The sequence below is a fragment of the Variovorax humicola genome, from assembly GCF_037889915.1.
Classification (GTDB): Bacteria; Pseudomonadota; Gammaproteobacteria; order Burkholderiales; family Burkholderiaceae_C; genus Variovorax; species Variovorax humicola.
The window spans coordinates 1-56,981 of record NZ_JBBKZV010000010.1; the positions used below are offsets into that span (position 1 = coordinate 1).

The following is a 56,981-nucleotide window of genomic DNA, read 5'->3' on the forward strand; positions in this document are numbered from 1 at the left end:
GCCGCGGGCTACGCCGGGCTGGACAACGAGCTGTTCTACATGGACAAGACCATGATGGTCTTCGGCGACGCCAAGAAGGTGGTCGAGGACATGGGCAAGGCGATCGAGTAATCGACTGCCGCATCGGGCGGCGAACGCCCGCCTTTCCAGCCGCAAGGCAGACGCGCCCCCGCACGGGACGCGCGAGACAACAGCACTGCATCAGGCCTTCCGGACCCTCACTGGTAGAAACCATGAGAGTCCAATGAAGTTACTAATATACAGTCATCCTATTGTTAGATAGATAGAGTGTTAGCTCTGATAATTCCGTCAGGCGCCACACCTCACCACCAGGAGCAAAAGATGAAATTCCCCCGCTTGAAGCCCGGTTTGATCGCAGCAGCCCTGTGCGCTGCCTGCACAGCGAATGCCCAGACGAACGTCATCAAGATCGGCGTGAACCAGCCGCTCACAGGTGTTGTGGCGGCATCGGGCAACTTCGTGACGAACGGCGCAAAGATCGCCGCCGACGCCATCAATGCCAAGGGTGGCGTCAACGGCATGAAGATCGAGCTGGTCATCGAGGACAGCAAGAGCAACCCCACCGAGGCCGCCAACGCGGCGGAAAAGTTGATCGTGCGCGACAAGGTGCCGGTCATCATGGGGGCGTGGAGTTCCACCTACACGCTGGCCGTCATGCCCAAGCTGATGGAATACAAGGTGCCGATGCTGGTCGAGACTTCGAGCGCGGACAAGATCACCCAGCTGGGCAATCCCTACGTGTTTCGCATCAGCCCGACCAGCGGCATGGAGGCCAAGAGCTTCACCCGGCATGTCGGCCAGCTTCATATCCGCAAGGCCGACTTCCTGGTCGTGAACAACGACTGGGGTCGCGGTGCGTCCGACGCGTTCGGCGAAATGCTGAAGAAGGAAGGTGCGACCATCGGTCGCGTCGAGCTGATGGACGCCGCGGCGCAGGACATGTCGGCCCAGTTGTCGCGCATCAAGGGCTCCGATGCCGACACGCTCTTCGTCACGACGGCCGTCGAACAACTGACGCTCGTGCTGAAGCAGGTGCAATCGCTGGGCCTGAAGCGCCAGATCATCACGACGGGTGGATCGCAGAACCCCGACCAACTGATCGAGCAGGCCGGTTCCGCGGCAAACGGTTCGATTCACAGCGTGATCTTCTCGCCGTGGTTTCCGGAAGTGGCTGCCGATCCCGAATTGACCAAGGTCTTCATTGCCGAATGGAAGAAGCGTGGCCTGGATCCGGCCGGCATGACCGAAGGCTCGCGCGGGTATGACGGCATTGCTGCCATCGCCGCGGCCATCGGAAAGAGCGGCGCCACGGATGCCGAGAAGATCCGCGACGCCCTCTGGAAGGTCGACCTGACGGGCCTGACCGGAAAGATCGCCTTCGCCAAGGTCGGACCGGAAGGCAAGGAGAGCGCGCAAAGCATGCCGCAGATGAGTCTCGTGAAGATCGACAGCGGAAAGATCGTGTCGGTCAAGTAAGCAGGCCTGCCCGGACTCGCGCCCGACTGGCCTGAGGGCTTCGGGCGGCTGCGCATCCGCCCGGCTGGCGGGCGCGGCAACGCCCAAGTGTTCAACACCCCTCGCGCACGTGAGCAAACAAAGTGGACCAACTCCTACAGCACATCGCAAATGCACTGATCCTGGGGGGCACCTACGCCCTGCTCGGGATCGGTTTGACGCTGATCCTCGGGATCATGAAGGTCGTCAACTTCACGCATGGAGAGCTCTATGCGTTCGGCGCCTTCATGGCCTATTACTTCGTCTCGGGCCTGGGATGGAATTTCTTCGTCGCGATCGCGATGGCCATCGTCCTCGGCGTTCTGGTCGGCGCGCTGATCGAGCGTCTGATCCTGCGGCGAATGCGGGGTGCCGACATCGACTCCACCATGGTCGTGATGATCGGCTGCTGGATCACGATGCAGAACGTCGCCCTCATCGTCTGGGGTGGCGTCGCCAAGTCGGTGGTCACGCCTTTCCCGACCGAGCCGCTGGTGATCGGACCGGTGTCGATCTCCTGGCTGCGCATCTTCGTGCTGGTAGCGGCCTTGCTGCTGATCGGCGTGACCTATCTGCTGATCCAGAAGAGCTCGCTGGGCAAGGCGATGCGCGCGACTTTCCAGGACCGTGATACGGCCTCGCTGATGGGCATCAACGTCAACGCGATCTACACCGCAACGTTTGCGCTGGGCTCCGGCCTGGCGGCGGCCGCGGGCTCGCTGCTCGGCCCGGTCTTCGTCGTCACGACGACCATGGGCAACATGGCGGCGCTCAAGGCGTTCGCCATCGTCATCATGGGTGGACTGGGCAGCATCGAGGGCGCGGCCATCGGCGGGTTCATCCTGGCCTTCGCGGAGGAACTCGGTTCCGGCTACATCTCGTCCGGATACCGCGACGCGATGGGGTTCATCCTCATCATTCTTGTACTCATGTTCAAACCGACCGGGCTGTTCTATGCCCGCGGGGAGCGGATCGGATGAAAAACCTCGGAACCATCTTGCTGGTCGGCGTACTGCTGACGGTGCCCCTGTGGGTCACGGACCAGTACTACCTGCATGTGATCATCACGACCGGCATCTTCATTGTCGGCGCCATGAGCCTGAACCTGCTGCTCGGCTTCACCGGCCAGCTCAGCCTCGGCCACATTGCCTTCTTCGGCATCGGTGCGTACACGAGCGCGCTCACCGCCCTGGGCTTCGACATTCCCGTGTTCTGGGGCGATGCCCGAATCGTCCACGAGCCGTGGCACCCGGTGATCGGCGTCGTGCTGGGCACGATCGTCGCCGGGGCTTGTGGCTTCGTGATCGGCAAGCTCTCGTTCAAGATTCGGGGCTCTTACTTCGTGATCGTCACCATCAGCTTTGCCGAGGTGGTGCGGCTGGTGGCACTGAACTGGGTCGACCTCACGCAAGGGCCGCTGGCGCTGAGCAACATCCCGCCGCTTGGCTACAACCTTCCAGGACTGGGCGAAGCGGTGTTCCTGGCCAAGACGCCGAACTACTACCTGGTGGCGGGGCTGGGCCTGATCTCGTGGTTGCTGATCCGGCGCATCGTGAACTCGCGTACGGGACGGGCCATGATCGCGCTGCGCGAGAACGAATCGCTGGCGACCTCGGTGGGCATCGACGTCACCCGCTACCTCGTGTTCGCCGCGGTGGTCTCCGCCGCGCTGGGCGGCGCCGCGGGCGCGCTCTATGCGCACTACATCCGCATCATCGATCCGGACATCTTCCTTTTCATCTACACGGTGACGATGGTGATCATGGTGGTCACGGGAGGCAAGGGCACGCTGGCGGGCCCGATCGTCGGCGGGGTGATCTTCGGCGTACTGCCGGTCGGACTGCGCGCCGTCGCGGCGCCCGAGCTGCAATGGATCGTGTATGGCGTGGCCATGATCCTGGTCGTATTTTTCTTGCCGCGAGGCATCGTACCGGCGGTCTCGGACTGGTGGAACAGGAAGACAGGCTCGTCGCCGCGGCACGTGCGCGCCAAGCCACTCTCCACGGTGAAGTCTTCGGTCGGACAGCCCGCGAGCTGGAACTCCTCCGCACGCAAGGCCACCCTGTCGGTCAAGGCCATCACCCGGGAATAAGACATGACACAGGCAACGAAGGTCTCGAAACCCATCCTGTCCATCGAGCACGTCGCAGTGCGCTTCGGTGGGCTGGTGGCGATCTCCGACATGAGCTTCGGCGTGAAGGAAGGTGAACTGGTCAGCCTGATCGGTCCGAACGGTGCCGGCAAGACGACCGCGTTCAACGTGGTCACCGGCTTCCTGCGTCCGACCAAGGGCGAGGTGCACTTCCGCGGCGCGCCGCTGCACACCCTCAAGCCGCATCAGGTGGCAAGCACGGGGCTGGTGCGCACGTTCCAGAAGACCAGTCTCTTCTCGTCCAACACGGTGTTCGAGAACGTCCTCACGGGCATGCATCGGCACGGCAGCATCTCGGCCTGGGCCACGCTGCTTGCGCTGCCGAGCCTGCGCCGCGAGGAGGCCCGGCTGCGTGAGTCCGCATGGGAGATCCTCGACTTCGTCGGCATCGCCCACCGTGCGGACGAACTGGGGGGCTCGCTGCCGTATGGCGAGCAGCGCCTGCTGGGCGTGGCCGTGGCATTGGCCGCGGGTCCGAACATGCTGCTGCTCGACGAGCCTGCGGCCGGGATGAATCCTTCGGAAACGGCGGAGTTCATGTCGCTGTTGACCAGGATCCGGCAGCGCGGCATCTCGATCCTGCTGGTCGAGCACGACATGCCGCTGGTCATGGGCGTGTCGGACCGCATCGTGGTGCTCAACTACGGAAAGATCATCGCCAACGGCTCGCCCGCCGAAATCCAGGCCAACCCCGAAGTCATTCGCGCCTATCTCGGGCAGGGAGTCAAGCATGCTTGAAATCGACAACATCGTCTGCCGCTACGGCAAGGTCGACGCGGTCAAGGGCGTCTCCCTGAAAGTCCGCAAGGGCGAGTTGGTGACCATCATCGGCGCCAATGGGGCCGGCAAGTCGTCCACGCTGAAAGCCATCTCGGGCCTGCTGCCCCCGTCGAGCGGCACCATCCGCTTCGAGGGCGAAGACATCACGCGCGCATCGGCGCAGCGCATCCTGTCGATGGGCATCGCGCATTGCCCCGAAGGCAGGCGCGTGTTTCCGCAGATGACGATCCAGGAAAACCTGGAGATCGGTGCCTATCGTCGCAAGGACAAGGCCGGCATCAAGTCCGACATGGAACGCATGTTCGGCACCTTCACCCGGCTGGCGGAGCGCCGCAACCAGATGGCGGGCACGCTGTCGGGCGGCGAGCAGCAGATGCTGGCCATCTGCCGTGCGCTGATGTCGCGTCCCAAGCTGGCATTGTTCGACGAGCCTTCCCTGGGCCTGGCCCCGAATTTCGTCGAGAAGACGCTGGAGATCATCCGCCAGGTCAGGGCGGATGGCGCGACCGTACTGATGGTGGAGCAGAACGCCTACGCGGCGCTGGACATGTGCGACCGTGCCTATCTGTACGAGTCTGGTTCCCTCGCGCTCGAGGGGACGGGCAAGGACATGATCGACGATCCGCATGTCCGCAAGGCTTACCTCGGCGCCTGAGGCTGCGAGCATGTGCAGCGTCGAGCCGTCCGTTGCCATACGCACGCAGATTTCGCTGCCGATGGATGGCTGCGATGGACCGGCGACGCTGATCACCTTCACCGGGTTCGCCAGGCAGCAGGAACATTTCGTCCTGCGCTTTGGTGATATCCATGCGGATCCGGCGCCTCTGGTTCGCATTCACTCCGAATGCATCACGGGCGACCTGTTCCGCTCGCAGCGCTGCGATTGCGGCGCGCAACTCGAGCAGGCGAAAGCCATGGTCGCCGCGGAGGGAGGGTTGATCGTGTACCTGCGGCAAGAGGGTCGCGGCATCGGTTTGTATTCCAAGATCGATGCCTATCGCCTGCAGGACCAGGGGCTGGACACCTTTGCGGCGAACGAATACCTGTCGCTGCCGCGAGACGGGCGCGACTTCACGTGTGCCGCGCAGATGCTACAGGCGCTCGGGGTGCGGCGCTTGCGGCTGATCACCAACAATCCCGAGAAGCAACGGCAGCTCGCCGACGCCGGGCTGGACGTGGTGGGGATCGTGCCCACCGGCACGTTCCAGACCGCCTACAACCAGCGCTATCTCGATGCCAAGGCGAAGCTCGCGCGGCATTGGCTCGATCTGGAGCCGGCTTGCCGCAACGAGGAAGTTGTTGCGGTGCATTGAAGCGTGGCGCGCGTCCAGATGGCCTTCGGGCGCTGACGCGGCGAGAGATCATCGTTTGAGGCGCGCGGTCCAGCCGAGGCATTCAATGCCTCACGCGACTTCGTGTTCGAAAGCACGAGGGTTCGCAAGCTGGTTCTCATGGTCTTGAACACCAAGCCCCATGAGTTCAAGGCAGCCGCGCGCAGCGATGCGACGCAGCCCGCGATTCACGCCCGTTCGAGCCACTTCTCCTGCGCGGCCATCACGTCCTCGGCCGACTTGCCGACCAGCTCCCGGTAGACCGCCGGTGCGGTGGCGCCTTCGGTGTTGATCAGCAGGATCGTCGAGTCCGCGCCGAGCCCTGTCTTGCGGCGCAGGTCGGGGTCTCGCAGCAGGTGGGCCAGGCCCGCGAGGCCGGCCGCGCCCGATTCACCGCTGACGACGGGAATGTCGCTGGCTTCGGCGCGGGCGAGGAGGCGCATGGCATCGACCGCCTCGTCGTCCTGGATGGTCATGAAGAAATCGATCGAGGGCTGCAGGAAGCGCCACGCCAGCGGCGATGTCTCGCCGCAGGCCAGGCCGGCCATCACCGAGTCGACGGAGCCGGTGGCGTTGGCGGCGCGCCCTGCAATCGCGCTCTGGTAGAGGCAGTCGGCCTGCTCGGGCTCGACGATGACCATGGTCGGACGGTCCTTGCCATGCTGCTCGCACAGGTAGCTGGCGATCCCGGCGGCCAGCCCGCCCACGCCGCCCTGGAGGAACACGTGGGTGTAGGCGCTGGCGTCGCCCTGCCGGACGTTGCGCTGTTCGAGGATCTCCGCGGCAATCGTGCCGTAACCCTGCATCACGTCGCGGGGGATGTCCTCGTAGCCGTCGTACGAAGTGTCGGAGACCACGTACCACCGGTTGTCGCTGGCCAGGCGCGCGGCTTCCTCGACCGACGCGTCGTAGTTGCCGGCGATGCGGACGATCCTGGCGCCGTGCGCCGCGATCGCGCTTTCTCGCTCCATGCTGACGTTCTTGTGCAGCACGATCACGCAGCGGCAGCCGATGGCGTGCGCTGCGGCGGCGAGTGCGCGGCCATGGTTGCCGTCCGTGGCGCTGATGACGGTGAAGTCGCGCAGATGCGCTGCGTGCTTGCCGAGGAAAAGTTCCCGGGCCTCGAACTTCTGCTCCGGCCACATGCGCTGGATCAGGCGGATCAGCGCAATCGGCGCACCGAGCGCCTTGAAGCTGCACAGCGATGCGCGCTTCGATTCGTCCTTGATGTCGATCCTCGCGACGCCGAGCGTGCGCGCCAGTCCAGGGAGCGCGATCAGCGGCGTCGCCTCGCGCGTGAGTTCTGGCCAATGCGACAGCCATTGCCGGCTTTCCTGCGCCTTGGCAATGCTCATGATGGCGCGAAGGCTGCTGCTGTAGGGGACGCGGTTTGCGGATCTGTTCTCGACGAGCATGGGAGGCCTTGAAAGTGAAGTTGGGGGATCGGGGTTTGGTTCGGAGGGTGGACGGGGAGGGGCGGATGCCGGCTTAGGCGGCTTAGGCGGCTTGGGCGGCTTGGGCGGCTTGGGCGGCTTGGGCGTGCGCGACGCAACCGTTCGCCATGTCGTCCAGGTGCATTGCCACCGCGGACAACGGCCTGCGGACGAAGGGCTTGCCCGCATCGAGCGGGTAGCCGAGGGTGATCATCCCCTGCGGCTCCCAATGCGCGGGCATGCCCAGCGCCCCCCGTACGGTGTCGGCGCAGAACATCGGCGCGCACAGCCAGCAGGCACCCAGGCCCGCGGCATGCGCGGCCAGCAGCAGGTTCTGCCCGGCCATCGCCGTGCTCTGGATCGCCATCTGGTGTTCGTAGCGGTTGCGCAGCGCGTCGGGATAGACATCCATGTGCTCCATGCTGAGGCTCACGATGATCACAGCGGCGGCGCCGGTGATGCGCGCGAAGGACCTCGCCACATCGGCCTCGATGTCGGCGATGGCGTCCTTGTCCCGCTGACGATCCTTGCGCAAGCGGTCGCCCATGGCGCGCGCCAGCTTCGCGCGCTGCGGCAGCGAATGCGCGACGGCGAAGCGCCATGGCTGCCGGTTGTGCGCCGAAGGTGCGGTGATGGCGGCTTCCAGCAGGCGGTCGACGAGCGCCTTCGGAATCGGGTCGGGCAGGTAGCGGCGTACGGAACGCCGCATGCTGCCCTGCAGCCCGGCGCGCGGTGGCACTGTCACTTCGGCCATTGCCTCGCAGGTCTCATACGCCATGGAGTTCGCTCCGCGTGCGTTCGGGCGGCCGCGTCCGGATCGCCTGTGGCCCTTGCTGTGACACCTCCAGATCGCGGATGCGGCCGTCGGTCAACCCGTAGATCCAGCCATGAACGGTGAGGTCCTGTCCGCGCCGCCATGCGGTCTGCACGACCGTGCTCTCGCAGGTGTTGGCCACCTGGTCGATGACGTTCAGTTCGCACAGCATGTCGTGCCGCGCCTGTTCGTCGGTGCATTCATCGAGCTTGGCGATGTGCTTGTCGCGGGTCACACGCATCTGGGCCAGCCAGTTGTCCACCAGGCCGAGCCGTACGTTCGACAGTACCGCCTTGACCCCGCTGCAGCCATAGTGCCCGCAGACGATGATGTGGCGGACCTTCAGCATGTCGACCGCGAACTGCATCGCCGACAGGCAGTTCATGTCCGAATGCTTGACCATGTTGGCCACGTTGCGGTGCACGAAGATTTCGCCCGGAGGCAGGTCGACGATCGTGTTCGCGGGAACCCGGCTGTCCGAGCAGCCGACCCAGAAGTAGGCCGGCAACTGCTGCGCGGCCAGCCGGTCGAAGAAGGCCGGGTCGCGCGCCCGCACGGCCGCGGCCCAGTCCTGGTTGCTCTGCAGCAGATGATCGAGTTGTCCCATGCTTGAATCGCTCCGGATACCAGTGCTTCAGGCCACGCAGCTGCCCGCGGGCGCGCGCTTGCGGAAATCGATGCGCACGGGTTCGACCGGTGTGGTGACTGCGCGCGCCTTCGCCATGATGTGGGCCGGCGGCGTGCCGTAGGCCGTGGTGCGCTGGCGCGGGACGCGGCCCATCGCGCGCAGCATGGCCTCCATGTCCATGGCCGTCATCTCCTGGCCGTGCGCCGCGCCCGCTGCGCGCGAGATGGTTTCGTTCATGAGCGTGCCGCCCATGTCGTTCACGCCGGCGTCGAGGCAGGCCTTCACGCCCTGCGCACCGAGCTTGACCCACGATGCCTGGATGTTCGGTATGACCGGATGCAGCGCCAGGCGACCCACGGCGTGCATCAGCACGGTCTCGCGGAACGACGGACCGCGCCGCGCGTTGCCCTTGCGATAGATCGGCGATTCCATGTGCACGAAAGGCAGCGGCACGAACTCGGTGATGCCGCCCGTCTCGATCTGCAACGCACGCAGGTGCAGCAGGTGGCGCGCCCAGTGCTCGAACCTTTCCATGTGGCCGAACATGATCGTCGAGGTGCTGCGAAGGCCCAGCCCGTGCGCGGTGCGCATCACTTCGAGCCACTGTTGCGTGTTGACCTTGTCGTGGCAGAGCACCTTGCGCACTTCGTCGTCGAGAATTTCCGCAGCCGTGCCGGGCAGCGTGCCCAGCCCCGCGTCCTTGAGCTGCGCCAGGTAGTCGCGCAGCGGCAGGCCCAGCGTCTTCGCGCCCTGCCAGACTTCGAGCGGAGAGAACGCGTGCACGTGCATGTCGGGTGCGGTCGCCTTCACGGCGCGGCAGATCTCGAGATAGGTGGCGCCGGTGTACGAAGGGTGGATGCCGCCCTGCATGCACACCTCGGTGGCGCCGCGGTCCCATGCCTCGCGCACGCGGCGCTGGATTTCCTCCAGCGGCAGGTCGTAGGGCTTGCCGCGCAGATCTTCCGAGGTCTTGCCTTTTGCGAACGCGCAGAACTGGCAGCGGTAGCTGCAGATGTTGGTGTAGTTGATGTTGCGGTTGACCGCGAAGCTGACGACGTCGCCGTTCATTTCGCGGCGCAGTGCGTCGGCGGCTGCGCAGACGGCGGTGAACTCTTCGCCCCGCACGCGGAACAGCCGCACGATCTCGGCCTCGCTCAAGGTGCGGCCTGCCCGGGCACGTTCGAGGATGCGTTCGACCTCGCTGCCCGCCTTCGGCGCTGGCTTTCCGCCAATGCGTTGCAGATCGGCCTGCGGTGGTGGTTCCTGCGCGCCGGGCGACCAGCTGTCGGTGCGCGGGAACCCGTCGCTGTCCAGGCGGTGCAGCAGCGGCGTACGGAACGTCGGGTCGACCCAGCGGTCGAGGTCACGCGCATAGGCGGGATAGATCGCGAGGCGTTCCGTCAGCTCCATGCCGCCGGCGCGGGTCGCCTTGGCCAATGCGTCGAGATGCGGCCAGGGCGCTTCCGGGTTCACGTGGTCCGGCGTGACGGGCGAGACCCCGCCCCAGTCGTTGATGCCCGCATCGAGCAGCGGACGCAGCGCGCCGGGACGCAGGTTCGGCGGCGCCTGGATGTTCATCGACGGATCGAAGATCAGCCGCGCGGCAGCAATGGTCCACAGATGCTCTTCGAGCGAGGGGACGGGTGCGTCGACCATCAGCGTCCCGACCTTGGGCCGGAAGTTCTGGATGATGATTTCCTGGAGATGGCCGTAGCGGTCTTGCAGGTCGCGCAGCGCGAGCAGCGCGTCGATGCGCTCGTCGCGGGTCTCGCCGATGCCGATCAGGATGCCGGTGGTGAAGGGCACGCCAGCCTGTCCTGCCAGCTCGATGGTCTTCAGGCGTGCCGCCGGGTCCTTGTCCGGAGAGCCGAAGTGCGGTCCACCGCGTTCGCACAGGCGTTGCGAGCTGCTCTCGAGCATGATCCCCTGCGAGATGGAGACCGCGCGCAGCGCACGCAGGTCGTCGAGATCGAGCAGGCCGGGATTCACATGGGGCAGCAATCCGGTTTCGGCGTACACCGCGCGTGCGGCCTCGGCGAGGTAGGAGAGCGTGGTCGCGTGCCCCATTTCGGCGAGCGCATCGCGCGCCGCGTGATAGCGCAGCTCGGGCTTGTCGCCCAGGGTGAACAGCGCTTCCTTGCAGCCGGCCGCCGCGCCGGCGCGGGCGATCTCGAGCACCTTCTCGAGCGACAGGTAGGGCGCCTCGCCCTTGCGCGGCGCGTGGGCGAAGGTGCAGTAGTGGCACACGTCGCGGCACAGCTGGGTGAGCGGGATGAAGACCTTGCGCGAGTAGCTCACGACCGGGCCGTGGGCGGCGTCCCGCCGCGCGGCGGCGGTGGGCATCAGGGCCTCGGAGGTGAAGCCGGGCAGCATGCGGGCCTCTTCGTGCGAGAGCCGGCTTTGCGGCGTGGGCATTGGCAGGGCGATGGGCATGTCTCTTACTCCGGTGAGAGTGCGGCGGTTGCGCCGAAGGTGAATGCGCTGAAGCAGTTGGGGGCCCGCTCCGGCGCGCGCTGGGGCAGGCGCGGTTCGGGCAGTTTGCGCAGCCCGGGTAACTCGCGCAGTTCGAGCAGACGCCGGGCAATCCCGCTGTCGGTGAGATAGGCAAACGCGCGCGTGGTCGACGGTTGCTCGAGGAAGGCGTACAGGTCTCCCGGGCGGTCGATGTCGCGCCCGAAGCGCGGCAGCACCGGGATCTTCGGCACCACGCCAAGCGCCATCGAGGCCGCGTGATGGCGTCGAAAGCTGTCGTCGCCGAAGCAGATCGGCAGCAGGTCCGGCGGCGAGCATGCCAAGGCGTTCGTACCGCCGTCCTTGGCCGCTCCGACGAGCGTGACCGTTGGCGCGCTGCCATGCCCGAGCGCGATCCGCTCGATGTCCGAACGCTGGATCGAAGGCAGGTCGGCCGGCACCACGAGCATGCCGGCGGCCCGTTCGGCGGCGAGCACGCGCGCCGCCTGTCGTACCGCCTGCACCAGGCCGGCGGGCCGCGGTGCAGCGGCCGGCGTTTCAGGCAGCACGGCCGCGCCAGCGCGGCGCGCGATGGCCGCGGCATCGTCGTCGCTCGTGATGACCAGCGTCCCGCCGAGGCAAGGGCTGTTCAACACGACCTCGAGCACGTCCGTGAACATCGCGCGCGCCAGCGCGGCCCGCTCGCCCGCACCCAGGAGCGGCGCCAGGCGCTGCTTCGCGCAGGCGAACGGCTTGACGGGGACCACGGCCCACAGGCGGGAATCGGTCATCGGACCTCCTTGCACAGGCTTGCCCCTGGTGCTTCGGTCCTGGAAGGCAGGCGCATCGATGCGGCAAAGGCCAGCACCTCGCGCGCCAGGCTGCATTTGTCTTCGGTGCTGCGCATGAGGGTCCGGGTGACATGCACCGGGATGCCGAGCCCCGCTGCGTCGGCCGCGTCGCTGGTGTCGATGACCATGCCGTCGATCAGGCCGGCGTAGTGTTCGGCAATGCCCTGCGAGTTCACGTCGAGTCCCAGCTCGCCCATGATCTTGGCGGTCGGCCCCTTCACCGCCTGGCCGCCGACCAGGGGCGAGACGACCACGATCGGCGCCATGCTGTCCTGCAGTGCCGCGCGAAGACCGCGCACCGAGAGGATCGGGTCGATGCTCAGGAACGGGTTGGAGGGGCACACGACGATGGCCGTCAGCCCGGGATCGGCCAGCGCCTGCCTCAGCGCAGGGTTGGCCACCGCCTGGCTGGCCCCCGCGAAGGAGATGCCGGTCACGACAGGTTCGCAGCGGTGCTTGACGAAGTAGTGCTGGAACGGCAGTTCGCCCGCGGGCGTGTGCACGACGGTTCGCAATGGCGAATCGGTCATCGGCAGCAGCCTGGCGTTCACGCCGGTGCGGCGTGCCAGATCGCCCATGACATCGGTCAGCGTCTCGCCGGCACGCAGGCGGCGCGTGCGCTCCAGGTGAACGGCGAGATCGCGATCGCCCAGCGAGAACCAGTCTTCGGCGCCGAGTTCCCTGAGCGTCGCCATGAAGTTCCAGGTCTCGTCCGCCCGGCCCCAGCCGCGCGCCGTGTCGTTGAGTCCCGCGAGCGTGTAGAGCACCGTGTCCAGGTCCGGCGAAATGTGCAGGCCGAGGAATTCGAAGTCGTCGCCGGTGTTCACGGCCAGCGTCAACTGGCCCGGAGCGACGACCGATTGCAGGCCCAGCGCGAGCTTGGCGCCGCCGACGCCGCCGCAGAGCGCCAGCACGCGGCCGGCCGGCGCGGTGTCGGCTGGAGTGGATGGATGGGGAGAGATGGTTGTCATGGCGCGGTGCCTCGGTTCATCGGAACATGTCTTGCTGACGCGGGCGCCGCAGGTCGGCGGCCGGACGCGCCGGCGCATCCCAGCGCATGCCGCGCACGTGGATCACCGGGCGGCCAGCGTCGGTCTGCCCCATGACCAGCGAGGCTGCGGCGGCAAGTTCGTCGGCCACCGCCACTTCGGTGATGCGCATCGTGCGGCCGAACAGGTCGGGTGCGCCGATCAGGTTCAGCAGCGCGGGCAGGCCGGCGGCGCCCAGCGCCACGCCCGTCACGCCCTGGCGCCACGGGCGTCCGAAGCTGTCGTTGATGACCACGCCGAAGTCGACGCCGAACGCCGCGTCGAGGTGCGCCTTGATCGCGGCGCACGCTGCGTCGGGATCCTCCGGCAGCAGCAGTGCGCGCTCGTTGCCGTCGGGATGGTCGATGTTGGACTGGTCGATCCCGGCATTGGCCATCACGAAGCCGAGCCGATGTTCGGCAACCAGCACGCCGGGGCCGTACTTCACGACCTCGCTGCTTTCGGCCAGGATCAGCTCCACCATGCGCGGGTCCTTGCCGGTCGCACGGGCCAACTCGACGGCGCGTGCGGACGGTGCGACGCCTTTCAGCTCGACATAACGACCTTCGGCCTTCGAGACGATCTTCTGCGCGAGCACCAGCACGTCACCGTCGCGCGGCTGGATGCCCGTGCGCCGCAGGCCGTCGATGATCATCCCGGCCAGGTCGTCGCCGGGCTCGACCATCGGAAAGTCCCGAAGTGCCGTCAGCGTGACCGGTTCGCTTGCCATGGCGAGTCGACCGGCCGCTAGGCGGGAATGCCGGTGATCTGGATGCCGGCGCAGTCGACCTTGTAGCGCTTGTTGATGCCGATCAGGATCGACGTCATCGCTTCGGCCGCGGCTGCGTTGGCGATCGGCCCCGCGTCGATACCGCGCACGCCGAGGGCGTCGGCCATCGTGATCACGGCCTCGCGGGCTTCCTTGTCATTGCCGCACACCAGCACGTCGCATGCGATGGCGCCGCCAGCCTGCAGCTTGGCCGCGCCGACGTTCTGGAACGCCGACACCACGCGCGCCGAATGGCCGATGCGTTCCTGCGCGATCTGGCCGGCAGATCCCTGTTGCGGCAACTGGACCTGTGCCACGCGGGGCGGCACCAGCGGCACCACGGCGTCCACCACGATCTTGCCGACGACCGCGTCCTTCAGTTCCTCGAGGATCGCGTCATGGTTGGAGAACGGCACGGCGAGCACGACGATGTCGGCCGCCGCCGCGGCACCGACGTTGGTGTCGCCGCGCGCCGCGGGTGCGCCGTTGCCGGCCTGGATCTGCTGGGCGGATTCCTGCGCCTTCTCGCCGGAACGCGAGCCGACGATCACCGGATAGCCGGCTGCGGACCAGCGCATGGCCATGCCGGATCCGAGGGCGCCGGTGCCGCCGATGATGGCCAGGGTAGGACGATGTTGCATTGCTTGACTCCTTTGGGTTTCTGACGTGCGCGGGCTCGGCTGGGATCAGCGAAGCTGCATTTCAGTGAGCGGGACGACCTTCACGCCAGCGTCCTCGAGCCCTTTGCGCACGGCGGCGGACAAGGCCAGCGCGGTCGGCTCGTCGCCATGGACGCAGAGGGAATCGACGCGGCGCTTGATGCGCTTGCCGGTGCGCGAGACGATCTCGCCCTCGACCACCATCTGCACCACGTGCTGCGTGGCGACGGCCGGATCCTTGATGACCGAGCCGGGCACCTTGCGGGAGGTCAGGTTGCCGTCGTCCTCGTACTGGCGGTCGCAGAAGCCCTCGCGCGCCAGCGGCAGCTCGAGCTTCAGCGCAGCCTTCTCCATCTCGGATCCGGACAGCGCGACGTAGATCAGGTCCCGGTCCACCGCCTTGATGGCCCGGCCGATGGCCATGGCGTAGTCGGCGTTCTCGGCAGCCATGTTGTTGAGCGCGCCGTGCGGCTTCACGTGGGTCACCTTTTCGCCGCAGAACGAGGCCATCGCCTGCAGGGCGCCGATCTGGTAGGCGATCAGGTTTTCCAGGTCGTCCGGGCGCATGTCGATGCGGCGACGGCCGAAGCCCCAGAGGTCGTTGAAGCCCGGGTGGGCGCCGATGCTGACGCCCTCCGCCTTGGCCCGCTCGATGACGTGGCGCATGGTGAGCGGGTCGCCGGCGTGAAAGCCGCACGCGATATTGGCCGACCGGATGATCTTGAGGATGGCGTCGTCGTTGCCGATGTCGTAGGCGCCGAACCCTTCTCCCATGTCTGCATTGAGATTGACCGATGTCATTGCCTTGTCCTTTGTTCTCGCTTGCGAATGTTCTGTCGATGGGTGCCCCGCCTGTTCGACGGGGCGCGTGGCGCGTACCTGCGTACGCGGTCCCGGCGCGGATTCCGATTGAGTTCCGTTGCCGGCCAAGTTAGTATATGGTACCAACAATAGTAAGACAATACGATAAGCAAGTTTTGATTTCTCGATTTGACTGAACGAACGGACAAGGAGAAGGACATGGATGTGCGGTTTCTTCCCGCGGGTGACACCGCGATGGTTGTGGAGTTCGGCGATCGCATCGACCGCGCCCTCAGCACAAGAGTGCTCGCGCTGGGCGCGAAGCTGCGGGCCGCGAGCCTGCCCGGCGTGATCGAGTCGGTGCCCACCTATCGCTCGCTGATGGTGAGGTACGACCCGTTGCAGGTGGACGGCGCCAGCCTCGAGCGGCAACTCGAGGGCCTGCTGCATGGCGATGCGGCCGCCGGCACCGAGGCGCGGCTGTGGCACGTGCCTGCGTGCTACGAGGCTTCGCATGCACCAGACCTCGCGGACGTGGCGCAACGCACCGGCCTCACCACGCAAGAGGTGGTCGCAATGCACACCGGCACGCAGTTCCACATCTACATGATCGGCTTCGTGCCGGGCTATCCGTACATGGGTGACCTGCCCGCGGCCCTGGTGCTGCCGCGCCGTGCCGATCCGCGCGTTCGCGTGCCCGCCGGCTCGATCGCCATCGCGTCGAACATGACGGCCATCTATCCGATCGAGAGTCCCGGCGGCTGGCATCTGATCGGTACCACCCCCGTTCGCCTGTTCGACGCGCAACGCGAGCGCCCCGCGCTGTTCGGCCCTGGCGACAAGGTGCGCTTCGAACCTGTCAGCGCGTCGGAGTTCGAGGACATACGCCGCGCGAGTGCAGACGGTTCATACGTGTTGTCTTCCTGGAGCATTGCGCAATGACCTCGACTTCCACGCTCAAGGTGACCAGCCCGGGCATCCATACGACCGTGCAGGACCTCGGCCGCTCGGGCTTCCAGGACGTCGGCGTGCCGCTTTCCGGCCCGCTCGACCGCATCGGCCTGCAGTTGGCCAATGCATTGGTCGGCAATGCCGGCGCGACGCCCGTCCTCGAAATGCTGTTGCAAGGACCGGCGTTCCAGGTCGAGGCCGATTCCGTGCGTGTCGCGCTGGCGGGCTGCAATGGCGCCATCGAGGTCGGCGGCGACAACGCCCGCCGTGTCCCGGCGGGCACGAGTGCGCGCCTGAGACGCGGCGATGTCATCCGCATCGCGTCGATGGGCGATTCGGCTTGTGCGTATCTGGCGATCGAGGGCGGGATCGACCTGGCGCCGCAATTGGGCAGTGCATCGACCTACGTCCGCGGCCGCATGGGCGGCATCAACGGCCTGACGCTGAAGGCCGGCGACAGCGTGCCGCTCAGGCAGCCCGCGGCCAAGGAGCGCCCCGAACGGATGCTGGCGCAGCCATTCGACCTGGCGCTCGAGCAACCGGTGCGCGTGATGCTCGGACCGCAGGCGGATTTCTTTTCGGAGGCGGCGATCGAGCAGTTTCTGTCTGCCGAATACGTTGTGTCGGCGCAGTCTGATCGCATGGGATTCCGCCTGGAAGGCGTGCCGCTGGCACACGAGAAGGGCTACAACATCGTGTCGGACGGCATCGTCACGGGCTCGATCCAGGTGCCGGGCTCAGGCCAGCCGATCGTGCTGCTGGCGGATGCCCAGACGACTGGCGGCTATCCCAAGATCGCGACGGTGATTTCGACCGACATTCCGGTGCTGGGTCGGCGCCGGCCAGGCCGAAAGGTGCGCTTCGCGGCCGTGGGCCTGGCCGAAGCCCAAGCGTTGCGAAGGGACCAGGAAGCCTTCCTGCGCCGTTGCACCGGGTCATTGCGGGTGGCGGACAGCGCTGCGGTAATCGACGTCGCGGCCCTCTACACGGAAAGCCTGATCAGCGGCGTGGTGGCGATAGACTGAGCCCCGCCGCGCGAAACGTCAGCGACAGCTGACGCCATGAAGCGTATGCTATTCTGAAATTCCATTGTTGGAATGATGAGATCAATGGGATGCAAATGACAGCAACACCGCGCCCACGCGGGCAGATTCCCGCCTACATCCAGGTCGCCGCCGCGCTGCGCCGCCGCATCGAGATCGGCGACTGGAAACCGGGCGAGAAAATCTCGACGCTCGAAGAACTCGAAGAAGAGTTCCAGGTCGCCCGCGTGACCGTCCGCCAAGCTGTCGAATTGCTCGAGCGCGACGGCCTGGTCACCCGCCAACAGGGCCGAGGCACTTTCGTCAACGACCAACTCGACGACAAGCGCTGGTTCACGCTCCAGACCTCGTGGGATGCGGTGCTGGACTCGATCAGGGACAACGTTCCGAAGTTCATCAAGGTGGACGATCCGCCGGCCGCCCCGCGCCTGCGCGAGGGCGAGGGCGTCCTGGCCAGCGAGTATGTCTTCCTGCGCAGCGTGCAGTTGAAGGATGGCGTGCCTTATGGCGTCGTCAACCTGCATCTCTCCAAGGAGATCTTCGAGCGCGAACGGGCGCGCTTCCTGAAGCGCACGGCCCTGCCGATCCTGGCGACCATGAAGATCGGCATCCGCCATGCGCACCAGACCTTCGTGATCGGCACCGCCGACCCGGAGACGGCGGAACTGCTGAGCGTGCCGATGAGCGCGCCCACGGCCGAGGTGCGATGGGTCGTGCGTGACGAAGCCGACGTTGCGATCTACGTCTCCGACATCACCTATCGAAGCGATGTCGTGAAGATGTCCATCGACTTCTTCGAAGGCAGCAGCCAGGCCGCGCGCCGTCGCAAGTTCGCTTGATGCCTGGCGCGCGCGCCTAAGGGTTTTTGCCCTCTATTCTCTCTAACATACTAAAGATGGTATGTTAGACTGAGTGCTCGACGGCAATCTTGCCCGTCCTCCGGCGTCGTCCGCGCTCCGCGATGGAGCGCCGCGGCGCACGGACGCAGTCAATGACGAGAGGAGCGAATCGATGTCGACTCAAGGTGTCGGGGCACGGGTACTTCGCAAGGAAGACGACCGCCTGCTACGGGGGCGTGGCCAGTTCGTGGCGGACATACGCATGGCAGGCATGCTGGACGTTGCCTTTGTCCGCAGCCCACTCGCTCACGCGCGGATCGTCGGCATCGACATACCGCCTGCGTGCCGGGACGGCGTCTACACCGTGCAGGATCTAGGTTCGGTCAGGCCGATCCGGTCGGTGTCAGGCTTGCCTGGCTTCAAGATTTCCGAGCAGCCGATCCTCGCGCAGGGCAAGGTGCGCCACGTCGGCGAGACGGTTGCCATGTGCGTGGCGCCGACGCGTGCCGAAGCCGAGGACATCGCGGCCGCCGTCCGGCTCGACCTGGAGGAACTGCCGGCGGTGCACGACATGCTCGAGGCCCGCCGCGACGTTTCCACGCGCCTGCACGAAGAGTGGCCCGACAACGTCTTCCTGGAGACCCGCGTCAACGTCGACATCGACCGGGTGAGCGATGCGCCGATCAAGGTCAAGCGCGTGATCCGCACGTCGCGGCAGTCCATGGCGCCGATGGAAGGGCGCGGCGTCGTGGCCCACTGGGATACGCGCCTGGAGCAACTCGTCGTCTACACCGCGACGCAGATGCCGCACATCGTGCGCACAGGGCTCTCCGAATGCCTGGGCCTCGACGAAGGCCAGGTGCGGGTCATCGCACCGGACGTCGGCGGCGGCTTCGGCTACAAGGGCATCCTGCTCACCGAGGAAGTCGCGGTCAGCTGGCTGGCGATGCGGCTCGGGCGCCCGGTGCGCTGGATCGAGGACCGTCGCGAACACCTGACCGGCGGCGCCAACTGCCGCGAGCACCACTACGTGATCACCGGCTACGCCGACAGTACGGGCCGCTTGCTGGGTATCGACTGCGAGGCGACCGTCGACTCGGGCGCGTATTCGTCGTATCCGTTCTCGGCCTGCCTGGAGGCTGCGCAGGTCGCGAGCATCCTGCCGGGGCCGTACGACTTTCCGGGCTATCGCTGCGTGACGCATTCCGTCGCCACCAACAAATGCCCGATCCTGCCCTACCGAGGCGTCGCGCGCACCGGCGTGTGCTTCGCGCTGGAGTTGCTGCTCGATGATCTGGCGCATGCGGCCGGCATCGAGCCGCACGAGCTGCGCATGAAAAGCCTGGTGCGTCCGGAGCAGATGCCGTTCGACAACATCACGAAGAAGCACTTCGACAGCGGCGACTATCCCGAGGCGCTGCGCCAGGCGGTGGAGGCGATCGACCTTCCCGCCATCCGTGCGCGCCAGAAGCGCGGCGAGGCCGATGGCCGCCTGATCGGCGTCGGGGTGTCGATCTATTGCGAGCAGGCGGCGCACGGCACGTCGGTGTACGCGGGCTGGGGCATTCCGATGGTGCCTGGCTACGAGCAGGCGACGGCGCGCCTGACGCCCGACGGCGGGCTCGAGCTGCGCATCGGCGCGCACTCGCACGGCCAAAGCCTCGAAACCACGTTGGCGCAGGTGGCCAACGAGATCCTCGGCATCGACGTGTCCAAGGTCAAGCTGATCCATGGCGACACCGCGTTCACCCCGTATTCGACCGGCACCTGGGGCTCGCGCTGCATGGTGATGTCGGGCGGCGCGGTCTCGCGTGCCTGCCAGCAGTTGTCGGCCCGCCTGTCGGTCATCGGCGCATGGATGCTCGAGACGCAGGCGGACCAGGTCGTGTTGCGCGATGGCAGGTTGACCGGTCCCTCCGGCAGCCTTTCGATCGGCGAGATCGCCCGGACCTGGTACCGGCGGCCGCAGGACCTGCCCGCGGGGGTCAATCCCGGCGGGCTGGAGGTGACCGAGGGCTACAAGCCGCAGCGGGACTCCGGTACCTTCGGCTATGGCGCGCACGCGGTGGTCGTGGCGATCGACCGCGAGACGGGCGACGTCGAGATCCTCGACTACGTGATCGTCGAGGACGGCGGCAAGCTGGTCAATCCGATGGTCGTGGACGGCCAGATCTACGGCGGGACCGCGCAAGGCATCGGCACCGCGCTCTACGAGGAGATGGCCTTCGACGCATCCGGCCAGCCGCAGGCATCGACCTTTGCCGACTACCTGCTGCCCGGCCCGACCGAGGTGCCCGAGCCGAGGTTGATCCACATGGAAACCGTTTCGCCCTACACCGAGTTCGGCGTCAAGGGTGTCGGGGAGAGCGGCGCGATCCCGCCGCCCGCCGCGATCTGCAATGCCGTCAACGACGCACTGCGTCCGCTCGGTGCGTCGCTGTACGTCTCGCCCGTCACGCCGCGCCGCGTGCTGGAAGCCATCGCCGAGGCACAGGACGCCGCCGCGGCAGCGATTGCGGCATCGACGGCATCGACGGCAATGCGCGACAGCGCGAAGGTGGCGCCATGAAACCAGCACGCTTCGACTACGAGCGGCCCGCGGACCTTGCCGCCGTGATCCGACACCTGCAACGCGACGACATCGTCGTCAAGATCGTGGCCGGCAGCCAGTCGCTCGGACCGATGCTCAACCTGCGCCTGGTGCAGCCCGACCTGCTGGTCGACATCACGGGCATCCCGGAACTGAAGCGCGTGGAAGTCGGCAAGGACGCCATCGTCATCGGCGCGTGCGTGACGCATGCGGACATCGAGGATGGCCGGGTGCCCGATGTCACGCGCGGCGCGCTCTCGAAGGTGGCGCGCGGGATTGCCTACCGCGCGGTGCGCAACCGCGGCACCATTGGCGGAAGCCTGGTGCATGCCGACCCGTCGGCCGACTGGATCTCCAGCCTTGCCGCGCTCGGTGCCGAAGTGATCATCGCCGGCCCCGCCGGCAAGCGCCGGCTGGCGATCGAGGACTTCATGACCGGCGTGTTCGAAACCGCCCTCGAGCCCGGCGAAATGCTGGAAGCGGTGAGGATTCCCCGCCTGTCCGACGGCGCACGCTGGGGTTATCACAAGCTGTGCCGCAAGACCGGCGAGTTCGCGCATGCCATCGGCGTGGTGCTGCACGACCCCGATCGCAAGGTTTGCCGCGTCGTGATCGGTGCCACCGAGGCCAAGCCGATCATCGTGACCGATGCGCGGTCGCTCTTCGGCGAGGGCCGCAAGCTCGACGTGGATGCAGCGCACAAGCTCCTTGCCGATGCGGGACTGGACGACGCATTGGACAACCAGATTCACATTGCCGCCCTGAAGCGCGCCGTCGATCGGGCCGAACAGTCATGAAAACCATCAACCTGACCGTGAATGGCAAGGTCGTCTCGGGCGCGGCCGTCGAACCCCGCACGCAGCTCGCCGACTTCCTGCGCGATTCGCTCGACCTGACCGGCACCCACCTGGGATGCGAGCACGGCGTTTGCGGGGCCTGCACGCTGATGATCGACGGCGTGCCGGCGCGCTCGTGCATCACGCTGGCGGTGGCTTGCGACGGCGCCGACGTCACCACCATCGAAGGGATGGACGACGACGACGTCATGCGCGCGCTGCGCGCCGCGTTCTCGCGCGAGCACGCGCTGCAATGCGGCTACTGCACACCCGGCATGCTGGCCTCGGCTCGCGACGTGGTGCTGCGCATGCCCGATGCCAGCGAGCAGGACATCCGCTATGCGATGAGCGGCAATCTGTGCCGTTGCACCGGCTATGTTGGCATCGTGCGTGCCGTGCAGGCGGTCATCGAGGAGCGCAGGGCAGCGGGCTTTACCGTGTGCGTGAATGCGCGGACCGCGTTGGGTCCGGTGGGGTCTGGGCATGCTGCGCCGATGGCCGGGGGCGGCAGTCCCGCAGCAGTGAATGGCGCAACCACCCGGGTCAGCGTGGCAGCGCCGAAGGCGTCGGCACCGCCGAAGGCGTCGGCACCGGCGCCGGCCACGGCCACGCCCACTGCGGCCCCGGCCACCCGCACAGCGTCGGACAGCAGCAAGCCGATGACCACCCTGAACCAGACTTTCACCGTCGACTTCCCGCGCGACGAGGTCTGGGCCTTCTTTGGCCGCCTTGGCGACGTGACCACCTGCCTGCCCGGCGCATCGTTGCTGGCGCCGCCGACCGAAACCCATGTCGAACCCAAGTTGCGCATCAAGGTGGGACCGATCGTGGCGGACTTCGAGGGCGCCGCGGACGTCGAGCGGGACCCGGCCCAGTACGTCGGCATGATCTTCGGCAGCGCACGCGACACCAAGTCGAGTTCCGCGACGCGCGGCGAGATCCGCTACAGCCTGGTCGAGGAAAAGGACGGGAAAGCGACGCGCGTGGACGTGCAGGTCGGATTCGCGCTGACAGGCTCGCTCGCCCAGTTCAGCCGCTCCAGCATCGTCAAGGACATCGCCAAGCGCATGACCGACGCTTTCGCAGAGAACCTGCGCGCGCGCCTGAGCCATGGCGGCAGCAATTCCGACGGGAGCGCGCCTGCGCCGCAGGCCGCCGAACTGAACGCCGGCGCGCTGGTGTTCTCGGTGCTGTGGGAACGGATCTCCGGCTTCTTCGGCAAGTTGTTCCGCCGCTCCTGAAGGGGATTTCGAAGTGACAACGGCCAGCCGAACCATCGCGTTGTTCGTGAAGGAACCCTATCCGGGGCGTTTTGTCTGGGTCCTCATGGAGAGCGAATGGCAATCCTGGAAACAGATCGACAGCGCAAGCGAAGCCTGCGAAACGTGGACCGCCGCGTGGGAAGCCGGATGTGTCGAAATGGGCAAGCTCGCGAGCGACAAACTTCAGGGGCCGCGCCAGCCTGCGCAAGCCGACGAGCCGGCCCCCGTCGGCTGGATGTGAAGGCCTCCGTCGACTGGATGCGAATCCAGGCGTGCTCGGCCGACTGCAAACTTCGAGCACGTGCCTTGGGTTGACGGGAGGCTTGGCGCCTACCAGTCGCTGCCGCTGTTGTCAGTGCCGCTGTCCCAGGACCCGGCGTCCTGGATGCCGAAATCATTGCCTCCCATGTCGGCGCTGGTGTCCGGCCCGAGGTTGTCGCCGAACGTCGACGGGCCGCTCGGATGACGCTCGAGGTCGCTCGAGCGCCCGTCCCGGTGCGAGAAGTGCCGTACCGCTTCCTCGACAGCCACAGCGCCCAGGCCCATGGCCGCGCCGGTCATCAAGGCGCCTCCCAAACCGCCCGGCAATCCACCCGGCGCGGGCGCGGGCGCGTAGCTGGCGGGGTTCACCGGCGCATTCTGGGCGTAGCCTGTCGGCCCGTTCGCATAAGACGGCGCGCCAGGGCCTGCTGCGTAGTTCGTGTTCGGTCCGGCCGCCGCCGCACGGGCGCGGCCGAGTCGCCGGAACACGAAGACACCCGCGGCGATCAGCAGGGCCAGGATGCCCAGTTTCGCCGGTGCGCCCATGCCCGGCGCAGACTCAGGCGCAGCCAGCGACGGGGACTGCAGTCCAGTCGACGTTCCGGCGGCCGCCCTGGGGGGCTTCGACGCATCGAGCCGCTCCGCCAGGCCCGCAACAGCCTCCGGCCTTGCAAAGGGAAGGCCGGGCGCCAGTTCGTTGGCCTTGGCGAACTCGGATCTGGCCGCGGCAAGATTGCCCTCCTTGGCCAGCAATTCGGCGTGGACGAAGTGGGCCTTGCCGCTGCCGGGGTGCGCGGCCAGCACCTTGCCGATCATTTCGTCGGCTTCGCGAAGCCTGCCGCTCGAGGCAGCCTTGTAGATGTCGTCGATCGTCGGCTCGTTGGTACGAAGCGGGTGCGTGTCGGCCTGCGCGAGCGCAGCGACCGGCACGGCCAGGGCAAGGACGAGGCCCAGTTGGATGACAAGACGTTTGTACATGTTGTGAGCGCTTTCGAAGGTCGGTCACCGGATGGTGGTTCAGAGACTGGAACACGCGCCCATTAAGTGGCCCTTAATCAGGCGTGTTTCAGTGTCTGGCGGCGGCAGCGCGGTGCGTGTGCGTCGCGGCCTGCAAGATGCGTCGGCGGACGCCACAATGCGTCCACGAAGGCCCGGCGAAGCCGGTTCCGCGGTATCCCTGGAATTGACCGCGCCGGTTTTCATGCGTCGCCGGTCGTGCGACAGCGCGGTGGAAAACCGATCATGAGAGTCCGGCGTTGATTGGCGCGCCGCGATGGTGCTGCCGTGGTGCCTTCAGGGCGCTGCCATGGCGTCGTCGTGCGGATCGATTGCATCGGCACCTTCCGGCAATTGCACCTTCTCGATCCCGCCCAGGAACAAGTCCGCGACGATCGGCGCCATGGCGGCGTAGTCCAGTTCGCCGTCGGGCTTCATCCAGGTGAACATCCAGTTGATCATGCCGAACAGCAGCATGGTCAGGGGCTTCGACAGGTGGGCGCTCGGCTTGCCCGAGCGCATTTCCGACACGGCGCGCGCGAAGCCGGCGACGACGCGACGCTCCTTGTCGAGCACGCGCTCGCGGTCCTCCGGCGTAAGGAACTTGACGTCTTCGGTCAACACCCGATGCGCGTCCTGTGCATTGGCGTACTCGGCCACGATGCGATGGATCATGTGGCGCAGCCTGGCCTCGCCGCGCAACCTGGCGGCGGATTCGTCGTCGATCAAGGCCTGCAGGCGCGAGACGTGTCCCTCGGCGATGCTGACGAGCAGGCTGTATTTGTCCTTGTAGTAGTGGTAGAGCGAAGCCTTCGATAGCCCGCACGCTTCTGCCACCTGGTTCATCGATGCCGAGGCGTAGCCCCGCTTCGCGAACAGCGCGGCGGCGCGGGTCAGGATCAACTCTCGCTGGTCTTCGTAGGTGGAGGCTCGTCCGCGCGGCATGTCGTTGAATCCCCTGGTTGGTTGATGCGAATCCTGCTTGAGCGGCCGCCCCGGTTACTCGTCGCGCTTGGTGGCGATCAGCGTGCGCACCGTCGAATGCTGTACGCGCGGCCGGTTGTCTTCGACGGCCGCGAGCGGCTCGACCTCGACCAGGCTGGCCTGGCAGCGCCGCGTCAGCTCCTGGTAGGTCAGGGTGCCATCGAGCTTCCATGCGATCTCGGAGTCGCTGAGTTCGCGCTTGACCTTGGCCGGCATGCCAGCGGCCAGGCTGCGCGGCGGCACCTTCATGCCCGCCGGCACGAAGGCGCAGGCCGCGACGAAGGATTGGGCGCCGATCTCGGCCTCGTCCATCACCACGGCATTCATGCCGACGAGGGCATCGCGCCGCACGATGCAGCCGTGCAGCACCGCGCCATGGCCGACGTGGCCGTTCTCTTCGATGAGCGTGTCCTGCAGCGGGAAGCCGTGCATTACGCAGGTGTCTTGCACATTGGCGCCGGCGTGGAGCACGATGCGGCCGAAGTCGCCGCGCAAGCTGGCATTGGGCCCGACGTAGCAGTTCGGCCCGACGATCACGTCGCCGATCAGCACGGCGGTCGGGTGCACGTGGGCGCTTGGGTCGACGACCGGCCTGACGCCTTCGATCGAGTAGCAGGGCATGTCTCTTTCCTCTTTGCTTTGTTGGCTAGGGTTTCCACCAAGTTCAAACAACTTGCGTACCGAAGCGAGGAAATAATAAACTCTACCGAACGGTCGGTCAATAATGTTTCGGGAATCCACCACGATGACAGAGCCCACGATTTCGGCGAGCCAGGCTGGCGCCGTAACCACGCTGACGCTGAGCCGTCCAGCCGCGATGAACAGTTTCACGAGTGCGATGCACGCCGAACTGCTGGCGGCGCTGAACGCCGCCGCGGCCGATCCGTCGGTGCGCTGCGTGATCATCACGGGCGCTGGCCGCGGGTTCTGCGCGGGCCAGGACTTGAGCGATCCGGCCGCCGCGCCAGGACAGGACCTCGGCAAGTTGATCGAGGCGAACTATGCGCCCCTGGTCGAGCGCGTCCGCTCGATGCCGGTGCCGGTGATTGCCGCGGTGAACGGTGTCGCCGCGGGTGCCGGTGCCAATCTCGCCTTGTGCTGCGATCTCGTGATTGCCGCGCGCTCCGCGTCTTTCATCCAGGCGTTCTCCAAGATCGGGTTGGTGGTGGACACCGGCGGAACCTGGCTGCTGCCGAGGCTGGTGGGCTCGGCGCGCGCGCTCGGCCTGGCCATGCTGGGCGACAAGGTGCCGGCGGCCGATGCCGCGCAGATGGGAATGATCTGGCAATGCGTCGACGACGCCGCGCTGCTCGACACCGCGAACGCCCTTGCGACGCGGCTCGCCGGCATGCCGACGCGTGCGCTGGTCGCTACGCGGCAGGCGTTGGTGGCCGCACAGGGCATGGACATGCGCGAGGCACTGCAACAGGAAGCCGCGCTGCAATCGGACCTCGGCGGTTCGCACGACTATCTCGAAGGCGTGGACGCGTTCCGCAACAAGCGCGCACCGAGCTTCACCGATCGCTGAGCACCCGAGGCAGCCAACGCCGATCCACATGACAGCCCACATGACCGAACTCCCATCCCCACAACAAACTGCCGAGCATGTCCGCGAAGGCATGTTGCGCAACGACCGCGCGACACGTTCGCTCGGCATGCGCGTGGTCGACATCGCGCCGGGCACCGCAACGATCCGCATGCAGGTGCGCGAAGACATGCTCAACGGGCATGACATGTGCCACGGCGGTTTCATCGCCACGCTGGCCGATTCGGCCTTTGCCTTTGCGTGCAACTCGTACAACGAGATGACCGTCGCCTCCGGATTCGGCATCGATTTCATCGCGCCCGCGAAGCTCGGCGATGTGCTGAACGCGCGTTGCGAAGAGGTGTCGAAGGCCGGTCGCACCGGCGTCTATGACACCGAAGTCACCAACCAGCGGGGCGAGCGACTGGCTGTGTTCCGCGGCCGCTCGTACACCATGAAGGGCAAGCCGGCCGTCGTGCCTGCGTGAACCCTGCCAGCCTCACCGAGGAGACAACATGCCAGTGAAGCAACCGGGGCCCGACGACCTGTCGGCCATCGAGAAGGCCAGCCGCGACGAGATTGCCGCGCTGCAATTGGCGCGCATGAAGTCGACGTTGCAGCGGGCGTACGACAACGTGCCGCACTACCGCAAGACCTTCGATGCCAAGGGTGTGAAGCCGGGCGACCTGAAGCAGCTCGGCGACCTCTCGAAGTTTCCGTTCCTGGTCAAGTCCGACCTGCGCGACAACTACCCGTTCGGCCTCTTCGCCGTGCCGCGCGAACAGCTCGCGCGCGTGCATGCATCGTCCGGCACGACCGGCAAGCCGACTGTGGTCGGCTACACGAAAAACGACATCGACACATGGGCCGAGCTCGTCGCGCGATCGATTCGCGCCGCAGGCGGCCGACCGGGCGACATGATCCACATCGCCTATGGCTATGGCCTGTTCACCGGCGGACTGGGCGCCCACTACGGTGCCGAACGCGCGGGCTGCACTGTCATCCCGATGTCGGGCGGGCAGACCGAGAAGCAGGTGCAGTTGATCCAGGACTTCAAGCCGTCCATCATCATGGTCACGCCCAGCTACATGCAGGTGATCATCGAGGAGTTCACGCGCCAGGGCCTCGATGCGCGCGCGAGCTCGCTGAAGGTGGGCATCTTCGGCGCGGAGCCGTGGACCGAAGCGATGCGCCACGACATCGAGCACAAGGCCGGCATCGATGCGGTCGACATCTACGGCCTCTCGGAAGTGATGGGCCCCGGCGTGGCCAGCGAATGCATCGAGAGCAAGGACGGCCCGGTGATCTGGGAAGACCATTTCTATCCCGAGATCATCGACCCCGACACCGGTGAACTGGTGCCCGACGGCGAGGAGGGCGAACTCGTCTTCACCTCGCTGACCAAGGAAGCATTCCCCGTCATCCGCTATCGCACGCGCGATCTCACGCGGCTGCTGCCGCCGACCTCGCGCTCGTTCCGCCGCATGGGCAAGATCGTCGGTCGCAGCGACGACATGATGATCATCCGTGGCGTCAACGTCTTTCCGACACAGGTCGAGGAGATCGTGCTCGCGCATGAGAAGCTCACCGGCGTCTACCAGATGCACATCAGCCGCGAGGGGCTGCTCGACCAGGTCGAGGTGCATTGCGAACTGCAGCCCGGCAGCCACGTCAGTGAAAGCGACCGCAACGCGGTGGCGACGTGGGTGCAGCATCGCATCAAGACGCTGGTCGGCATCTCGACCGAAGTCCGGGTGTTCGACCCGAACACCATCGAACGCACGCAGACCGGCAAGGCCCGCCGCGTGGTCGACAAACGCCCGCGCTGAGCGCTGCGCATTCATCCTCCGAGCGACGAACAAACCATTCCATGCTGAAGAAACTTTCTCTCCTTTGCACAGCCCTTGCGCTGGCCGGCTGCGCCGCTACGACGGCTACCTCGACCGGAACGGCCACGATCAAGCGAGACACCTACGGCGTTCCGCATGTCTACGCGAACGATGTGCGTGGCCTGTTCCACGGCTACGGCTATGTCGTGGCCGAAGACCGCCTCTTCCAGATGGAAATGGCGCGCCGCGCCGTGCTCGGGACCGTCTCGGAAGTCATGGGTCCGAACTATGTGGCGCTCGACAAGGGGAGCCGGTCGGCCTTCACGCCCGATTCCATCAAGGCGCAGATGGCCAGGTTGCCGCCCGATGAAAAGGCCATCTTCGACGGTTATGCAGCAGGCTTCAATGCACGCGTGAAAGAGGTGCTGGCTGCCAAGGGCACCCTGATGCCGAAGCAGTTCATCGACGCCGCCTTCGAGCCGAAGGCCGACTGGACCGGCTACGACGTTGCGATGATCTGGGTCGGCACCATGGCCAACCGCTACTCGAATGCGAGCAGCGAAATCGCCAACCTCCGTCTGCTGAATCAACTCCAGAAGGCGAAGGGCGATGCGCTCGGCCGCGAACTCTTCGACCAGATCCGCTGGATCGAGGATCCGCTTGCGCCGACCACGGTCCCGCGCAGCGGCGGGCAGAGGCAGGCCGCCGCGCTGCCGGCGAATGGTTCAGCGAAGGGTGACGATCCGTTGGCCCGCCTGGTGCCGGTCTCGCCAGAACTGCTGGCCTCCCGCAGCGACGTCGATGCGGCGTCGCGCGGTGTCGCGGAGCCGTGGCAGCGACCCATCGCAAGCAACCTCTGGATCACCGGGCCGAAAAAGACCAGCGACGGCAGCACGGTGCTCATCAACGGGCCGCAATTCAACTGGTTCAATCCGTCGTATGTGTTCGCCGTCGGGCTGCACGGCGCTGGCTACGACGTGACGGGCAACACGCCCTTCGCGCATCCGGTAATCCTGTTCGGCACCAACGGAAAGATCGCCTGGGGTGCGACTGCGGGCCCGCTGGATGTCAACGACATGTACCAGGAGAAGCTCAACGCGTCGAACCGCTACGAGTACCTCTTCAACGGTGCCATGCGGCCGATGGGCAAGCGCACGGAGATCATCAAGGTCAAGGGCCAGGCCGATCAGAGCCTGGATGTCTACTCGACAGTGCATGGCATCGTCACGGACTTCGATCTTCCGAACAACACCGCCTTCTCGATGAAGCGGAGCTGGGACGGCCATGAGCTCGAATCGCTGCTCGGCTGGATCCATTCCATGCAGGCAAAGAACTGGGACCAGTGGCTGGCGCAGGCTTCGCGAGTCGCGATCACCATCAACTGGTACTACGCGGACGCCGACGGAAACATCGGTTACGTCTCGCCCGGTCGACTGCCGATCCGCCCCGCCTCGCAGGACGTTCGCCTGCCGGCGATCGGCGACGGCTCGATGGAGTGGCAGGGCATTCGTCCCTTCAAGGAAGACCCGCAGGTGTTCAATCCCGCGCAGGGCTACATCGCCAACTGGAACAACCAGTCCGCGCCAGGCGCGGTCAGCGATGGCGGCAACTACGCGGCGGCAGACCGGGTCAATGAATTCATCACGCGCCTCGAAGCCAAGCCGCGCCTGACGCGCGATGAGCTTTGGGCCATCAACCGCAGCACGGCCTACGCGGACACCAACGCGCGCTATTTCGTCCCGTTCATCGTGGAGGCCACGCGCGGTTTGCCAGCCACGGATCCGGCGCATCGCGCTGCGCAGATCCTTGCCGCGTGGAACATGGAGAACGACGACCCGACCGAGCAAGGTGCCTACCAGAGCCCGGCCACGACGATCATGATGGCGTGGCTGCCGATCATCTACAAGCAATTGCTGGCCGACGATCTGCCGCCCGAAGTGTTCGCGGCCTATTCGAACGGAGGCTACGCGGGCGCGACGCAAGTCGCCAGCATCCGGCCGGGTAATGGCTCCAAGCTGCTCTACAACGCATTGCTCGGCCCCAAGGCCGGGGTGCCGCAGCGCTACGACTTCTTCAATGGCGCCGACAAGAACGCGATGATCCGCAGCACTCTCGCACAGGCCGTGTCCGAGTTGACGGCGCAGTACGGCAGCGATACGGCCCGGTGGCGCACGCCGGTCACCAGGCACGTGTTCCTCACCAGCAACTTCATCGGAGCGCCGCAGGCCAACGCCGACGAATTGCTGACGCTGCCGAGCTACATGAACCGCGGTTCGCAGAACGACAAGGTGGTGTTCTCGGCCGGCAGCGTTTCCATGTGCACGGCGGCACCGCCCGGACAGAGCGGCTTCGTTGCGCCAGACGGCCGCAAGGCGGCGCACTATAGCGACCAGATGGCGCTCTTCAAGGACTTCGGCTGCAAGAGCGAGTCGCTGACGCCGGCCGAGGTGGACCGGAATCTCGAATCGACCAAGCAGTTGGCGTATTGACCCTTCAACAGGAGATCACGATGTACACGCAAGCCATGGACACGATGGGCAAGGAGCCCGGCGACGGCAAGAAGGCGGTTCGCTCCGCCGAGGAAATGCAGTTCGAGGAACGCTTCGACGCGCACATCGACGCCGGCGATTTCATCGAGGCGAAGGACTGGATGCCCGACCACTACCGCAAGACGCTGGTGCGGCAGATCAGCCAGCATGCGCATTCGGAAATCGTCGGCATGCTGCCGGAGGGCAACTGGATCAGCCGCGCGCCCACGTTGAAGCGCAAGGCCATCCTGCTGGCCAAGGTGCAGGACGAGGGCGGCCACGGCCTCTATCTCTACGCGGCGGCCGAAACGCTCGGCACCTCGCGCGACCAGATGTTCGATGCGCTGCACAGCGGCAAGGCCAAGTACAGCTCGATCTTCAACTACCCGACGCTGACCTGGGCCGACATCGGCACCATCGGCTGGCTGGTCGACGGCGCGGCAATCATGAACCAGGTGCCGATCTGCCGCTGCTCTTATGCGCCGTATGCGCGCGCCATGATCCGCATCTGCCGCGAAGAGAGTTTCCATCAGCGCCAGGGCTACGAAGCCCTGCTCACGATGATGACCAAGGGCACAGCCGCGCAGAAGGCGATGGTGCAGGACGCGGTCAATCGCTGGTGGTGGCCGTCGATCATGATGTTCGGCCCGCCGGACGACCAGTCGCCCAACAGCGCGCAGTCAATGCGTTGGGGCATCAAGCGTTTCAGCAACGACGAACTGCGCCAGAAGTTCATCGACGCGGCGGTGGAGCAGGCGCGCATTCTCGGCGTGACCCTGCCCGACCCGGATCTGAAGTGGAACGAGGAGCGCCAGGCGCACGACCACGGCGCGATCGACTGGAGTGAATTCTGGCGTGTGATCGGCGGCGATGGGCCGTGCAACCGCGAACGGCTGGCGGCGCGCGTCAAGGCCTGGGAAGACGGCGCATGGGTGCGCGAAGCCGCACTCGCACACGCCCGCAAGCAATCAACCTTGAAGGAAGCAGCATGATCGACGCACGGCCGCCCGAAGGCGATCGCACCGCAACGCGTAGCGCGGAGGTTACCCAATGACTACCGAAAACGAATGGCCCCTGTGGGAAGTTTTCGTCCGCAGCAAGGCGGGCCTGGACCACAAGCATTGCGGCAGCCTGCATGCCGCCGACTCGAAGATGGCCATCCAGATGGCGCGCGACGTCTACACGCGCCGGCAGGAAGGCTGCAGCGTCTGGGTGGTGCGCTCCGAGCAGATCGTGGCAAGCGACCCCGGCGACAAGGACATGTACTTCGACCCGGCCGAAGACAAGGTCTACCGCCACCCGACCTTCTACGTGCTGCCCAAGGCCGTGGACCACATGTGAGCGCGTCGCCATGCAATCGTCCATCGAACTCCAACTGACGCCTTCCGCGCAGTACCTGCTGCGCATCGGCGACACCTGCCTGATCCTCGCCCAGCGGCTCGGCGAATGGTGCGGCCATGCGCCCATCCTCGAGGAAGACATCGCCATGTCGAACATCGCGCTCGACCTCATCGGCCAGGCGCGGGCCTTGCTGACGCGGGCCGGTGAAATCGAAGGCCGGCAACACGACGAAGACCAGCTGGCCTTCCTTCGCAACGAGCGCGATTACTTCAACCTGACGATGGTCGAACTGCCGCGCGGCGACTTCGCTTTCAGCGTGCTGCGCAACACCATGGTCTCGACCTGGCTCAAGCTGCTGTGGGAACGGCTCGCGAATTCGACCGATCCCGAGGTCAACGCGATTGCCGGCAAGGCGCTGAAGGAAGCGCGCTATCACCAGCAGCATTCGGGCGATTGGGTGGTGCGCCTGGGCGACGGGACCGACGAGTCGCGCAATCGCATGAAGGCCGCGCTCGAACAACTGGGGCGCTATGTGGCCGAGATGTTCGACACCGATGCCGTCGACGAACAGGCCCATGAAGCCGGCATGGGGCCGCTCTGGTCCGAGCTGAAGGCGCCGTGGCAGGCGGAGATGCAACAGATCCTGGACGAAGCCGGCCTCGCGATGCCCGCCGAATCCGCCTTCCGCAGCGAAGGCAAGCGCGGCATGCACAGCGAGCACATGGGCTTCATCCTGACCGACATGCAGTACCTGCAGCGCAGCTTTCCCGGAGGCGTGTGGTGACGCTGGAACTGGTTGCCGCGGACGTACAGGGCGAGCGCCTGCGCGCGGCCTGGGACGTGCTCGCATCGGTGCTCGACCCCGAGGTGCCCGCCGTTTCGGTGCGTGACCTCGGCATCGTGCGCGACGTGATCGAGCACGACGACGGGCTCGAGATCGTGCTGACGCCGACCTACTCCGGCTGCCCCGCGACCGAGGTGATCGAGCACGACGTGTTGGCCGCCGTCGATGCCGCGGGCCTCGGCCCGGCCCGCGTCAGCCTGCGCCGCGCACCGGCCTGGACCACCGACTGGATCAGCGCCGAAGGCCGCCGCAAGCTCGCCGAATACGGCATTGCGCCACCCGGCCCGGCGACTTCGCAGGAAGCGGCACCCGTCCGGTTCTTCGGCCGTCGCAGCGAGGCGGAAAAACTCGCCTGCCCACGCTGCGGCAGTTTCCACACCGAGCGGCTCGCGGCCTTCGGTTCCACCGCATGCAAGGCGATCTACCGTTGCCTGACCTGCAAAGAGCCCTTCGAGCACTTCAAGCCGATCTGATCGAGAACACCATGAGCGTCATGTTCCATCCACTGCGTGTTCGCGCCATCGAGCCCGATACGCAAGAGGCTGTCATCGTCTCCTTCGACGTGCCGCCCGACCTGCGGGAAGTGTTCGGCTTTACGCAGGGCCAGTACCTCACCTTGCGCACCGACATCGACGGGCAGGACCTACGCCGTTCGTATTCGATCTGCGCCGGTGTCGACGACGGCGAACTGCGCGTCGGCGTGCGCAAGGTGCGCGGCGGCGTGTTCTCCAACTGGATCAACGAACACCTGCAGCCCGGCCACACCGTGCAGGTCATGGCGCCGCAGGGCCGCTTCTTCGTGCCGCTCGATCCGAAGTCGCAACGCCATCACGTCGGCATTGCCGGCGGCAGCGGCATCACGCCCATCCTTTCCATCATGAAGACGGTGCTGGCGCGCGAGCCGAAAAGCCGCTTCACGTTGATCTACGGCAACCGCCTGCTTCAATCGACGATGTTCAAGGAAGAGATCGAAGACCTCAAGAACCGCTACATGACGCGGCTGGTGCTGCAGCACGTGTTCTCCGACGAGCACACCGACGCGCCGATCAACCATGGCGTGATGGACCGCGCGAAGATCGGCGAATTCCTGAAGAGCATCGTGCCGGCGGCCGGCATCGACCACGTGTTCGTGTGCGGACCGTTCCAAATGAACGACGAGGCCGAGGCCGCGCTGCTCGACGCCGGCGTGCCCGAGGAGCGCATCCACATCGAGCGCTTCGGTGTCGCGTTGCCATCCACCGGCCCCGTCGGCGCCGTGGTGCACGAGGCCAAGCCCGGCGATGCCGAGACGGCGCGCATCGTCATCGTGCGCGACGGGTTGCACCGGGAGATCTCGTTCACCAAGAACCAGCCGAGCATTCTCGATGCCGCATCGGCCGCGGGGCTGGAGGTTCCGTATTCCTGCACTTCCGGCGTGTGCGGCACCTGCCGCGCCAAGCTGATCGAGGGCGAGGTGCGCATGGAGCGCAACTTTGCGCTGGACAAGAAGGAAGTGGCCAGCGGCTTCATCCTGACCTGCCAGGCGCACCCGCTGACAGAGCGTGTCGTTCTCTCATTCGACGAACGCTGATGCACCCGAATGCACCGCGCCCGGTGCGCCATGCGGCGTTGCTCCTCCTTGTGGGCATGAGCCCGCGGCGTCGTCGCGCCTTGCCTGGCGCGGCGATCGCGACGCACTCGGGCGCATCGGCCTCCATCTCGAGGCACAAGGCGCACGGGTACATCCCGATGACGACGATGCAATGAAAACCGTCAACTACCGCTGGCACTTCGCCTTCCATTTTTCAAGAAACACCACCTCGGAGAAGACATGAAATCTTTCAAGCCACTGCTGCTGATTGCCCTGCTCGGGGCTGCCGTTGCCGCACAGGCCGACGTCAACGTCGGCGTCACGCTGTCGGCCACCGGGCCGGCGGCATCGCTCGGCATCCCGGAGAAGAACACGATCGCGCTGATGCCCAAGACCATCGGCGGGCAGAAGGTCAACTACATCCTGCTCGACGATGCGTCCGACACGACCGCGGCGGTGGCCAACACGCGCAAGCTCATCGCGGAAAGCAAGGTCGACGTGGTGCTCGGCTCGACCGTCACGCCGGCTTCGCTGGCGATGATCGACGTGATCTCCGAGGCGAAGACGCCGATGATCTCGATGGCCGCCTCGGCGCGCATCGTCGAGCCGATGGACGACAAGCGCAAGTGGGTCTTCAAAACGCCGCAGAACGACATCATGATGTCACTTGCCATTGCCGAGCACATGCAGAAGTCGGGCGTGAAGACGGTCGGCTTCATCGGCTTCTCCGACGCGTACGGCGAAGGCTGGTACCAGGAGTTCGGCAAGGCCGCCGGGCTCAAGGGCCTGACCATCGTCGCCAACGAGCGCTTCAGCCGCAGCGACACGTCCGTCACCGGCCAGGCGCTGAAGATCCTGTCGGCCAAGCCTGATGCGGTGCTGGTCGCCGGCTCTGGCACCCCGGCCGCGCTGCCCCAGAAGACGCTGAAGGAGCGCGGCTATGCCGGCAAGATGTACCAGACGCACGGCGTGGCGAACGGCGACTTCCTGCGCGTGGGCGGCAAGGATGTCGAGGGCACCTTCCTGCCCGCAGGGCCGGTGCTCGTAGCCGACCAGCTGCCCGCCGGGAACCCGGTGAAGAAGAGCGCGCTGGCGTACATCGCGGCCTATGAGGGCGCGAATGGCAAGGGCAGTGTCTCTACCTTCGGCGGCCACGCATGGGACGCCGGCCTGCTGATGGCGGCCGCGGTTCCGGTCGCACTGAAGAAGGCGCAACCCGGTACGCCGGAGTTCCGCGTCGCGTTGCGCGACGCACTGGAGCAGGTCAATGAATTGCCCGGCGCGCACGGCATCTTCACCATGTCGCCGACCGATCACCTCGGGCTCGACCAGCGCGCACGCGTGATGGTCAAGATCGAGAACGGCGCCTGGAAATTCCAGCCCTGAGCTTCGGCTTGCCCCATAGAAAGTAATTCATGGACGCACAGATCGCCCTGCTGCTTGCGCAGGACGGCCTCGTGAATGGTGCGGTGTACGGATTGATGGCGCTGGCCCTGGTGCTGGTCTTTTCCGTCACCCGCGTCATCTTCATTCCGCAAGGCGAATTCGTGGCCTTCGGCGCGCTGTCGATGGCCATGATGCAGGCCGGCCGCGTGCCGGCGACGCTGTGGCTGCTGCTGGTGCTCGCCGCGCTGGCGCTGATCGTCGAGGCATGGCGCTGGAAGCGCGGCCTCACGGTCGAGTGGACGTCTGCGCTGCTGTGGTGCGTGGCATTCCCGCTGGCCGCCTGCGCGCTCGCATTGGCATGGAAGCCCACTGGCGTCGCGGCGCAAGCCGTCACGACGCTGGTGCTGATCATGCCGCTCGGGCCGCTGCTCTATCGCCTCGCATTCCGGCCGATGGTCAATGCCACGGTGCTGACGCTGCTGATCGTCTCTGTCGCGCTGCATGGCGTGCTGGTGGGGCTCGGCTTGCTGTTCTTCGGTGCCGAAGGTTCGCGCACGCCGGCCTTCTCGGACGCACGCTTCGACCTGGCCGGCCTGCAGGTGACAGGGCAATCGATCGTCGTCATCGGCGTGACCTTCGTGCTGGTGGTGCTGATGTTCCAGTTCTTCGGCCGCTCGATGGTCGGCAAGGCCTTGCGTGCGACGGCGATGAACCGTGTCGGCGCCCGGCTGATGGGCATTCCGACGGAGTTGGCGGGCGATGTGAGCTTTGCGCTGGCGGCGCTCATCGGCGCGGTGTCGGGCCTGTTGATCGCGCCACTGACCACGGTCTACTACGACACGGGCTTTCTCATCGGCCTGAAGGGGTTCGTGGCCGCGATCGTTGGTGGGCTGGGCAGCTATCCGGCGGCCTTGCTCGGCGCGCTGCTGGTCGGGCAACTCGAATCGTTTTCTTCCTTCTGGGCCAGCGCCTTCAAGGAGGTCCTGGTGTTCACGCTGATCATTCCGGTGCTGTGGTGGCGCTCGCTGCGCAGCCATCATGTGGAGGATGAGGAATGAACGCCGCACGGCCGCTTGAAGGCGTTCGCACCGTAGCGCGCAGCGCGGAGGTTTTCCAATGAACGCCGCACGGCCGCCCGAAGGCGTTCGCACCGTAGCGCGTAGCGCGGAGGTTTTCCAATGAACACGTCAGTCAAGAATCCGGCGTTGTCCGCAGCGACATCGGGCGGGCTGCTCACGCGCCGCCATCTCACGCTGGCCGCCATCGCGTTGCTCGCGGGGGTCTGGGGCTGGCTGCCCGAATTCACCGTCGTGGTGATGAGCTACATCGGCCTCTATGCGCTCGTCGCCGTGGGCCTTGCGATGCTCACCGGCGTCGGCGGCATGACCTCATTCGGGCAGGCCGCGTTCGTCGGCATGGGCGCCTATGCGACGGCATGGTCCTGCACTTCGCCGTGGGCCGCATCGACCATCGGCGCGGTGGTGGGCACGGGATTGCTGCCCTGGGTCGGCCTGCTGCTCGGCTTGGCGCTGACCTTCGCACTGGCCTGGATGCTCGGTGCCGTCACGGTCAAGCTGCAAGGCCACTACCTGCCGCTGTGCACCATTGCCTGGGGCCTGAGCCTCTACTACCTGTTCGGCAACATGGAGTTCCTCGGCGGCCAGACCGGCATCACCGGGGTGCCGGCGCTGGTGATTGCCGGCTGGTCGCTGGCCTCGCCGCGCGCGCTGGGCATCGTGATCTGGGCCGTGCTGCTGATCGCCTTGTGGCTGTTGCACAACCTGCTCGATTCGCGCGAAGGGCGCGCGGTGCGTGCACTCAAGAACGGCCGGCTCATGGCCGAGTCGATGGGTGTGGACACGGCCCGCTATCGCATCAAGCTGTTCGTGCTCGCGGCCCTGATGGCGGCGATTTCCGGCTGGCTCTATGCGCACATGCAGCGCTTCGTGAACCCGACGCCGTTCAATCTCAACATTGGCATCGAGTACCTGTTCATGGCGGTGGTCGGCGGTGCCGGACACCTGTGGGGCGCGGTGCTCGGCGCGGCGTTGATCACGCTGCTCAAGGAGAAGTTGCAGGACATTCTTCCGGGGCTGCTCGGGTCGAGCGGCAATTTCGAGGTGATCGTGTTCGGCCTGCTGATGCTGCTGGTGTTGCAGCGCTTCGCGGAAGGCTTGTGGCCTGCGTTGGAGCGCCTGGGCCAGCGCTTCCTGCGAGCGGATGCGGCACCCGCGCCGCGCGGCATGGCAGCGCTGGCGCGCCGCGTGTTGCCGGCGCGCGGCACGGTGCTGCTGCAGTCGTCCAGCGTCACCAAGCGCTTCGGCGGGCTGGTCGCCAACAACTCGGTCTCGATGAACGTGAAGGCCGGCGAGATCCACGCATTGATCGGCCCCAACGGTGCGGGAAAGAGCACCTTCTTCAACATGATCTCGGGCGTCGACGATCCGACCGAAGGCGAGGTGCGCCTGATGGACAAACCCATGCGCGAATTGCCCGCGCGCGACTTCGCGTCGCTGGGCCTGGGCCGCACCTTCCAGCACGTGCGCCTGCTGGGGCAGCGAAGCGTGATCGAGAACGTGGCGCTCGGCGCGCACCTTCGCGCCAAACGCGGCTGGGTTGCTTCGATGCTGCGGCTCGACCGTGGCGAAGAGGCGGCATTGCTGGCCGAAGCGCGCCACCAGATCGAGCGATGCGGCCTCGGCGCGCATGCCGACACGCCAGCCGCTTCGCTCGCGCTGGGCCAGCAGCGCGTGGTCGAGATTGCACGTGCGCTGGCAAGCCAGCCGGCCGTGCTGCTGCTCGACGAGCCTGCGGCGGGACTGCGCCACCTGGAAAAACGCGCACTGGCCGAACTGCTTTCGCAGCTGCGCGCCGAAGGCCTCGGCATCCTGGTGGTCGAGCACGACATGGAGTTCGTCATGAACCTGGCCGACCGCATCACGGTGCTGGAGTTCGGCACGGTGATCGCCGAAGGCAAGCCGGCCGAAGTGCAAGCCAACCCGCGCGTGCTCGATGCCTACCTGGGCGGCGCGGAGGAGGTGACGCCATGACTGCACTGTTGAAGCTGGAAAATTTCTGCGTCTCCTACCGCACGGTCGAAGCGCTGCACAGCATCGAACTCGAAGTCGACGAGGGCGAGATCGTCACCGTGATCGGCCCCAATGGCGCCGGCAAGACCACGCTGCTGTGCGCGGCGATGGGCCTGCTGGCGTCGAGCGGTTCGCTCACGCTGGCCGGCGAGCGCATTGCGCGCCCGACCGTCGAAGCGATGGTTGCACGCGGCGTTGCACTGGTACCGGAAAAGCGCGAGCTGTTCGGCGAGATGTCGGTCGAGGACAACCTGCTGCTCGGCGGCTTCTACCGCTGGCGCAAGGGGCAGCGCAACCAGAAGGCGCGCATGGAGGAGGTCTTCCAGATCTTCCCGCGAATGCGCGAGCGGCGCGAGCAGATGGCTTCGACGCTCTCCGGCGGCGAGCGCCAGATGCTGGCCATCGGCCGCGCGCTCATGGCGCGCCCGCGCCTGCTGATGCTCGACGAGCCATCGCTCGGCCTCGCGCCGCTGATCGTGCGCGAAGTGCTGCAGGTGGTCTCCTCGCTGCGCAGCCACGGCGTCTCGGTGCTGCTGGTCGAGCAGAACGCACGCGCCGCCCTGCAAGTGGCCGACCGCGGCTATGTGCTGGAGACCGGCGCGGTCGCGCTCTCCGGCGCGGCGCGCGAGCTGCTGCACGACCGCCGGATCATCGACACCTACCTTGGCATCGGCAACGCGCAGCGCAGCGACGCGACGCCGGCCGAAGCCTGAACCCCCCAACACGCAACGAGGGATTTGCACGTGACCACCGTTCTCCAGAGTTACATCGCCGGCCGCTGGGTCGGCCGCGAAGCCGCGCAGACATTGAACAGCGCCATCAACGGCCAGCCGGTTGCGAGCACGCATGCCGAAGCGCTCGACTTCGGCGAGGCCGTTTCGCATGCACGCAAGGTCGGCTTGCCTGCATTGCTCGCCATGGACTTCCAGCAGCGCGCCGAACGCCTCAAGGCGCTGGGCAAGTACCTCGCGCAGAACAAGGAAAAGCTCTACGCCATCTCGGCCCACACCGGCGCCACGCGTGCCGACGGCTGGATCGACATCGAGGGCGGCGCCGGCACACTGATGGCCTATGCCAGCATGGGCAGCAACGAACTTCCCTCCGGCAACCTGGTGCATGAAGGCCCCGCGATGGCGCTGGGCAGGAAGGGCGGCTTCGCCGGCACGCACATCCTGGTGCCGCGCCGAGGCGTGGCCGTGCACATCAATGCCTTCAACTTCCCGGTGTGGGGCCTGCTCGAGAAGTTCGCGCCCAGCTTCCTGGCCGGCATGCCGTGCATCGGCAAGCCCGCCACCGCCACCAGCTACCTGACCGAAGCGCTGGTGCGCCTCATCAACGAATCGGGCCTGCTGCCCGAAGGCGCCCTGCAACTCGTCATCGGTGGCACCGGCGACCTGCTCGACCGCCTGGACGGCTCCGACTTCGTCACCTTCACCGGCTCGGCCGACACCGCGGCCAAGCTGCGCGTGCATCCGAACCTGGTGCGCCAATCGATCCCTTTCAATGCCGAGGCCGACTCGTTGAACTGCGCGATCCTCGCGCCCGACGTGACGCCCGACGACGAGGAGTTCGACCTGTTCGTGAAGGAGGTCGCGCGCGAGATGACGACCAAGGCCGGGCAGAAGTGCACCGCCATCCGGCGCGCCATCGTGCCGCGCTCTCACGTCGATGCGGTCGCGACGAAGCTGCGGGAGCGGCTGGCCAGGACCGTCATCGGCGACCCGTCGCGCGAGGACGTGCGCATGGGCGCGCTGGCCTCGCGTGCGCAGTTCGAGGATGTGTCCGAACGCGTCGCGACCTTGATGCAGGGCGCAGAACTCCTCTATGGCGAGCGCGACGGTTTCGCCCCGGTGGGCGATGGCGTGGCCAACGGCGCGTTCTTCTCGCCGACGCTGCTGCTGAGTCGCAAGCCGCTCGAGCACGACGCAGTGCATGACGTCGAAGCCTTCGGCCCGGTCAGCACCTTGATGGCCTATGACGGCCTCGACGAAGCGATCGCACTGGCGGCACGCGGACGCGGCAGCCTGGTCGGCACGCTGGTCACGCGGGACCCGAAGACGGCCGCGCGCGTCATCCCCGCGGTGGCGGCATTGCATGGCCGCTTCCTGGTGCTCGACCGCGAGGCCGCTGTCGAATCCACCGGCCACGGTTCGCCGCTGCCGCAACTCAAGCACGGCGGGCCGGGCCGGGCCGGCGGTGGCGAGGAACTCGGCGGCATCCGCGCCGTGAAGCACTACCTGCAACGCACGGCGGTGCAGGGCTCGCCCACGATGATCGCGGCGATCACCGGCGAGTACATGCGCGGTGCCACGCTGAACGAGAGCGAGCTGCACCCCTTCCGCAAGCATTTCGAGGACCTGCAGATCGGCGACTCGCTGCTCACCCATCGCCGCACGGTGGGCGAGGCGGACATCGTCGCCTTCGGCGGCATCTCCGGCGACTACTTCTACATGCACTTCGACGAGGTGGCCGCGAAGGAATCGCCCTTCGGCAAGCGCATCGCGCACGGCTATTTCGTGCTGTCGGCCGCGGCGGGGCTGTTCGTGTCGCCCGCGCCGGGACCGGTGCTGGCCAACTACGGGCTGGACACGCTGCGCTTCGTCAAGCCTGTCGGCATCGGCGACACGATCCGTGCGCGCCTGACCGCCAAGCGCAAGATCGACCGCAACAAGAAGGATGCCAAGGGCGTGGGCCAGGGCGTGGTCGCGTGGGATGTGGAAGTCACCAACCAGCTCGACGAAGTGGTGGCGAGCTACGACATCCTCACGCTCGTTTCCAAGCGCAGCTGATCAACATCACAGCAGCTGCTCGCTCACGAACAACGACGTGAACGACATGCCCAGTTGCCGGCGCCAGTTGCGGCTGGGCTCGGCGCTGAACACCACGGGTTGCGTGCCCGTCGGTGCGACCCATTGCAGCCGCTGCCGCGCGCCGGCTCGCTGCAGTTGATAGCTGCGGGGCATCTGCTCGCGCTGCAGCAGCATCGCCACCTGCCCCGCGAGCTCGGGGCTGTCGATGACCAGGCCCATCTCGGTGTTGCTGTGCGCCGAGCGCCGGTCCATGTTCATCGAGCCGATGGACAGCCAGCGGTGGTCGACCACGGCCAGCTTGGCATGCAGCCGGCCGAGCGAGCCGTGCGATGAAGACGCGGCTTGCATGGCGTCGACGCCGGGCATCATTTCGTAGAGTGCCACGCCCATGTCCAGCAGCGCGTCGCGGTAGCGCGAATAGCCGAAGTGCACCAGCGGCTCGTCGGTGGTGGCGAGCGAGTTGGTCATGACCGCCACGCGCACCTGCTTGCCGGTGGAGGCCTGCAGGATGTCGAGCATGCGCGTGTCCGGCACGAAGTAGGGCGAGGTCACCAGCACGTCGGAGCGTGCCGATTGCAGCAGTTCCAGGTTGCCGGCCATGACCGCGCCGTCGACCAGCGTGTCGGCCTGCGTCGCCTTCACCGGCGCATCGGCCATTACGCGCACCGATGCCAGGTGCAGGTCGATCCGGCCGCTGGCCAGTTGGGCGCCGACGGTGCTTTGCCCGAGCGGGTCGCGCTCGGCCATCGGAGGTTGCATCGTGTCCGGCCCAACTTGCGCCCACGCATCGAACTGTGCGCGTGCGACTTGCGGCGGGCGCTCCTTCACCACCAGGCTCTGGATCGGAAAGGCATGCTCGCTGTTCCAGTAGGCGTCGAACACTGCCGACTGCTCCCGCTCCACCTTCCCGGCGGAAAGGATGTCCATGTCGATGAAGTTGGCGGGCTGGCTGCGGCCGAAATAGGCGTCGCCGATGTTGCGCCCGCCGCTGATCGCGAAGGCGTTGTCCACGACGAAGAGCTTGTTGTGCATGCGCCGGTTGACACGCGCGAATTCATTGAGCGACAGCAACACGCGCGACGGTACGCCGCGGCCGCGTACCGCCAGCGGGTTGAACATGCGCACCTCGACGTTGGGGCCGGCCGCCAGGCCGGCCAGCAAGTCGTCTTCGCCGGCCGCATGCAGGTCGTCGATCAGCAGGCGTACACGAACGCCTCGGTCAGCCGCCCGGGCCAGCGCATGCAGGAACTCGCGGCCCGATGCGTCATTGGCGATCTGGTAATACTGCGCGTCGATGGTGCGGCTGGCCGCGTTGGCCAGCGCCATGCGCGCCTCCAACGCCTGGCCACCGTCGGGCAGCAGCCGAAGACCGGAGACGCTGTCGTCCGCCGGCAACGATGCCGCCGCCACCGTCGTCAGGCGGGTTGCGCCGTGCATATCGCCCAGGGTGTGAGAGGGCAGGCGCTCCACGTCGTCCGGCAGACTCGCGCAGCCGGTCACCAGCACGGACAGCACGATGCCGAGGCAAAGGGCGATCAGGCGGACCAGGTGCTTCGATAGCGCGGACATCCAGGGGCTCCAACGTGAGGCAGGTTTATGGGAGGATCGCGTTAATCTAGCTACGCGCCCGCGGGCGCACGAGTGCGCAATTCGCATCACCCATGTGACGTTGATCACACCCGCCCGAGATCAGATAATTGCTGCACAGCAACAAACGTTGCCCGCCATGCCAGAAACAACGGAGAGCCCGATGAGTTCCGCCGACGAGGGAGCGAGCGACCAGCTGCCGCCGGGCTTGCTTGATGCACTCGCGCTTCGCGGCGTCACGCGCGCGTTTCCGGCGCATACCATCCTCATCAACGAAGGCGACACCACCGACTCGCTCTACATCATGCTGAGCGGGCGCGTGAAGGTCTATGCCAGCTCGGAGGAGGGCCGGGACGTGGTGTTGACCGAATATGGACCGGGTGAGTATTTCGGCGAACTCTCGCTCGACGGCGCCAAGCGTTCGGCCTCGATCAAGGCCATGGAGCCCGTCACTTGCCGCGTGGTCCAGGGCTCGGAGATGCGCCAGTTGCTGATCGACTCGCCCGACTTCGCGATTCACCTGACCCGCAAGCTGATCCGGATGGTGCGGCGCCTGACCGAGCAGGTTCGCAGCATCGCCACCGAAGACGTCTACGGCCGCATGGTGCGTGTGCTGCACGAGCTGTCCGAGCCGATCGGGCATGAGCGCGTGCTGCGCCAGAAACTCACGCAGCAGGACATCGCCGACCGCGTTGGCGCGTCGCGCGAGATGGTGAACCGGGTGATGAAGGAACTCACGGCCGGCGGCTACGTGACGCAGCGCAACGGTCGGCTGGTGATCTTGCGCAAGCTGCCGTCGGCCTGGTAGCGACGGCTGGAAGGCGCCGCCCGCGCGGCACCGGTGACGGCCAGCCGTGGCTCACCCGTGGCTCGCCGGTGACCCCCCATAGTGGCGCGCCTGGCGGAAACGGCGCAGCATCGGGGCACGAACGCACGATGACCCAGACCTGTACCGGCTGCGGCGCTCAAGCGCCGCCTGACGCTTCCTTCTGCCCGCGCTGCGGCCGTCGGCTGGCCAGCCTTTGCCCGTCGTGCGGGTGCGTGTGCGACCCGGACTTCGCGTTTTGTCCGCGCTGCGGCACGCCGCGCGCTGCCGCCGCCGGGCCACCGGTCGTCGCGGCCCCGCCACCGCCGCCCGCCCGCACGCCCCCGCCGCCGTCGCCCCCACCCCCACCCCCACCCCCGCCCCCGCCCGCCACGCAGACGCCCGCCACGCAGACGCCCGACGCGACTGGCCACGAGGCCGACCGCCGCCAGGTCACCATCCTCTTCGCCGACCTGACCGGCTTCACCTCGCTGGCCGAGCGGCTCGACCCGGAGACCGTGCGCAGCTTCCAGAACGCATTGTTCGAAACCATGGCGCAGGCCATTGCGCACTACGACGGCTTCGTCGAGAAGTTCGTTGGCGATGCGGTGATGGCCGTGTTCGGCGCGCCGCGCGCGCACGAGGACGATCCGCTGCGCGCCATCGAGGCCGCGCAGGAGATGCTGCAGAGCGTCGCCTGCCTGAGCCAGCGCTGGGCCGCGCGCCTGGGGCGCGGCGTGACGCTGCACATTGGCGTGCACACCGGTGCCGTGGTCGCCGGCAGTCTCGGCAGCGGCGCCGGCGGCACTTACGCGGTGACCGGAGACACCGTCAACACCGCATCGCGGCTGCTCACGGCCGCGGAGCCGGGCACGGTGCTGGTGTCCGACGCCCTCCAGGCCATGGTGCGGCACCGCTTCGACTTCGACGCGCCCACCGAGTTGGCGCTGCGGGGCAAGGCGCAACCAATGCTGGTGCACCGGCTGGTCGGCGTGCGCAAGGATGGGGCCTCCGCACGCGGCCTGGCCGACCTGGGCCTGGCCGCGCCGATGGTCGGGCGCGGCGCCGACATCGAGCGCCTGCTGGCCGCGTTCGACCATATGCAGCAGGGCAAGGCCCAGCTCGTGACGCTCACGGGCGAGGCCGGCGCCGGCAAATCGCGCCTGCTGGCGGAGATGTTCGCGCGGCTGGCGGGCGATGCGCGCTTCACCGCGTCGGGCGTGCGCCGGGCCACCTGCTCGCCGCTGGGAGAGCCGACCTACGGCACCTTCGGTGCGCTGTTTCGCGATGCGTATCGCGTCGAGACCGGTGACTCGCTCGACGTGGCCAAGCGCAAGCTGCAGGAGGGCCTGCTGGCCCTCGGCGCGGACGCAGACGAGGCTGCAGCGGTGGCGCAGGTCATCCACTACCTGCTCGGCATCCAGGAAGGCCGGCCGCATGACATCGAGCCCGAGCAGTTGCAGCGCCAAATCTCGCTGGCCGCCCGCGCGCTGATCGACCGGCGGCTGTCGACGCAGCCGCTCATGATCGTCATCGACGACCTGCAATGGGCCGATGCGGCATCCGTTGACCTGCTCCGGGATGTCATCGACCACTTCGCCGATCGGCCGCTGATGCTGCTGGTCTCGCAGCGCCCCGACGCGCGAACCTTGCGCACCCTGCGCGCCGAGCACTCGGAGATCGAACTCGGCCCGCTCGGCGACGAGGAGGCGCGCGCGCTGGTGAACCACCTGCTCGGCGCATCGGCCGACGACAGCCTGGCGGCAGTGCGCGACCTGGTCGCGGCGCGGGCCGGCGGCAACCCGCTCTTCGTCGAGGAGATCGTCCGCAGCCTCGCCAGCGGTGGCGTGCTGTCGCGCAAGGGCGATCAATGGGTGTGCGAGGCGCCGCACGAAGCGGCCGATGTGCCGTCGACGCTTTATGGCCTGCTGCTGTCGCGCATCGACCGGCTGGCCGCGCAAGACCGGCGGGCGCTGCAGGAGGCCGCGGTGCTCGGTGCCCAGTTCGACAGCGCGCTGCTGCGGCGCATCGCCAGCGAGCCGAATTCGACCGATACGGCGCTGGCCCGGCTCGCGGCCGCCGACCTGATCCGCGCCGACGGGACCGGTGCCGCGCGCTGGCGATTCACCCATGCGCTGCTGCATGACGTGGCCTATCAGAATCTCCTGCTGACGCGGCGCACCGAACTGCATCACCGCGCTGGCCGCGCGCTCGAAGCGGAAGCGGACCAGGGCGCGGCGATAGCGCCCGATGGCGAAGCGCGCGGCCCGCGCCGCCTTGCCGAACTGGAGGCGCTCGGCCATCACTGGAGCCTGTCGCCCGACAAGGCCCGCGGCACACGCTACCTGCTGGCGGCGGGCGACTGGGCGCGTGGTGTCTATGCCAATGACGATGCGCTGCGCCACTACGAACGCGCGCTGTCGACACTGGCGCAAGCCTCGCCGGAAACGCCTGCGGCCGTCGCGGAAATCAAGGCCGCCGAACTCGAGGCGCGCGAGCGGCTCGGTGACCTGTTCGGCTTGCAGGGCCGGCGCGCCGATGCGCTGGCGCACTACGACGCGGTCAAGCTGGCCGTCGAAGGCTGCAACGACCCGGTGCGCACCGCGCGCGTTCTGCGCAAGGTCGGCGGCCTGCATTGGGAAGCCGGCGAACGCGAGCGTGCCAGCGCCTGTTTCAGTGCCGGCCTGGCGTGCCTGGGCGCGGACGGCGATGCCATCGAGCGCGCTCACCTGTTCCAGGAGATGGGGCGACTCGCCTTCCGCGTCGGCGACAACGCCACCGCCCTGACGCTGGCGCAGCGCGCGCTGGCCGAGGTGCCTGCGGACGGGGCAGGGCGCACGCGCGAAGCGATCGTGGTCCGCGCCGAGGCTTGCAACACGCTGGGCGTGACATTGGCGCGGCTCGGGAGACCCGAGGAAGCGGTGGCACAGATCGAACTCAGCGTCGCCCAGGCCGAGGCCCACAACATGCTGCAGGCTGCCTGCCGCGGCTACACCAACCTGGGCGTGCTCTACGCCACCCTGGACCCGCAGCGCAGTATCGACACCTGCCTGCGCGGGCTGGAGACCGCCAGGAAGGTCGGCGACCTCGGCTTCCAGTCGCGCCTGTATGCGAACCTGGCCGTCGCCTATTGCGCGCTCACCAACCGTTGCGAGGAAGAAGGCATCGAGGCCGCACGCGCCGCCGCCAGCCTCGACCGCCGCCTCGGACTGCTCGACCACCTGGCCGTCCCGCTGATCGTGCTGGGCCAGATCTACCAGTGCCACGGCGACCCTGCGCGCGCCTTCACGTCTTACACCGAGGCGTTGCAATTGGCAGAGCGAATCGACGAGCCCCAATTGCTTTTTCCCTGCTACGATGGTTTGGCAACGCTGTACCTTGACGCGGGGCGCCCGGCCCAGGCCGAGACCTATCTCAACAAGGCGCAAGCGGTTTGCGAGCGCGCTGGCCTCGAGCCTGACGCCCTGATGGTGCTTCCGTTCCTTTGCTGAACTTGCCGAAGGAGTCGACATGACTGCTGCAATGACGCAACCCGTGGTGCCGGGCCAACCGGCCCCCGATTTCTCCCTTCCGGCGGTGGCCGGGCCCGAGACTGTTTCGCTGGCCGACTACCGCGGCCGCAGCCCCGTGTTCCTGGCGCTCATGGTCGGCCTGTGGTGTCCGTTCTGTCGACGGCAACTGGCCCAGATCAGCGGCTACGAAAGCAAGCTCAAGGCGCTGGGCGTCGAAAGCCTGGCGGTCGTCGCCACCGACCCGGAAAACGCCCGCATGTACTTCAAGTTCCGGCCGACCAAGCTGCGCCTCGCGTCAGACCCGTTCCTGTCGACGCACCGCGCGTTCGGCGTGCCCAAGCCCGAGCCGAGTCCGGAGATGATGAAGGCGCTGGAGGAGATCAGCGTCAATCCGTTCGGCGACCTGCCCGAGCCGATGCCCATCGTGACGGCAGCCAAGGCGATGGACAAGCTCGATGGCTACGTCCCCTCGCCGAGCGACCAGGGCGACGTCGAACGGCAATGGCCCCAATTGAAGGCGCTGTACATGATCGACCGCGAGGGCATCGTGCGCTGGGCCTGCATCGAGTGCCAGGACGAGGGCCTGGCCGGCGTCGGCAAGCTGGCATCCGAAGACACCATCATCGAGGCGGCGCGCACGATGCTGCACTGACTCATCCCACGCTGCTTGCCGGCGCCAGGGGAGCCGACCGGCTCACGGCCGCGACCTGCGCTTCCAGCCGCTGCCGGTCGGAAATCAATCGTCCCGCCACCAGCGACACGACCTGGAAGCCGAACGCCGGGTTCTGGAAGTAGAGCTGCCTGAACGTGTCCTCGTCGATGCGCAGCACGGTGCATTTCGTGACGCAGCGGGCCGTCAGCGTGCGGCGCTTGTCTGGCGCAAAGAAAGCGATTTCGCCGAACAGGCGGCCGGGCTCCATCTCCTGGCCGATCTCGACGAATTCCATGCGCCCGTCGGCGAGGAAATAAAGGTGTGTGGCGGCATCGCCCTTGCGGAACAACACCTGACCGGCGCGCAGGCGCTGCTTGCGCATGTAGGGGCGCAGCCAGACACCGGAAAGGTCGCTTTGCTCCGTGGCCCGCGTCACCTGCCGCGTCAGTCGCGCCATTTCGGCGAGGCGATAGATGTTGATGGGCAGCAGCGCACCATGCAGCAGCACCATGATGAACGCAGGATGCAGCGCCCCGTAGACCAGAAAGCCGATATTGCCCGCCACTGCGAGGTAGCGCAGCGGGATCATTGTCTTCACGAATGAGCTGACGACCACCAGCAGGCCGGCGATGCCCGCGGCAAAGAGCGCGATGGTGCCCGAGGTCGTCGCCAGCGCCGTGACGAGGCTGTGGGTTGCAAGGGCGTACAGGTCGGGCATGGCCATGCGAGTTCCTCAGGTGAGCACTTCCAATGTGCCACAGGCGGGCGTTTGACCGTCTCGGTGTCGACGCTGATACTGGCCCGCTGCCCCATGTCCGATCCATCCGTCAAACATAGGCTCACGGCCATCCTCGCGGCGGATGCCGTCGGATTCTCGCGCCTGATGGCGGCCGATGACGACGCGACCGTCGCGGCGCTCGATGCGGCGCGCACCGTATTTCGGCAGCACGTCAAGGCACACCATGGGCGTGTCATCGACATGGCCGGCGACTCGGTGCTCGCGGTGTTCGAGGCGGCTACCGGCGCGGTCGACGCGGCACTGGCCGTCCAGCAAGCGCTCCGGCGCTCGGACGAAGCCATTGCGGAAGACCGGCGCATGCGCTTTCGCATCGGCGTGCACCTGGGCGATGTGGTCGAGAAGGAGGACGGCACGGTCTACGGCGATGGCGTCAATGTCGCGGCGCGGTTGCAGGCGCTGGCCGAGCCGGGCGGCATCACGGTGTCGGACGCCGTGCGCGGCGTCGTTCGGGGCCGGGTCGATGCGCGCTTCGTCGACAGGGGAGATCAGCAGCTCAAGAACATCGCCACGCCGATCCATGCATTCGCGATCGACCTCGGACAGGATCCGGGCTCGGCTGCCGTCGCCGGCCTCCAGGCGCGAGGCGACACGATCGCCCGCGAAGAGGCGCCGTCCGCCGCGCAACGCCCCCCGACGCGTCCGGCCGGCTTGTTCGTGGGCCGCCGACAGGAAATCGCACAACTCGCGAAGGCCCTCGAAGGCGCGCGGCTAGGCCGCGGCCAGATCGTGCTGCTGGCCGGTTCCGGCGGCATGGGCAAGACGCGCCTCGCGCAGGAGATGGCCGCGCGCGCCGAACAGGATGGCGTGCCGGTGCTTTGGGGGCGCTGCCTCGAAGAGCCCGGCGCGCCGCCGTACTGGCCCTGGCGCCAGTTGATCCGCAGCTACCTGCGCGGCAGCGGCGACCCGCGCCCGGTCGAGACGCTCGGCGCTGGCCTGGCCGACATCGCGAGCATCGTTCCGGAGGTGGGCGAAGCCTTCGCGCTCAAGCCATCCGGTGCCGGTGCCCAAACGGTCGATACCGCGCAGTCGCGTTTCCAGTTGTTCGACGCGGTGGCCGGCTTCTGGCGCCGTGCGGCGCGGCGCGTGTCGCTGGTGCTGATCTTCGAAGACCTGCACTGGGCCGACGCGACTTCGTTGCGCCTTTTCGCCTTCCTGGCCGCGGAGCTCGAAGACAGTGCCCTGCTGTTGATCGGCACCTACCGGGACACCGAGTTGTCGCGCCAGCATCCGCTGTTCGACACGCTCGGAGAGCTCGCCCGCTCCCCGATGTTCCGGCGCATCGAACTGGCCGGCCTGAGCGACCGCGAGACTGAGGAGTTCATCGCAGCCGCCACCGGCGAATCGGCAAGCGCCCATCTGGCCAGCGCGATCCACGCGCGCACCGAAGGGCATCCGCTGTTCCTCGAGGAGACGATGCGCTTCATGACCGAGACGCGCGCGCCGAATGCCCGCGGCGGCTCGATGGACGAAGTGCTGCAGAAGATACCCACCGGGGTGCGCGAGGTGATCGGCAAGCGCCTGAATCGGCTGACCGTGTCGGCTTCCAGGCTGCTCTCGATCGCGGCCTGCATCGGCCGTGTCTTCGAGCTGGAGCTGTTGGCTGAACTCGACACCGACAAGTCCGAGGACGAAGTGCTGGTCGCGCTCGAGGAGGCCCTGGCGGTGCGCCTGATCGAGCCGGTGCCGCAGACGCAGCAGTTCCGCTTCAGCCATGCCCTGATCCGCGAATGCATCTACGACGAAATGCTCGGCCTGCGCCGCGCGCGTCTGCACCTGCGCATCGCCGAAATGCTGGAAGCGCGATTCGGCAGCGACAACCCGACCGTGCTGCCGCAACTCGCCTACCACTTCAGCGAGGCGGGGCCCGGCGCCGCGGTCAAGGCGCTCGCGTATGCGCAGCATTCGGCCCAGCACGCGGCGCAGTTGCTCGCCTTCGAGGAGGCCGTGCGCCTCTATCGGCTCGCGCTGCACCTGCAACAGCAGCACTTCGGCAAGGACGTCCCGCAGCGCTGCGCCCTGCTGCTGAAGCTCGCCGAAGTCGAGGTGCTGCTGGGCGCCGGCGAGCCTGCACGGCTGGCCTACCAGGAGGCCGCCGACCTGGCGCGCGCCCAGGGCCTGGTCGCGCTGTTCGCGCAAGCGGCCGTGGGCTTCGAAGTCAGCAACGTCGCATCCGCGCGGTCGGGTGAGCTGTCGGTGGACTTGTTGCTGGAAGCGATCGCGCTGCACCGGACCGACGACCCGTTGCGGGTCGAACTGCTGGCGCACCTGTGCCGCGCCTACGTCTATTGCAACCGTGCGGACGATGCCAAGGAGGCGCACCGCCGCGCGGTCGCCCTCGCGCGGCGGATCGGCGACCGCAAGGGCCTGTGCCAGGCCTTGTCCTCGATTGCCGCAGGCGTGTACTGGCCCGACCAGTTGCATGAACATCTGCAGGCCGCCAACGAGGCCTGGAGCATCGCGGACAGCCTGCGGCTGCCCCGTTTCCTGCTGCAGTTGCTGCCGTACTTCCTGATGGACCTGGTCCGCGCCGGCGACGTGGCCGCGCTGGCGCGCGTGCGTGCGCAGGGCCTGCGCACGGCGGAGGAAATGGGCTCGCTGCATGACCAGGCGATCTGCAACTACGTCGAAGGCGTGATCGCCATCAACGAAGGGCGCTTTGCCGATGCCGAGGCGCAGGCGGGCAAGGCGCTGGCCATTGGACGGCGCGTCAACGAGAGCCTGGCGGTCGGCGTCTACGGCACGCAGATGTTCTGCCTGCGGCGGGAACAGGGCCGCCTGCGCGAGACGCTGCCCCTGCTGCAGCACTTCGTGCGCACCACGCCCAAGGCCCAGACCTGGGGGCCCGGCCTGGCCGTGCTGTATGCCGAGCTCGACATGCGCGCCGAATGCGAGGCGCAATTCGAAAGCCTGTCCTGGCCTCGCGCGGCGACGGCCGCCGTGGACGCCAGCACGATGACGGTGCTGATGTTCGCGGCCGAGGTGTGCGTCTACCTCGGCGACGCCACGCGCGCCGCCCTGCTGTATCCGCTGTTGAAGGGCCATGCCGGCGGCAATCTGGTGGCCGATTCGGGCGGGCCCTGCCTCGGCTCGGCGGACCGCCTGCTGGGCAGCCTGGCCGCGGTGATGCGGCAATGGGTGGTGGCCCAGCGCCACTTCGAGGCCGCGCTGGCGATGGACCTGCAGACCGGCTCGCGCGTCTGGCTCGCGCACAGCCGCTATGCGTATGCCGTGATGCTTCACGGGCGCGCGCTGGCCGGCGACATGGACCGCGCGCGCACGCTGCTCGCGCAGGCGCTGGCCGAGGCCACCGCGCTCGGCATGAACGCGATGACGCCGCGCATCACTGCGCTCGCCGACAGCATCGCCGCGCCGCCGCCTGTGTTGCCCTGCGGGCTGACCGAGCGCGAAGTCGGCGTACTGCGCCTGATGGCCATCGGCCGCAACAACCGCGAGATCGGCCAGGTCCTGCGGATCAGTCCGAACACCGTCGCCAACCACGTGCGCAGCATCCTCGAGAAGACGTACACCGCCAACCGCACCGAGGCCGCCGCGTTTGCCAGCCGCGAGGGCCTGTTGAAGGAATAGCCACCGCCTATGCGTTTTCGAAACTCATGCTGCCGGATATGGCTCGATTGATGCTTCCACGTCAGGTCATCAAAACTATAGTTTGGAGAGCCTCGATCATGGATGGATGGACAGTGTTCGCATGATGGGCGTGACTGCTCCCGCGCTACCCAACCCACCGCAGGAAAAGATTTCAAAATGACCATCAGGAAAACAATCCGAACCCTTTTGCCGACGCCCGCCCTCAGATTCATTCGAAAGGTCAGGGGCACCGATGATTCTGAAAGCTACAAAAATCTTTCGACTCAAGAGATATTTTCCAGGATCTATGAAAAGAAAGGATGGGGGGAGTCCGGCGATCCTTCGCAGCCGTTTTTTTCGGGGCCTGGGTCGCATGATGGCGCCGTCTTTTCAGACTACATTCGCTCTGTTCACGATTTCCTGGCCACTTTCGAAAAGAAGCCCGATGTCGTCGACCTGGGTTGCGGAGATTTCTTTATCGGATCAAAAATCCGGGACTTATGCAACAACTACACGGCCTGCGATATCGTCCCGGCGCTGATTGAGTTCAACAAGGAAAAATACAAGGAGCTTGCGGTCGATTTTCGGGTTCTCGATTTGAGCGTTGATGAACTTCCGAATGGCGATGTCGTGTTTGTCCGCCAGGTCTTGCAGCATCTCTCCAACGCGCAAATCATGCGGGCGGTGCCCAAGATAAAGGCGAAGTACAAATACCTCGTCCTGACGGAGCATCTGCCTGATTCAAGGAACTTCAAGCACAACCTTGACAAGCCAGCCGGCCCCGACATCCGGCGGGAAATCAAGAGCGGTGTTGTCTTGACGAGCGAACCATTCAATCTGGCGCCCCAAAGTCAACGGGAAATATGTCGGGTTTCGGAATACGGCGGAATCATCGCCACCACGGTTTACCAATTTTCCGGGTAATCAATCCAGGTGGCTTCAAATCTGAGTGCGACACCTGCGAACCGATAAGGTGACCAGATGCCAAGACCCTGCTTCCTGATCACCGCCGGCGCCATCGCTGCCCTTTGCTTGAACACCTTGTCCTTGAAAAACCAGTTCTTGCTGGCCCGAATCGGCTTGCAGCCTACTGCGATCCGCACAGCCCTTGGCAACGAACGAGGCTCCAACGAGAACACCAATGGCTGGTGCGCCAGTACTTGCCCAAGGGCACTGATCTGAGCGGCTACAGCCAGGAGCAACTCGATGCTATCGCCGATGAGAAAACAACCGCCTACCGGCGACCTTGCCTCAATTTGGCCGGATGTTCTGGTTCACGCGGAACAGGTTGTTCGGGTCGTACTGCCGCTTGATCTGCGCCAGCCGCGGGTAGTTGTCGCGGTAGGACGCGCGGATGCGCTCGTCGCCCTCGTCCATCATCATGTTCACGTAGGCGCCGCCCGCCGAGTAGGGATGCAGCGCGTCCCAGTAGTTCTTGGTCCAGGCGGTGATCTTCGGCGCGTCCTGCGGATCGGGGCTGACACCGACGATGACCTCGGCCCAGGTCGCATCGCGGTACGAAAACGGCGTGTCCGAAGCCTTGGCCCGGTGCGCCGCACCGTCGATCGGATAGAGGTGCATCGTCGACTGGCCCGTGGGCATCTGCGCGCCGAAGCGCACGTGCTCGGCAATGGCCGCATCCGACAGCTCATTGACGAAATCGGCCCGCCAGTACCACTGGTGCCCTGGCGGATAGAGTCCGTCGAACGCGCCGTTCAAGACCGGGAAGGGCATCGGCTGCACGCCATGCAGCAGCGGCGTGCCGAACTCGCGAACCGGCTTGAACACAGCGTCGGCGTTCTCCGCGGGACCGGTGTAGCACCAGATCACGCCGCACACCGGCCGGCCATGCAGCGCCTCCGGGAAGGGCGCGACCGGCGGTACGGAGGTGAAGGCAAAGAACCCGTTCAGGTCCTCGGGCGCCTTGACGATGAAGTCGCGGTACCAGCGCAGCACGGCGGCGGAATCCTCCAGTGCCCAGAAGGTCGGCCCCGCGACCACCATCGACACCGGATGCAGCCGGAACACGAACGAGGTCACCACGCCGAAGTTGCCGCCGCCGCCGCGCAGCGCCCAGTAGAGGTCGGGGTTCGTGTCGGCGTTGGCGATGACCAGCGAGCCGTCGGCCAGCACCACGTCGGCCTCCAGCAGGTTGTCGACCGAGAGCCCGCACTTGCGCGACAGGTGGCCGATGCCGCCGCCGAGCGTGAGCCCGCCGACGCCGGTGGTGCTGATGATGCCGCAGGGCGTGGCCATGCCGAAGGCGTGCGTCGCATGGTCCACGTCGCCCCAGGTGCAGCCACCTTCGACGCGCACCGTGCGCGCCTGCGCATCGACGCGGATGCCCTTGAGCCCCGACAGGTCGATGACCAGCCCGTCGTCGCAGGTGCCCAGGCCGCCGCCGTTGTGCGCGCCGCCGCGCACCGCCAGCAGGAGCGACTGCTCGCGCGCGAAGTTGACGCTGCTGATGACGTCCGCGACATCGCGGCAACGCACGATGAAGCGGGGGGTGCGGTCGATCATGGCGTTGTAGACGCGGCGCGCTTCATCGTAGTCGGCGTCGCCGGGCTGCACCATGCGACCGCGCAGCGTGGAGGAAAACTGGGCAATGGCGTCAGGGCTCAACATGGCGTATATCTCCGGTAGGTGGCGCGTCCGGTTGAACGCGAATCCACACTGCGGTTGTACGCACGAGGCCAGCGTGGCGGAATAGTCAGTTCTGACCATCCGCCATGACCAGCGGCGCCGCTGGCGCCGCAGCGCGTCAGGCCGCGGCCGCGAGCATCAGTTCAGGACGGAACTGCGACACCTCGATGATCACGTCGGCCGGCACGTTCGCGCGCCGCGCCGCCTCCCGGATCGCATCCGGGTTGGTCGCCTCGTAGAGGCAGTAGGACTTGCGCTTGTCGGCGCTCAGGAAGGAGAACAGCCAGTTCACGCCTTCCTCGCCGTTGATCTTCGAAATGGACGTGACGCCATCGACGGTGAGTTCGATTTTTTCCGCAAAATTGCGCTCGATAAGGAACAACGGCATGTGAGCCTCCGTGACGGGGGTGGAATCAACCTTTGCGCCATGGCCCCCCGCAGGCCTCCCCGGTAGGGCGTTTTCTACAGTAGCGGATGGGCTGGCATTTGGCAAATCGCCGGGGCCGCCCGCAGCCGCGGTGAAATGACCGGCAAGCGATCAGGCAGCCTAATTGAATTGAACAACAAGCGGCGGCTTCCTTTCTCCCTCCTTTGAGGTAGCAAGTCCTGGCGGCAGGCATCCGACTTAGTGGTTTTGCAGAGGTAGGTGAAACAACATGAAACCGAATGCTCATGCGATTCGCGTCCCGTGCGCACGCGTGGGTTGGAGACCTGCGTATTGCACAGGGTCCAACAGCTACACGATGCCCGTGCCCGTGAATAGAGACAGAGGCGTTTGTTTTTTCGCGGCTCAGGGGAGCAGGTTGAGCAAACGGCCGACCAACCTGGCCAGGGCGGCCAGTGCATCCCAGAGCGCGCGCAACGCGCGGAAAAATTCCATGTGCCAAGGGTACGCCACGAGCCTTGGCTGATTTGTGAACGAAAATATCTGCTCTTCGACGACACACATCTTCGCGACCGGCACCCTGCGGCACTTGCGAACAAGTAGGGAGACCATCCATGACCATGATCCGGTGCGCCCCGTCCATCGCGCATGAATAAGCCCGTCGCGATCCATCCGGACGGCGCGGGTAGTCGTCCTTCGCCCGTCCGGCTTTCGTTCGAAGAATCGTTGCGCATAGGGCCGTGGAAGCTGGCCTGGATCCTGGTCGTTCCGCTGGCCTTCTGGTTGGTGGTCGCCAAGACCATCCTCGTGATGAACGGCTTCTTCTGGGCGCCGAAGGACGACGTCGGCCTGGTGGCCATCGCGAAGTGGCTCAGCTGGTTCGTTTCGCTGCGCTACCTGTTCGCCGTCATGGTCGCCTTCGTGATCCAGCGCTGGCTGTTCAGGCGCCATCGATGGGCCATCGTGCCGATCGCGGTGCTCGTCGTGTTCGCGCTCGCATTGCTCCTGACCATGATCAAGCCGGACCAGACCATCATGGCCACGGTCGCGAAATGGTCCCAGTCCGCGTGGCAGCAGTACCGCGGCCTGGTCGCCTGCCTGTCGCGCGATGCCG

At 66.7% G+C, this 56,981-nt stretch carries 50 protein-coding genes and 1 pseudogene (1 of these 51 running past the window's edge); 35 read left to right on the forward strand and 16 right to left on the reverse strand.

The genetic code is table 11. The features are described 5' to 3' along the window. The 7 genes from WKW80_RS17340 to WKW80_RS17370 form a co-directional block, all read left to right on the forward strand. Positions 1-111, forward strand: a 111-nt coding sequence (locus WKW80_RS17340) for an NAD(P)(+) transhydrogenase (Re/Si-specific) subunit beta (RefSeq protein WP_340364981.1), incomplete at its 5' end; no start/stop codon positions are given. Between the two features lie 231 nt (positions 112-342). Continuing rightward, positions 343-1,497, forward strand: a complete 1,155-nt coding sequence (locus WKW80_RS17345; protein ID WP_340364819.1) for an ABC transporter substrate-binding protein — start codon at positions 343-345, stop codon at positions 1,495-1,497. Positions 1,498-1,619: 122 nt separating this feature from the next. Next, on the forward strand, positions 1,620-2,495 hold the full coding sequence (locus WKW80_RS17350) for a branched-chain amino acid ABC transporter permease (RefSeq protein WP_340364820.1): 876 nt from the start codon (positions 1,620-1,622) through the stop codon (positions 2,493-2,495). Then, positions 2,492-3,607, forward strand: a complete 1,116-nt coding sequence (locus tag WKW80_RS17355; protein WP_340364821.1) for a branched-chain amino acid ABC transporter permease — start codon at positions 2,492-2,494, stop codon at positions 3,605-3,607. The genes WKW80_RS17350 and WKW80_RS17355 overlap by 4 nt, the downstream gene beginning before the upstream one ends. Before the next feature lie 3 nt (positions 3,608-3,610). Then, the gene (locus tag WKW80_RS17360; RefSeq protein WP_340364822.1) at positions 3,611-4,405 is read left to right on the forward strand and encodes an ABC transporter ATP-binding protein; all 795 of its coding nucleotides are present in this window, start codon (positions 3,611-3,613) and stop codon (positions 4,403-4,405) included. Next, the gene (locus tag WKW80_RS17365) at positions 4,398-5,102 is read left to right on the forward strand and encodes an ABC transporter ATP-binding protein (RefSeq protein WP_340364823.1); all 705 of its coding nucleotides are present in this window, start codon (positions 4,398-4,400) and stop codon (positions 5,100-5,102) included. The genes WKW80_RS17360 and WKW80_RS17365 overlap by 8 nt, the downstream gene beginning before the upstream one ends. A gap of 10 nt (positions 5,103-5,112) precedes the next feature. Then, entirely contained in the window at positions 5,113-5,760 is a 648-nt protein-coding gene (locus WKW80_RS17370) for a GTP cyclohydrolase II (RefSeq protein ID WP_340364824.1), read from the forward strand. 206 nt (positions 5,761-5,966) lie between these two features. Here WKW80_RS17370 and WKW80_RS17375 read toward each other — a convergent pair whose 3' ends face one another. The 9 genes from WKW80_RS17375 to WKW80_RS17415 all read right to left on the reverse strand — a co-directional run bounded on the left by WKW80_RS17375 (position 5,967) and on the right by WKW80_RS17415 (position 15,212). Continuing rightward, positions 5,967-7,193 carry a diaminopropionate ammonia-lyase gene (locus tag WKW80_RS17375; protein WP_340364825.1) on the reverse strand — a complete coding sequence of 409 codons (1,227 nt, stop codon included), beginning with the start codon at positions 7,191-7,193 and terminating at the stop codon, positions 5,967-5,969. A gap of 82 nt (positions 7,194-7,275) precedes the next feature. Next, the gene (locus WKW80_RS17380) at positions 7,276-7,989 is read right to left on the reverse strand and encodes a nitroreductase family protein (protein WP_340364826.1); all 714 of its coding nucleotides are present in this window, start codon (positions 7,987-7,989) and stop codon (positions 7,276-7,278) included. Next, the gene (gene can / locus WKW80_RS17385) at positions 7,979-8,632 is read right to left on the reverse strand and encodes a carbonate dehydratase (protein ID WP_340364827.1); all 654 of its coding nucleotides are present in this window, start codon (positions 8,630-8,632) and stop codon (positions 7,979-7,981) included. Before can ends, WKW80_RS17380 begins: the two co-directional genes overlap by 11 nt. A 27-nt stretch (positions 8,633-8,659) precedes the next feature. Continuing rightward, the gene (cofH, locus tag WKW80_RS17390) at positions 8,660-11,086 is read right to left on the reverse strand and encodes a 5-amino-6-(D-ribitylamino)uracil--L-tyrosine 4-hydroxyphenyl transferase CofH (protein ID WP_340364828.1); all 2,427 of its coding nucleotides are present in this window, start codon (positions 11,084-11,086) and stop codon (positions 8,660-8,662) included. Between the two features lie 5 nt (positions 11,087-11,091). Then, a complete protein-coding gene (gene cofC, locus WKW80_RS17395; RefSeq protein ID WP_340364829.1) occupies positions 11,092-11,895 on the reverse strand; it encodes a 2-phospho-L-lactate guanylyltransferase in 804 nt (267 codons plus the stop codon). Beyond that, positions 11,892-12,926, reverse strand: coding sequence for a 2-phospho-L-lactate transferase (gene cofD / locus WKW80_RS17400; protein WP_340364830.1), 1,035 nt, complete (start codon positions 12,924-12,926; stop codon positions 11,892-11,894). The genes cofC and cofD overlap by 4 nt, the downstream gene beginning before the upstream one ends. 16 nt (positions 12,927-12,942) lie before the next feature. After that, complete coding sequence (gene cofE / locus WKW80_RS17405; protein WP_340364831.1) at positions 12,943-13,713, reverse strand: coenzyme F420-0:L-glutamate ligase; 771 nt, start codon at positions 13,711-13,713, stop codon at positions 12,943-12,945. 17 nt (positions 13,714-13,730) lie between these two features. Continuing rightward, complete coding sequence (gene npdG, locus WKW80_RS17410) at positions 13,731-14,393, reverse strand: NADPH-dependent F420 reductase (protein ID WP_340364832.1); 663 nt, start codon at positions 14,391-14,393, stop codon at positions 13,731-13,733. Positions 14,394-14,438: 45 nt separating this feature from the next. Then, positions 14,439-15,212 carry a LamB/YcsF family protein gene (locus WKW80_RS17415; RefSeq protein ID WP_340364833.1) on the reverse strand — a complete coding sequence of 258 codons (774 nt, stop codon included), beginning with the start codon at positions 15,210-15,212 and terminating at the stop codon, positions 14,439-14,441. 189 nt (positions 15,213-15,401) lie between these two features. On the opposite strand from WKW80_RS17415, the gene pxpB reads away from it, so the two are divergent. From pxpB to WKW80_RS17450, 7 genes are all read left to right on the forward strand, one after another. Continuing rightward, positions 15,402-16,154: a 5-oxoprolinase subunit PxpB gene (gene pxpB / locus WKW80_RS17420; protein ID WP_340364834.1), complete on the forward strand. Its 753-nt coding sequence runs from the start codon at positions 15,402-15,404 to the stop codon at positions 16,152-16,154. Continuing rightward, positions 16,151-17,188, forward strand: coding sequence for a 5-oxoprolinase subunit C family protein (locus WKW80_RS17425; RefSeq protein WP_340364835.1), 1,038 nt, complete (start codon positions 16,151-16,153; stop codon positions 17,186-17,188). The genes pxpB and WKW80_RS17425 overlap by 4 nt, the downstream gene beginning before the upstream one ends. Before the next feature lie 95 nt (positions 17,189-17,283). Then, positions 17,284-18,045, forward strand: coding sequence for a GntR family transcriptional regulator (locus tag WKW80_RS17430; protein ID WP_340364836.1), 762 nt, complete (start codon positions 17,284-17,286; stop codon positions 18,043-18,045). 172 nt (positions 18,046-18,217) lie between these two features. Beyond that, positions 18,218-20,614: a xanthine dehydrogenase family protein molybdopterin-binding subunit gene (locus tag WKW80_RS17435; RefSeq protein ID WP_340364837.1), complete on the forward strand. Its 2,397-nt coding sequence runs from the start codon at positions 18,218-18,220 to the stop codon at positions 20,612-20,614. Then, positions 20,611-21,432, forward strand: a complete 822-nt coding sequence (locus WKW80_RS17440; protein ID WP_340364838.1) for an FAD binding domain-containing protein — start codon at positions 20,611-20,613, stop codon at positions 21,430-21,432. Before WKW80_RS17435 ends, WKW80_RS17440 begins: the two co-directional genes overlap by 4 nt. After that, positions 21,429-22,712: a xanthine dehydrogenase family Fe-S subunit gene (locus tag WKW80_RS17445; protein WP_340364839.1), complete on the forward strand. Its 1,284-nt coding sequence runs from the start codon at positions 21,429-21,431 to the stop codon at positions 22,710-22,712. The genes WKW80_RS17440 and WKW80_RS17445 overlap by 4 nt, the downstream gene beginning before the upstream one ends. A gap of 13 nt (positions 22,713-22,725) precedes the next feature. Then, a complete protein-coding gene (locus WKW80_RS17450) occupies positions 22,726-22,974 on the forward strand; it encodes a hypothetical protein (protein ID WP_340364840.1) in 249 nt (82 codons plus the stop codon). A gap of 89 nt (positions 22,975-23,063) precedes the next feature. Here WKW80_RS17450 and WKW80_RS17455 read toward each other — a convergent pair whose 3' ends face one another. The 3 genes from WKW80_RS17455 to WKW80_RS17465 form a co-directional block, all read right to left on the reverse strand. Next, a complete protein-coding gene (locus WKW80_RS17455; protein ID WP_340364841.1) occupies positions 23,064-23,972 on the reverse strand; it encodes a tetratricopeptide repeat protein in 909 nt (302 codons plus the stop codon). Between the two features lie 315 nt (positions 23,973-24,287). Further along, positions 24,288-24,935 (reverse strand): TetR/AcrR family transcriptional regulator, encoded by a 648-nt coding sequence (locus WKW80_RS17460; RefSeq protein ID WP_340364842.1) that lies wholly within the window; start codon positions 24,933-24,935, stop codon positions 24,288-24,290. Positions 24,936-24,989: 54 nt separating this feature from the next. Continuing rightward, entirely contained in the window at positions 24,990-25,595 is a 606-nt protein-coding gene (locus WKW80_RS17465; RefSeq protein ID WP_340364843.1) for a phenylacetic acid degradation protein PaaY, read from the reverse strand. A gap of 124 nt (positions 25,596-25,719) precedes the next feature. On the opposite strand from WKW80_RS17465, the gene WKW80_RS17470 reads away from it, so the two are divergent. The 14 genes from WKW80_RS17470 (at position 25,720) to paaZ (ending at position 41,875) form a co-directional block, all read left to right on the forward strand. Continuing rightward, positions 25,720-26,502, forward strand: coding sequence for an enoyl-CoA hydratase-related protein (locus WKW80_RS17470; RefSeq protein ID WP_340364844.1), 783 nt, complete (start codon positions 25,720-25,722; stop codon positions 26,500-26,502). Between the two features lie 40 nt (positions 26,503-26,542). Then, positions 26,543-26,986 carry a hydroxyphenylacetyl-CoA thioesterase PaaI gene (gene paaI, locus WKW80_RS17475; RefSeq protein WP_340364845.1) on the forward strand — a complete coding sequence of 148 codons (444 nt, stop codon included), beginning with the start codon at positions 26,543-26,545 and terminating at the stop codon, positions 26,984-26,986. A gap of 28 nt (positions 26,987-27,014) precedes the next feature. Further along, positions 27,015-28,328, forward strand: coding sequence for a phenylacetate--CoA ligase PaaK (gene paaK / locus WKW80_RS17480; protein ID WP_340364846.1), 1,314 nt, complete (start codon positions 27,015-27,017; stop codon positions 28,326-28,328). Positions 28,329-28,369: 41 nt separating this feature from the next. Further along, positions 28,370-30,817, forward strand: a complete 2,448-nt coding sequence (locus WKW80_RS17485) for a penicillin acylase family protein (RefSeq protein WP_340364847.1) — start codon at positions 28,370-28,372, stop codon at positions 30,815-30,817. 20 nt (positions 30,818-30,837) lie between these two features. After that, positions 30,838-31,848 carry a 1,2-phenylacetyl-CoA epoxidase subunit PaaA gene (gene paaA / locus WKW80_RS17490; RefSeq protein WP_340364848.1) on the forward strand — a complete coding sequence of 337 codons (1,011 nt, stop codon included), beginning with the start codon at positions 30,838-30,840 and terminating at the stop codon, positions 31,846-31,848. Positions 31,849-31,906: 58 nt separating this feature from the next. Then, positions 31,907-32,197, forward strand: a complete 291-nt coding sequence (gene paaB, locus WKW80_RS17495) for a 1,2-phenylacetyl-CoA epoxidase subunit PaaB (RefSeq protein WP_340364849.1) — start codon at positions 31,907-31,909, stop codon at positions 32,195-32,197. 10 nt (positions 32,198-32,207) lie between these two features. Continuing rightward, entirely contained in the window at positions 32,208-32,981 is a 774-nt protein-coding gene (gene paaC, locus WKW80_RS17500; RefSeq protein WP_340364850.1) for a 1,2-phenylacetyl-CoA epoxidase subunit PaaC, read from the forward strand. Further along, positions 32,978-33,514 carry a 1,2-phenylacetyl-CoA epoxidase subunit PaaD gene (paaD, locus tag WKW80_RS17505; protein WP_340364851.1) on the forward strand — a complete coding sequence of 179 codons (537 nt, stop codon included), beginning with the start codon at positions 32,978-32,980 and terminating at the stop codon, positions 33,512-33,514. The genes paaC and paaD overlap by 4 nt, the downstream gene beginning before the upstream one ends. An 11-nt stretch (positions 33,515-33,525) precedes the next feature. Beyond that, positions 33,526-34,611, forward strand: a complete 1,086-nt coding sequence (gene paaE / locus WKW80_RS17510) for a 1,2-phenylacetyl-CoA epoxidase subunit PaaE (RefSeq protein ID WP_340364852.1) — start codon at positions 33,526-33,528, stop codon at positions 34,609-34,611. A 240-nt stretch (positions 34,612-34,851) separates the two neighbouring features. Beyond that, a complete protein-coding gene (locus WKW80_RS17515) occupies positions 34,852-35,997 on the forward strand; it encodes an ABC transporter substrate-binding protein (RefSeq protein WP_340364853.1) in 1,146 nt (381 codons plus the stop codon). 29 nt (positions 35,998-36,026) lie between these two features. Beyond that, positions 36,027-37,055, forward strand: a complete 1,029-nt coding sequence (locus WKW80_RS17520) for a branched-chain amino acid ABC transporter permease (RefSeq protein ID WP_340364854.1) — start codon at positions 36,027-36,029, stop codon at positions 37,053-37,055. A gap of 120 nt (positions 37,056-37,175) precedes the next feature. Further along, positions 37,176-39,047, forward strand: a complete 1,872-nt coding sequence (locus WKW80_RS17525; protein ID WP_340364855.1) for a branched-chain amino acid ABC transporter ATP-binding protein/permease — start codon at positions 37,176-37,178, stop codon at positions 39,045-39,047. After that, the gene (locus WKW80_RS17530; protein WP_340364856.1) at positions 39,044-39,799 is read left to right on the forward strand and encodes an ABC transporter ATP-binding protein; all 756 of its coding nucleotides are present in this window, start codon (positions 39,044-39,046) and stop codon (positions 39,797-39,799) included. Before WKW80_RS17525 ends, WKW80_RS17530 begins: the two co-directional genes overlap by 4 nt. Before the next feature lie 30 nt (positions 39,800-39,829). Then, on the forward strand, positions 39,830-41,875 hold the full coding sequence (gene paaZ, locus WKW80_RS17535; protein WP_340364857.1) for a phenylacetic acid degradation bifunctional protein PaaZ: 2,046 nt from the start codon (positions 39,830-39,832) through the stop codon (positions 41,873-41,875). Between the two features lie 6 nt (positions 41,876-41,881). Here the strand turns inward: paaZ and WKW80_RS17540 are convergent, their stop codons facing one another. After that, the gene (locus WKW80_RS17540) at positions 41,882-43,465 is read right to left on the reverse strand and encodes a phospholipase D-like domain-containing protein (RefSeq protein ID WP_340364858.1); all 1,584 of its coding nucleotides are present in this window, start codon (positions 43,463-43,465) and stop codon (positions 41,882-41,884) included. Between the two features lie 181 nt (positions 43,466-43,646). Here WKW80_RS17540 and WKW80_RS17545 point away from each other — a divergent pair, with 181 nt between their 5' ends. The 3 genes from WKW80_RS17545 (at position 43,647) to WKW80_RS17555 (ending at position 48,452) form a co-directional block, all read left to right on the forward strand. After that, complete coding sequence (locus WKW80_RS17545; RefSeq protein WP_340364859.1) at positions 43,647-44,291, forward strand: Crp/Fnr family transcriptional regulator; 645 nt, start codon at positions 43,647-43,649, stop codon at positions 44,289-44,291. A gap of 128 nt (positions 44,292-44,419) precedes the next feature. After that, entirely contained in the window at positions 44,420-47,779 is a 3,360-nt protein-coding gene (locus tag WKW80_RS17550) for an adenylate/guanylate cyclase domain-containing protein (protein ID WP_340364860.1), read from the forward strand. 19 nt (positions 47,780-47,798) lie between these two features. Continuing rightward, a complete protein-coding gene (locus WKW80_RS17555; RefSeq protein WP_340364861.1) occupies positions 47,799-48,452 on the forward strand; it encodes a redoxin domain-containing protein in 654 nt (217 codons plus the stop codon). Between the two features lies 1 nt (position 48,453). Here the strand turns inward: WKW80_RS17555 and WKW80_RS17560 are convergent, their stop codons facing one another. Next, on the reverse strand, positions 48,454-49,176 hold the full coding sequence (locus tag WKW80_RS17560) for a Crp/Fnr family transcriptional regulator (protein WP_340364862.1): 723 nt from the start codon (positions 49,174-49,176) through the stop codon (positions 48,454-48,456). An 87-nt stretch (positions 49,177-49,263) separates the two neighbouring features. Between WKW80_RS17560 and WKW80_RS17565 the strand changes: the two genes are divergently transcribed. The 3 genes and pseudogenes from WKW80_RS17565 to WKW80_RS37335 all read left to right on the forward strand — a co-directional run. Beyond that, entirely contained in the window at positions 49,264-52,836 is a 3,573-nt protein-coding gene (locus tag WKW80_RS17565) for a helix-turn-helix transcriptional regulator (RefSeq protein WP_340364863.1), read from the forward strand. Positions 52,837-53,013: 177 nt separating this feature from the next. Then, positions 53,014-53,760: a class I SAM-dependent methyltransferase gene (locus tag WKW80_RS17570; RefSeq protein WP_340364864.1), complete on the forward strand. Its 747-nt coding sequence runs from the start codon at positions 53,014-53,016 to the stop codon at positions 53,758-53,760. A gap of 164 nt (positions 53,761-53,924) precedes the next feature. Further along, positions 53,925-54,149, forward strand: a pseudogene (locus tag WKW80_RS37335) (hypothetical protein); the annotation flags it as partial. Here WKW80_RS37335 and WKW80_RS17580 read toward each other — a convergent pair. Both WKW80_RS17580 and WKW80_RS17585 read right to left on the reverse strand, forming a co-directional pair. After that, complete coding sequence (locus tag WKW80_RS17580; protein ID WP_340364865.1) at positions 54,088-55,464, reverse strand: FAD-binding oxidoreductase; 1,377 nt, start codon at positions 55,462-55,464, stop codon at positions 54,088-54,090. The pseudogene WKW80_RS37335 and the gene WKW80_RS17580 sit on opposite strands and share 62 nt — an antisense overlap. Positions 55,465-55,600: 136 nt before the next feature. Next, a complete protein-coding gene (locus WKW80_RS17585) occupies positions 55,601-55,870 on the reverse strand; it encodes a DUF4242 domain-containing protein (protein WP_340364866.1) in 270 nt (89 codons plus the stop codon). A 645-nt stretch (positions 55,871-56,515) separates the two neighbouring features. On the opposite strand from WKW80_RS17585, the gene WKW80_RS17590 reads away from it, so the two are divergent. Further along, on the forward strand, positions 56,516-56,981 hold the 5' portion of the coding sequence (locus WKW80_RS17590; protein WP_340364867.1) for an LTA synthase family protein. The gene runs 1,781 nt beyond the window's last position; 466 of the gene's 2,247 nt are visible here — the first part of the coding sequence; it begins with the start codon at positions 56,516-56,518; its stop codon lies beyond the right edge, outside the window.

Excerpts from the sequence above, each read along its gene's own strand:
- cofH (WP_340364828.1), bottom strand. The coding sequence starts at position 11,086 with ATGCCCATCGCCCTGCCAATGCCCACGCCGCAAAGCCGGCTCTCGCAC.
- cofC (WP_340364829.1), bottom strand. The coding sequence starts at position 11,895 with ATGACCGATTCCCGCCTGTGGGCCGTGGTCCCCGTCAAGCCGTTCGCC.
- WKW80_RS17470 (WP_340364844.1), top strand. The coding sequence starts at position 25,720 with ATGACAGAGCCCACGATTTCGGCGAGCCAGGCTGGCGCCGTAACCACG.
- WKW80_RS17580 (WP_340364865.1), bottom strand. The coding sequence starts at position 55,464 with ATGTTGAGCCCTGACGCCATTGCCCAGTTTTCCTCCACGCTGCGCGGT.
- WKW80_RS17435 (WP_340364837.1), top strand. The coding sequence starts at position 18,218 with ATGTCGACTCAAGGTGTCGGGGCACGGGTACTTCGCAAGGAAGACGAC.
- paaK (WP_340364846.1), top strand. The coding sequence starts at position 27,015 with ATGCCAGTGAAGCAACCGGGGCCCGACGACCTGTCGGCCATCGAGAAG.
- cofE (WP_340364831.1), bottom strand. The coding sequence starts at position 13,713 with ATGGCAAGCGAACCGGTCACGCTGACGGCACTTCGGGACTTTCCGATG.
- cofD (WP_340364830.1), bottom strand. The coding sequence starts at position 12,926 with ATGACAACCATCTCTCCCCATCCATCCACTCCAGCCGACACCGCGCCG.
- WKW80_RS17525 (WP_340364855.1), top strand. The coding sequence starts at position 37,176 with ATGAACACGTCAGTCAAGAATCCGGCGTTGTCCGCAGCGACATCGGGC.
- WKW80_RS17460 (WP_340364842.1), bottom strand. The coding sequence starts at position 24,935 with ATGCCGCGCGGACGAGCCTCCACCTACGAAGACCAGCGAGAGTTGATC.
- WKW80_RS17355 (WP_340364821.1), top strand. The coding sequence starts at position 2,492 with ATGAAAAACCTCGGAACCATCTTGCTGGTCGGCGTACTGCTGACGGTG.
- WKW80_RS17445 (WP_340364839.1), top strand. The coding sequence starts at position 21,429 with ATGAAAACCATCAACCTGACCGTGAATGGCAAGGTCGTCTCGGGCGCG.
- WKW80_RS17375 (WP_340364825.1), bottom strand. The coding sequence starts at position 7,193 with ATGCTCGTCGAGAACAGATCCGCAAACCGCGTCCCCTACAGCAGCAGC.
- WKW80_RS17485 (WP_340364847.1), top strand. The coding sequence starts at position 28,370 with ATGCTGAAGAAACTTTCTCTCCTTTGCACAGCCCTTGCGCTGGCCGGC.
- WKW80_RS17380 (WP_340364826.1), bottom strand. The coding sequence starts at position 7,989 with ATGGCGTATGAGACCTGCGAGGCAATGGCCGAAGTGACAGTGCCACCG.
- WKW80_RS17545 (WP_340364859.1), top strand. The coding sequence starts at position 43,647 with ATGAGTTCCGCCGACGAGGGAGCGAGCGACCAGCTGCCGCCGGGCTTG.
- WKW80_RS17360 (WP_340364822.1), top strand. The coding sequence starts at position 3,611 with ATGACACAGGCAACGAAGGTCTCGAAACCCATCCTGTCCATCGAGCAC.
- WKW80_RS17415 (WP_340364833.1), bottom strand. The coding sequence starts at position 15,212 with ATGACATCGGTCAATCTCAATGCAGACATGGGAGAAGGGTTCGGCGCC.
- WKW80_RS17365 (WP_340364823.1), top strand. The coding sequence starts at position 4,398 with ATGCTTGAAATCGACAACATCGTCTGCCGCTACGGCAAGGTCGACGCG.
- can (WP_340364827.1), bottom strand. The coding sequence starts at position 8,632 with ATGGGACAACTCGATCATCTGCTGCAGAGCAACCAGGACTGGGCCGCG.
- WKW80_RS17425 (WP_340364835.1), top strand. The coding sequence starts at position 16,151 with ATGACCTCGACTTCCACGCTCAAGGTGACCAGCCCGGGCATCCATACG.
- paaI (WP_340364845.1), top strand. The coding sequence starts at position 26,543 with ATGACCGAACTCCCATCCCCACAACAAACTGCCGAGCATGTCCGCGAA.
- npdG (WP_340364832.1), bottom strand. The coding sequence starts at position 14,393 with ATGCAACATCGTCCTACCCTGGCCATCATCGGCGGCACCGGCGCCCTC.
- WKW80_RS17570 (WP_340364864.1), top strand. The coding sequence starts at position 53,014 with ATGACCATCAGGAAAACAATCCGAACCCTTTTGCCGACGCCCGCCCTC.
- WKW80_RS17530 (WP_340364856.1), top strand. The coding sequence starts at position 39,044 with ATGACTGCACTGTTGAAGCTGGAAAATTTCTGCGTCTCCTACCGCACG.
- WKW80_RS17520 (WP_340364854.1), top strand. The coding sequence starts at position 36,027 with ATGGACGCACAGATCGCCCTGCTGCTTGCGCAGGACGGCCTCGTGAAT.
- WKW80_RS17455 (WP_340364841.1), bottom strand. The coding sequence starts at position 23,972 with ATGTACAAACGTCTTGTCATCCAACTGGGCCTCGTCCTTGCCCTGGCC.
- WKW80_RS17370 (WP_340364824.1), top strand. The coding sequence starts at position 5,113 with ATGTGCAGCGTCGAGCCGTCCGTTGCCATACGCACGCAGATTTCGCTG.
- WKW80_RS17515 (WP_340364853.1), top strand. The coding sequence starts at position 34,852 with ATGAAATCTTTCAAGCCACTGCTGCTGATTGCCCTGCTCGGGGCTGCC.
- WKW80_RS17465 (WP_340364843.1), bottom strand. The coding sequence starts at position 25,595 with ATGCCCTGCTACTCGATCGAAGGCGTCAGGCCGGTCGTCGACCCAAGC.
- WKW80_RS17565 (WP_340364863.1), top strand. The coding sequence starts at position 49,264 with ATGTCCGATCCATCCGTCAAACATAGGCTCACGGCCATCCTCGCGGCG.
- WKW80_RS17555 (WP_340364861.1), top strand. The coding sequence starts at position 47,799 with ATGACTGCTGCAATGACGCAACCCGTGGTGCCGGGCCAACCGGCCCCC.
- paaA (WP_340364848.1), top strand. The coding sequence starts at position 30,838 with ATGTACACGCAAGCCATGGACACGATGGGCAAGGAGCCCGGCGACGGC.
- WKW80_RS17440 (WP_340364838.1), top strand. The coding sequence starts at position 20,611 with ATGAAACCAGCACGCTTCGACTACGAGCGGCCCGCGGACCTTGCCGCC.
- WKW80_RS17585 (WP_340364866.1), bottom strand. The coding sequence starts at position 55,870 with ATGCCGTTGTTCCTTATCGAGCGCAATTTTGCGGAAAAAATCGAACTC.
- paaE (WP_340364852.1), top strand. The coding sequence starts at position 33,526 with ATGAGCGTCATGTTCCATCCACTGCGTGTTCGCGCCATCGAGCCCGAT.
- WKW80_RS17540 (WP_340364858.1), bottom strand. The coding sequence starts at position 43,465 with ATGTCCGCGCTATCGAAGCACCTGGTCCGCCTGATCGCCCTTTGCCTC.
- WKW80_RS17560 (WP_340364862.1), bottom strand. The coding sequence starts at position 49,176 with ATGGCCATGCCCGACCTGTACGCCCTTGCAACCCACAGCCTCGTCACG.
- paaB (WP_340364849.1), top strand. The coding sequence starts at position 31,907 with ATGACTACCGAAAACGAATGGCCCCTGTGGGAAGTTTTCGTCCGCAGC.
- paaC (WP_340364850.1), top strand. The coding sequence starts at position 32,208 with ATGCAATCGTCCATCGAACTCCAACTGACGCCTTCCGCGCAGTACCTG.
- WKW80_RS17550 (WP_340364860.1), top strand. The coding sequence starts at position 44,420 with ATGACCCAGACCTGTACCGGCTGCGGCGCTCAAGCGCCGCCTGACGCT.
- WKW80_RS17430 (WP_340364836.1), top strand. The coding sequence starts at position 17,284 with ATGACAGCAACACCGCGCCCACGCGGGCAGATTCCCGCCTACATCCAG.
- WKW80_RS17345 (WP_340364819.1), top strand. The coding sequence starts at position 343 with ATGAAATTCCCCCGCTTGAAGCCCGGTTTGATCGCAGCAGCCCTGTGC.